45 protein-coding genes, 2 tRNA genes and 1 riboswitch are annotated in these 44,874 nt (G+C 64.7%); of the genes, 24 read left to right on the top strand and 23 right to left on the bottom strand.

The window, feature by feature from the left end; all coding sequences use genetic code 11:
- Positions 1 to 228 precede the first annotated feature (228 nt).
- Positions 229 to 573 (top strand): addiction module antidote protein, encoded by a 345-nt coding sequence (locus SO156_RS36775; protein ID WP_458144640.1) that lies wholly within the window; start codon positions 229 to 231, stop codon positions 571 to 573.
- 324 nt (positions 574 to 897) lie between these two features.
- A complete protein-coding gene (locus SO156_RS36770; protein ID WP_458144639.1) occupies positions 898 to 1,140 on the top strand; it encodes a hypothetical protein in 243 nt (80 codons plus the stop codon).
- A 138-nt stretch (positions 1,141 to 1,278) separates the two neighbouring features.
- Here SO156_RS36770 and SO156_RS36765 read toward each other — a convergent pair whose 3' ends face one another.
- The 6 genes from SO156_RS36765 to SO156_RS36740 form a co-directional block, all read right to left on the bottom strand.
- Positions 1,279 to 1,500, bottom strand: coding sequence for a response regulator transcription factor (locus tag SO156_RS36765; RefSeq protein ID WP_498538187.1), 222 nt, complete (start codon positions 1,498 to 1,500; stop codon positions 1,279 to 1,281).
- Between the two features lie 344 nt (positions 1,501 to 1,844).
- Positions 1,845 to 2,231, bottom strand: a complete 387-nt coding sequence (locus SO156_RS36760) for a hypothetical protein (RefSeq protein WP_498538186.1) — start codon at positions 2,229 to 2,231, stop codon at positions 1,845 to 1,847.
- A gap of 786 nt (positions 2,232 to 3,017) precedes the next feature.
- Positions 3,018 to 3,093: transfer RNA gene (locus SO156_RS36755), tRNA-Thr, on the bottom strand.
- A gap of 101 nt (positions 3,094 to 3,194) precedes the next feature.
- Positions 3,195 to 5,021, bottom strand: coding sequence for a heme biosynthesis protein HemY (locus SO156_RS36750; protein ID WP_498538185.1), 1,827 nt, complete (start codon positions 5,019 to 5,021; stop codon positions 3,195 to 3,197).
- 21 nt (positions 5,022 to 5,042) lie between these two features.
- Entirely contained in the window at positions 5,043 to 6,314 is a 1,272-nt protein-coding gene (locus tag SO156_RS36745) for a COG4223 family protein (RefSeq protein ID WP_498538184.1), read from the bottom strand.
- Positions 6,315 to 6,388: 74 nt separating this feature from the next.
- Entirely contained in the window at positions 6,389 to 7,135 is a 747-nt protein-coding gene (locus SO156_RS36740) for a uroporphyrinogen-III synthase (protein ID WP_458144633.1), read from the bottom strand.
- A gap of 146 nt (positions 7,136 to 7,281) precedes the next feature.
- Here SO156_RS36740 and tsaD point away from each other — a divergent pair, with 146 nt between their 5' ends.
- The 3 genes from tsaD (at position 7,282) to SO156_RS36725 (ending at position 9,902) form a co-directional block, all read left to right on the top strand.
- Entirely contained in the window at positions 7,282 to 8,355 is a 1,074-nt protein-coding gene (gene tsaD, locus SO156_RS36735) for a tRNA (adenosine(37)-N6)-threonylcarbamoyltransferase complex transferase subunit TsaD (RefSeq protein ID WP_498538183.1), read from the top strand.
- Between the two features lie 2 nt (positions 8,356 to 8,357).
- Positions 8,358 to 9,338, top strand: a complete 981-nt coding sequence (locus SO156_RS36730) for an NAD(P)H-dependent glycerol-3-phosphate dehydrogenase (protein ID WP_458144631.1) — start codon at positions 8,358 to 8,360, stop codon at positions 9,336 to 9,338.
- Positions 9,339 to 9,488: 150 nt separating this feature from the next.
- Positions 9,489 to 9,902, top strand: a complete 414-nt coding sequence (locus tag SO156_RS36725) for an EVE domain-containing protein (RefSeq protein WP_498538190.1) — start codon at positions 9,489 to 9,491, stop codon at positions 9,900 to 9,902.
- Positions 9,903 to 10,025: 123 nt separating this feature from the next.
- Here the strand turns inward: SO156_RS36725 and SO156_RS36720 are convergent, their stop codons facing one another.
- Positions 10,026 to 11,108, bottom strand: coding sequence for an adenylate/guanylate cyclase domain-containing protein (locus SO156_RS36720; protein ID WP_498538182.1), 1,083 nt, complete (start codon positions 11,106 to 11,108; stop codon positions 10,026 to 10,028).
- Between the two features lie 114 nt (positions 11,109 to 11,222).
- Between SO156_RS36720 and SO156_RS36715 the strand changes: the two genes are divergently transcribed.
- A complete protein-coding gene (locus tag SO156_RS36715) occupies positions 11,223 to 11,681 on the top strand; it encodes an SRPBCC family protein (RefSeq protein ID WP_458144628.1) in 459 nt (152 codons plus the stop codon).
- Positions 11,682 to 11,810: 129 nt separating this feature from the next.
- On the opposite strand, the gene SO156_RS36710 is transcribed toward SO156_RS36715, so the two are convergent.
- Complete coding sequence (locus tag SO156_RS36710; RefSeq protein ID WP_458144627.1) at positions 11,811 to 12,980, bottom strand: DNA topoisomerase IB; 1,170 nt, start codon at positions 12,978 to 12,980, stop codon at positions 11,811 to 11,813.
- A 391-nt stretch (positions 12,981 to 13,371) separates the two neighbouring features.
- On the opposite strand from SO156_RS36710, the gene acs reads away from it, so the two are divergent.
- Both acs and SO156_RS36700 read left to right on the top strand, forming a co-directional pair.
- Entirely contained in the window at positions 13,372 to 15,324 is a 1,953-nt protein-coding gene (gene acs, locus SO156_RS36705; protein WP_498538181.1) for an acetate--CoA ligase, read from the top strand.
- Positions 15,325 to 15,747: 423 nt separating this feature from the next.
- Complete coding sequence (locus tag SO156_RS36700) at positions 15,748 to 16,263, top strand: L,D-transpeptidase (protein WP_498538180.1); 516 nt, start codon at positions 15,748 to 15,750, stop codon at positions 16,261 to 16,263.
- A 47-nt stretch (positions 16,264 to 16,310) separates the two neighbouring features.
- Here SO156_RS36700 and SO156_RS36695 read toward each other — a convergent pair whose 3' ends face one another.
- On the bottom strand, positions 16,311 to 16,904 hold the full coding sequence (locus tag SO156_RS36695) for a thermonuclease family protein (RefSeq protein WP_458144624.1): 594 nt from the start codon (positions 16,902 to 16,904) through the stop codon (positions 16,311 to 16,313).
- A gap of 49 nt (positions 16,905 to 16,953) precedes the next feature.
- Positions 16,954 to 17,154, bottom strand: a complete 201-nt coding sequence (locus SO156_RS36690; protein WP_498538179.1) for a DUF1674 domain-containing protein — start codon at positions 17,152 to 17,154, stop codon at positions 16,954 to 16,956.
- A 193-nt stretch (positions 17,155 to 17,347) separates the two neighbouring features.
- On the opposite strand from SO156_RS36690, the gene SO156_RS36685 reads away from it, so the two are divergent.
- The 3 genes from SO156_RS36685 to purH all read left to right on the top strand — a co-directional run bounded on the left by SO156_RS36685 (position 17,348) and on the right by purH (position 22,342).
- Complete coding sequence (locus SO156_RS36685; protein WP_498538178.1) at positions 17,348 to 18,694, top strand: RsmB/NOP family class I SAM-dependent RNA methyltransferase; 1,347 nt, start codon at positions 17,348 to 17,350, stop codon at positions 18,692 to 18,694.
- 157 nt (positions 18,695 to 18,851) lie between these two features.
- Entirely contained in the window at positions 18,852 to 20,570 is a 1,719-nt protein-coding gene (locus tag SO156_RS36680) for a heparinase II/III family protein (protein WP_458144621.1), read from the top strand.
- A gap of 59 nt (positions 20,571 to 20,629) precedes the next feature.
- Positions 20,630 to 20,711, top strand: a riboswitch (ZMP/ZTP riboswitch).
- Between the two features lie 38 nt (positions 20,712 to 20,749).
- Complete coding sequence (gene purH, locus SO156_RS36675; RefSeq protein WP_498538189.1) at positions 20,750 to 22,342, top strand: bifunctional phosphoribosylaminoimidazolecarboxamide formyltransferase/IMP cyclohydrolase; 1,593 nt, start codon at positions 20,750 to 20,752, stop codon at positions 22,340 to 22,342.
- Between the two features lie 108 nt (positions 22,343 to 22,450).
- Here the strand turns inward: purH and SO156_RS36670 are convergent, their stop codons facing one another.
- Positions 22,451 to 23,836, bottom strand: coding sequence for an MFS transporter (locus SO156_RS36670; RefSeq protein ID WP_498538177.1), 1,386 nt, complete (start codon positions 23,834 to 23,836; stop codon positions 22,451 to 22,453).
- A gap of 127 nt (positions 23,837 to 23,963) precedes the next feature.
- Here SO156_RS36670 and ggt point away from each other — a divergent pair, with 127 nt between their 5' ends.
- Positions 23,964 to 25,715 (top strand): gamma-glutamyltransferase, encoded by a 1,752-nt coding sequence (ggt, locus tag SO156_RS36665; protein WP_498538176.1) that lies wholly within the window; start codon positions 23,964 to 23,966, stop codon positions 25,713 to 25,715.
- A 101-nt stretch (positions 25,716 to 25,816) separates the two neighbouring features.
- On the opposite strand, the gene SO156_RS36660 is transcribed toward ggt, so the two are convergent.
- Positions 25,817 to 26,482: a glutathione S-transferase family protein gene (locus SO156_RS36660; RefSeq protein ID WP_498538175.1), complete on the bottom strand. Its 666-nt coding sequence runs from the start codon at positions 26,480 to 26,482 to the stop codon at positions 25,817 to 25,819.
- A 151-nt stretch (positions 26,483 to 26,633) separates the two neighbouring features.
- Between SO156_RS36660 and SO156_RS36655 the strand changes: the two genes are divergently transcribed.
- The 3 genes from SO156_RS36655 to panE all read left to right on the top strand — a co-directional run bounded on the left by SO156_RS36655 (position 26,634) and on the right by panE (position 28,944).
- A complete protein-coding gene (locus tag SO156_RS36655; RefSeq protein ID WP_498538174.1) occupies positions 26,634 to 27,218 on the top strand; it encodes a DUF2239 family protein in 585 nt (194 codons plus the stop codon).
- Between the two features lie 99 nt (positions 27,219 to 27,317).
- Positions 27,318 to 27,923, top strand: coding sequence for a 2-hydroxychromene-2-carboxylate isomerase (locus SO156_RS36650; protein WP_458144616.1), 606 nt, complete (start codon positions 27,318 to 27,320; stop codon positions 27,921 to 27,923).
- Between the two features lie 97 nt (positions 27,924 to 28,020).
- A complete protein-coding gene (panE, locus tag SO156_RS36645; protein ID WP_498538173.1) occupies positions 28,021 to 28,944 on the top strand; it encodes a 2-dehydropantoate 2-reductase in 924 nt (307 codons plus the stop codon).
- Between the two features lie 93 nt (positions 28,945 to 29,037).
- Here the strand turns inward: panE and SO156_RS36640 are convergent, their stop codons facing one another.
- From SO156_RS36640 to SO156_RS36625, 4 genes are all read right to left on the bottom strand, one after another.
- A complete protein-coding gene (locus SO156_RS36640; protein ID WP_498538188.1) occupies positions 29,038 to 29,622 on the bottom strand; it encodes a c-type cytochrome in 585 nt (194 codons plus the stop codon).
- A gap of 212 nt (positions 29,623 to 29,834) precedes the next feature.
- Positions 29,835 to 31,112: a PQQ-dependent sugar dehydrogenase gene (locus SO156_RS36635; protein ID WP_498538172.1), complete on the bottom strand. Its 1,278-nt coding sequence runs from the start codon at positions 31,110 to 31,112 to the stop codon at positions 29,835 to 29,837.
- 278 nt (positions 31,113 to 31,390) lie between these two features.
- Positions 31,391 to 32,377: an NAD-dependent epimerase/dehydratase family protein gene (locus SO156_RS36630; protein WP_498538171.1), complete on the bottom strand. Its 987-nt coding sequence runs from the start codon at positions 32,375 to 32,377 to the stop codon at positions 31,391 to 31,393.
- A gap of 76 nt (positions 32,378 to 32,453) precedes the next feature.
- Positions 32,454 to 32,528: transfer RNA gene (locus SO156_RS36625), tRNA-Gly, on the bottom strand.
- A 276-nt stretch (positions 32,529 to 32,804) separates the two neighbouring features.
- Between SO156_RS36625 and trxA the strand changes: the two genes are divergently transcribed.
- Positions 32,805 to 33,728 (top strand): thioredoxin, encoded by a 924-nt coding sequence (trxA, locus tag SO156_RS36620; RefSeq protein WP_498538170.1) that lies wholly within the window; start codon positions 32,805 to 32,807, stop codon positions 33,726 to 33,728.
- 75 nt (positions 33,729 to 33,803) lie between these two features.
- A complete protein-coding gene (locus tag SO156_RS36615; protein WP_458144611.1) occupies positions 33,804 to 34,481 on the top strand; it encodes an LON peptidase substrate-binding domain-containing protein in 678 nt (225 codons plus the stop codon).
- 11 nt (positions 34,482 to 34,492) lie between these two features.
- Here the strand turns inward: SO156_RS36615 and SO156_RS36610 are convergent, their stop codons facing one another.
- The 3 genes from SO156_RS36610 to SO156_RS36600 are packed head-to-tail and all read right to left on the bottom strand — an operon-like array spanning position 34,493 to position 36,128.
- Positions 34,493 to 35,305 (bottom strand): SDR family oxidoreductase, encoded by an 813-nt coding sequence (locus SO156_RS36610; protein ID WP_498538169.1) that lies wholly within the window; start codon positions 35,303 to 35,305, stop codon positions 34,493 to 34,495.
- A gap of 3 nt (positions 35,306 to 35,308) precedes the next feature.
- Positions 35,309 to 35,767: a PaaI family thioesterase gene (locus SO156_RS36605; protein ID WP_498538168.1), complete on the bottom strand. Its 459-nt coding sequence runs from the start codon at positions 35,765 to 35,767 to the stop codon at positions 35,309 to 35,311.
- A gap of 10 nt (positions 35,768 to 35,777) precedes the next feature.
- A complete protein-coding gene (locus tag SO156_RS36600) occupies positions 35,778 to 36,128 on the bottom strand; it encodes a hypothetical protein (RefSeq protein ID WP_458144608.1) in 351 nt (116 codons plus the stop codon).
- A 109-nt stretch (positions 36,129 to 36,237) separates the two neighbouring features.
- Here SO156_RS36600 and SO156_RS36595 point away from each other — a divergent pair, with 109 nt between their 5' ends.
- Complete coding sequence (locus tag SO156_RS36595; RefSeq protein ID WP_498538167.1) at positions 36,238 to 36,795, top strand: TetR/AcrR family transcriptional regulator; 558 nt, start codon at positions 36,238 to 36,240, stop codon at positions 36,793 to 36,795.
- A gap of 25 nt (positions 36,796 to 36,820) precedes the next feature.
- Here SO156_RS36595 and SO156_RS36590 read toward each other — a convergent pair whose 3' ends face one another.
- Positions 36,821 to 37,651 carry an FTR1 family iron permease gene (locus SO156_RS36590; RefSeq protein ID WP_498538166.1) on the bottom strand — a complete coding sequence of 277 codons (831 nt, stop codon included), beginning with the start codon at positions 37,649 to 37,651 and terminating at the stop codon, positions 36,821 to 36,823.
- A gap of 10 nt (positions 37,652 to 37,661) precedes the next feature.
- On the bottom strand, positions 37,662 to 38,009 hold the full coding sequence (locus tag SO156_RS36585; protein ID WP_498538165.1) for a cupredoxin domain-containing protein: 348 nt from the start codon (positions 38,007 to 38,009) through the stop codon (positions 37,662 to 37,664).
- Positions 38,010 to 38,370: 361 nt separating this feature from the next.
- Between SO156_RS36585 and SO156_RS36580 the strand changes: the two genes are divergently transcribed.
- On the top strand, positions 38,371 to 38,568 hold the full coding sequence (locus SO156_RS36580; RefSeq protein ID WP_027525074.1) for a Trm112 family protein: 198 nt from the start codon (positions 38,371 to 38,373) through the stop codon (positions 38,566 to 38,568).
- 215 nt (positions 38,569 to 38,783) lie between these two features.
- Here the strand turns inward: SO156_RS36580 and SO156_RS36575 are convergent, their stop codons facing one another.
- Positions 38,784 to 40,004 (bottom strand): ubiquinone biosynthesis hydroxylase, encoded by a 1,221-nt coding sequence (locus SO156_RS36575; RefSeq protein WP_458144604.1) that lies wholly within the window; start codon positions 40,002 to 40,004, stop codon positions 38,784 to 38,786.
- Between the two features lie 260 nt (positions 40,005 to 40,264).
- Between SO156_RS36575 and tesB the strand changes: the two genes are divergently transcribed.
- Positions 40,265 to 41,128, top strand: coding sequence for an acyl-CoA thioesterase II (tesB, locus tag SO156_RS36570; RefSeq protein WP_458144603.1), 864 nt, complete (start codon positions 40,265 to 40,267; stop codon positions 41,126 to 41,128).
- A gap of 4 nt (positions 41,129 to 41,132) precedes the next feature.
- Here tesB and SO156_RS36565 read toward each other — a convergent pair whose 3' ends face one another.
- Positions 41,133 to 42,029 carry a DUF4339 domain-containing protein gene (locus SO156_RS36565; RefSeq protein ID WP_458144602.1) on the bottom strand — a complete coding sequence of 299 codons (897 nt, stop codon included), beginning with the start codon at positions 42,027 to 42,029 and terminating at the stop codon, positions 41,133 to 41,135.
- Positions 42,030 to 42,274: 245 nt separating this feature from the next.
- On the opposite strand from SO156_RS36565, the gene SO156_RS36560 reads away from it, so the two are divergent.
- The 4 genes from SO156_RS36560 to SO156_RS36545 form a co-directional block, all read left to right on the top strand.
- On the top strand, positions 42,275 to 42,613 hold the full coding sequence (locus SO156_RS36560; protein WP_063706748.1) for a P-II family nitrogen regulator: 339 nt from the start codon (positions 42,275 to 42,277) through the stop codon (positions 42,611 to 42,613).
- Between the two features lie 206 nt (positions 42,614 to 42,819).
- Complete coding sequence (locus tag SO156_RS36555; protein WP_498538164.1) at positions 42,820 to 44,127, top strand: ammonium transporter; 1,308 nt, start codon at positions 42,820 to 42,822, stop codon at positions 44,125 to 44,127.
- Positions 44,128 to 44,210: 83 nt separating this feature from the next.
- Positions 44,211 to 44,525: an ArsR/SmtB family transcription factor gene (locus SO156_RS36550; protein ID WP_211383744.1), complete on the top strand. Its 315-nt coding sequence runs from the start codon at positions 44,211 to 44,213 to the stop codon at positions 44,523 to 44,525.
- The coding region (locus tag SO156_RS36545) for an SRPBCC family protein (RefSeq protein ID WP_498538163.1) at positions 44,522 to 44,874 on the top strand (353 nt) is incomplete at its 3' end. The genes SO156_RS36550 and SO156_RS36545, both read left to right, overlap by 4 nt.

Genomic DNA, 44,874 nt, shown 5'->3' with positions numbered 1-44,874 from the left:
CATGACGACCGCACCTTCACAGGCGTGCTACTGCCCAGTGGGGCCACCCTCCTCGGCGATCGGGTTAGTCAGGACGTTGATATGGTCACAGTGCGCTTTAACTATCGCTTCGGCGGCTACGGCTATCCTCCCGTCGCGGCGAAATACTGACCTTCTTCTAGACGTTTTTGTCAGCACAATAGGCCGGGCAGGCTTGCCCGGCCTTTTTGTTAAAAGGCGTATGTCCGCATGATTGCGAAGCAATCCATCAGATCATCTCGAACAAATCGCAGAGTGATCGCAGAACGCATCAATGGCGCATTGGAGACCGGCGACATCGTGGAGATCTGTCACGCAATTGGGGCAGCCACTCGGCAGCACAACATTGCAGACCTCGCGCGCCGTGCTGGCATCGAAAGGACAAGCCTCTATCGCGCATTCGCCGGAGAAGAGAAGCATCCCAATTTCAGCACAGTCCTGCACGTTCTCGGCGCGATGGGATTTGAGTTGCGCGTGATAGCGCGCCAGAACGCTCAGGCGCGTAATTCGGGCGACCAAACGCCCCAGCCGCCAACTGCGTTTGATCTGGACTGAGGGGGCAAACTGCAACCGCAGGCCAATGTGTGGACCGGCAGCGCGTCAATGATGAACGACACCATATAGCCAGACCATCAGCACCGCTAAAATCACGGTCCATAAAACAGAAAAAGCGAACGCACGCTTATTGAAGTTCATTCTTCACTCCCAGTGATCACCTCGTCGGCGCGCAGCTGACCCGCCGGTCGTGCGGGACTATTGATCTGCCTCAAGCGCCCGATGATGGGCGCTGAAAGCATTCAATGGGGCACCGCAACAACCTGCGCGCCTGTCATCCCGGCGGAGGGACGCGGACTGATCGCGGGTCAAGGAGGACAAGAAATGATCAAGCTGTTCGCTATTGCGAGCTTTGCGCTTTCGATTGCAACATCGGTGCAAGCCATGACGCCTGCACCGATCGCTCAAACGGACAATGATATGATCACGCAAATTGCCGCCGCTTGTGGTCCGGGCAGGACGCGAGTCAACGGCGTATGCGTGGCCAGAACTACCATCCGTCAAACCCGCCGAGCCGTTCGCAGATGCGTGCGATGGCAAGGTGGGGTCTGCGCCTTGTACGAATGAGGACTTCCACTGGCGTTCGATCTTACAGCCGGACGCCAGTACGTTCCGATTGGACCGACGTGATTGAGCAGGCCGGATGCGGAATTCCGTTTAGTGAAGCCCGACAGTGCGTCAGTCTTTGCCGCATGCAAGCAATCTCTACGTTACACCTTTGTAGGTTCTCCAACTTGCCAATCGCTCGGCCGCGTCCGCGATCTCGGCTGGTGGGCTGACGCCCAGCTTGGCGAGCAAGCGCGTTCGCTGTTGTCCGACTTGCTTGGCGGTCCCGCCAAGTCGCTCGGCGATCTGAGCATCAGTCTTCCCAGCGGCGAAGCGCCTCAGGAGCTGCTTCTCGCGCGGACTTAGCGGCAGTTTGCTCATCGGCCATTTATCTGGGCTCGGCGCCGTCGGGCCTGTTTCAATGCGCCAAGTGCACAAACGCATTTGGGACGACCGGCAGTGGAGTGCAAGCGCATTCAGTCCGGCAAGAACATGGCAATGGCCAGCGCTCCCAGCGCGGCTAGCAAGAGTAGCGCAATGAACAGACGATCTACACGCCCCATGCCCCTCGCTAACAGGATCAGCCCCGACCAAATTTTGATGCAGATCAATGCCGAGCCCTAGTCAATGGTTCTCGGCATGGAGGTGCGATGGGGAATGGAGCCAACCTCTGCCTACGGCGCGTGGCCACTGCATCGGCGGCTTAGGCCAAGCGGCGTCGCCGCTCAGTACGGATACCCGCCGGGGCAAACCCAGTTGCCGTAAGCGTCGTAGCCGCAGCCGCCGCGGTAGTAGGCTCCCGCCGCAGCCGCGCCGACCGCGGCGGCTCCAACCGCCGCCGCACCGACCCCGTAGCGGTAGCCGCGATACGCCCCTGCATACGCACCCCGATAGCCGTAGCGCCCGCCGCGCACAGCGACAGCGCCGCCCCGGTATCCGCGAGCGGCTACCGCGCCACCGCGGTAGCCTCCTGCTCGCACGGCACCACCGCCGTGGTAACCTCCGGCGCGCATGCCGCCGCCGCGGGCGCCGCGGGCGAATGCGTCATCGGAGGTGAAGGTGACCAGCAGCATGGCTGCGGCTGCCGAAGCGATGAGAATCCGACGCAACATTAGCGTTCTCCTTCTTTCGAGAGCGGAACACCGCGGACACCGCACATCGCACCGAGCCACGGGTCTGTCTGAAGCCTCGCGTGCGGGAGCTTCGCGGCCTTGACTTGGATCAAACAAACCTCACGTACATCTACGTGAACGACGCTGCTAGCGATTTGTATTTTGCGGCGGGCGTTGGCGGCGTCGAGGCACCGCCAACTCCGCGCATCTCGTACTCTTCGATGATGAGACCGCCAAGCTCGCTGCCGTGGAAGATGTCGGTGAGCTGACGTTCGACAAACCTCTGTACTCGGCGCTGCCTTCGCGGGCATCCTCAAGCCGATAAGCCAGCTCTCGGATGATGTCTTCCAGTTCGACCTCTTCGGCGGTCTTCGGAACGTCAGGCGAGAAACGGTGCTGGTCATCAAGGTGTTCGCCAATGTAGATGCCGCCGAGAAATGGTTCGAGGAGAACGACCCCGAGGGCGTCGCGTTCGAGTAAAAGGTTCTGGAGTGAGAAGTGCTGCTACAGCGCGCTGGTTCGCGCCCCATTAGTGCCGCGCTTCAGCCGACGAAAAAGCACGGATCCGCAGAAGATCCCCGCGGATAAAAAATGCGCTCACCAATGGTGCGACGTTCCAAACGCCTGCCATTACCCTCACCGCTGCACCGCCCAGCGCCATGGTAGCGGTACGCGGGTGGCTCTGCGGGCGGTTTAGCCGTGGTTACGCGGTGGTTCCATTCGAGTCGGGCGAACTGACGGTCAAAAACACTACTACAATATACGTAATTTAATCAGTGAGTTGAATGGTGCCGCAAGAGGGACTCGAACCCCCGACCCCGTCATTACGAATGACGTGCTCTACCAACTGAGCTATTGCGGCGGACCCTTGGGGGCCGATACGACATGCGGCCCCAACTACGCGCGCCCCTGATATCGGGCATGGCCGGGCTTGGCAAGGTCAAGCCGGGCCGAACTTGCCGATCAGCGGCCCCAGCGGGACCAGAAACCCCGCCAGCCGCCGGCCTGGGCCTTCGGCGTGCCGATTTGTTCCGTAAATTCATCGCTGGGCCCCTCGTCATCGATCCCGGGGTCATCTGGCGCGCGGATGATCGGGATGACGGCGGGAATCGGGGAGGACGCTGGCTTGCCGAGGTCGGCTCGGGCACGGAATACGGGCGTAGCCGCAATGGGGCCTGATTCGGCGGGCCCTGGGCCCGGTTTGGCCTCAGTTGCCGAAATAGCCGGCTCGGGCGCCTTCACGTCGACCGACTTGGCTTCGATCTGGGCGTCAGTCTTGGCTTCCGGAAGCTTGGCTTCCAAAGGCTTGGCTTCCAAAGGCTTGGCTTGCAAAGGCTTGGCTTCCAAAGGCTTGGGCGCGGGCGGCAGATTGTCCTGCGCGGCGGGCGCAGGCGCTGGCGGGACCGGTTCCAGCGCCTCGCTGCTCACGGTGATCCGCTTCGGCGGCGGGGCAGCCAGCATGGCCTCCTCGAACGGGGAGGCCTCGATCGTCGTGCCCTTGTCCGAGGGCAGACTTGCCACCGGCGTCTGCCATTGGAAGGCGTCGAGCCGGCCAGTAACCGGCGAAACTGGACGCCAGCGGTTGCTGACATAGCCGTCGGCGGTCCAGGCCGGGTCGTGACGCGCGCGCACGGCGCGCAAGGTCCAGGCCCGCGCCCGGCCGCTATCGCCGTGCTCGGCGCGCTCGATCTCCGCCATCAGCAGCGCAACCCGTTGGGTCGGATCGTTGATCAGCGGCGCCAGCGCCTCGCGCGCGCGGGCAAATTCGGATGCGTCGATCGCGGCGCGCGCGAGTGCGAGCTGGCCCTCGACATGTCCGGGCGTCTTGGCCGACAGCGTCTCGATCCGCTGCAAGCGCTGCCGCGCGGAATCGCCGAGCTTCACATGCGCATAGGCGTCCGCGAGATCGGGATGCGGATGCGCGAGCCAGGCGGCTTCCACCAGCTTCATGGCGCGACGCACCTGGTGCGCCTCGCTCTCGAATTTCGCGGCAAGGGCAGCAGCCGGCACCAGCGTCGGCGCGAGCTTCACCGCTTCCATCACGCTCTCGCGCGCGACGTCGCGGTCCATGGTCTCGAGCTCGAGCGCACGCGCGGTGAGCAGCACGCCGCGCTGCCGGCGCCAGGCCTTCTTGTCGATCAGGCCTGCCGAGAGATTTGAATCGAGGATCGCGAGTGCGCCGCTCCAGTCGCTGCGGGCACAGCGGAAACCGAGCACCGCCTGCGAGGCCCAGGTCGAGGACGGCGACAGCTTGATCGCCTCCTCCGCGATCATCACCGCGGAGACCGCGTCATCGGCACGCTGCGCCTCGATGAAAAGGCCGCGCAGGCCAAGCAGCCGCGTGTCGGGACGTTCGGCCATGGAACGGAAAGCGCGCTGCGCCTCCTCACGATTGCCGTCGAGCTGCGCCGACTGTGCATGCAGCAGCAGCGCCAAAGGATCGTCGGGCGCATGCCGCCGCGCCGCTTCGGCGTGGCGGCGCGCGAGCGCGGTGTCGCCGTGGCCGATCGCCAGCAGGCCATGGGTGATGGCGTGACGGCCGCGCGCCTGACGCTTCTCGTGACGACGGCGACGCATCCGCGCCGGCGTTCGCCAGACCCCGCTCAAAATGCTCCAGGCGACTATGGCAGCCACCGCAAGGACGCCGAGCGCGAACGCGAACACCGGCACTGTCGTCGTGGCGCGCAGATTACCCCACGTCAGGATGATATCGCCGGTCTGATCGGCAACCCAGGCCGCGCCGGCCGCGGCAAGTGCGATGAGGATGAGGAACGATACGACGCGAAGCATGGTGATCCCTTCAGGCGCGGTCTATTGCGCGGGTTTGGCGAGATCCGCCATGGCATCGTCGGCGAATTTGCGGGATGCGGCGAGTGCGGCATCGCGCGCATCGGCCTTGTCGAGCCAGGCCTTTGCGGCTTCGCGATCGGATTCCGGCAAGCCCTTCAGCTCGCGCCGCGCCGTTTCGAAATCGTTGCGCAGCGCCGCCGCGGTCACCCGCGCGACGATTGCGCCGCGATCATTGCCGACACCGTCGGTGCGCTCGATGCGGACGAGCTTTGAGGCGCCCGCCTGAAGGTGTTCGATAATGCCGCCGCTGGTCTGCGCCTCCGCCGGCGGCGACAACTTCGGCACGATGTTGAGGAGCTCGCGGCTCAGCGCGACCGGAGACGGGACGCCTGTGGACGCGAACGTCTCGAGCGGCTTCAACGCCTGCGGATCGGGCGCGAAGGATTTAGCTGCCGCGAGCTGCGCTGCATAGCCATCGCCGTGACGGACGGCAACGTCGAGCAGCGCCGCCGCAACGACGCGACGCATCGCCTTGTCGTCGGTGGACTTCGCATCGGCGATCTTCTCGCCCTGCTGTGTAAGCTCGGCGCGCTCGGCCTTGATGGTGCGTTCGAGCTGCGCGATGCGATCGTTGATCTCAGACAGATCCGGCCCGGCGCCCGCGTCGCGCGGCGCCGACTTCACGTCGTTCAGTGCGCTGCCAAGCTTGTCCGATTGCGTACGCAGGCTCGCAATGTCGCTGCGCAAGGCGGCGACGGATTTGTCCAGCGCGTCGAGCCGCGCCACTGCGGCCGGGTCCACCGCTGGAGCCGCTGCTTTGTTGACCTTGGTCTCGACAGCGGCGACGCGCCCGCTCAATGCATCGACCGTCGCAGTCGTAACCTGCGGCGCCGCCGATGGAGCTTGCACAGGTTCCTGGCCGACCTGGGGCCAGCCCAGCATCCAGCCGACCGCGATCACCAGCGCGGCTGCAACCGCGCCCGACAGCGGCGCGATGACCCAGGGGGACACCGGCTTAGACGTCGGAGGCACCGCGGCCTGGGCCTCGGCGCGTTCGGGCTCGTCTTCCAGCCTGGCTGCTTCGGGCTTGGCTGTTTCGGGCTTGGCTGCCTCGGCCGCGACCGATTCGGCTTTGGCCGCATCGGCCTCGGCCGGCTCCGGCTCCGGCTCATCAGCCGCCTGCTGCGGCTGGGTGGACACCTCGGTCGCCTCGAGATCGATGGTGGGCGGAGTGCGCTTTGCACGACCTGACTCGGGGGCCAATCCTGCGTCTTCAGGCTTGTCTTCGGCCATCGTGACGTTTCCCTCACACTTGCAAGCGACGTACTCGGACCGGACCCCTCAACTCAAGGATTCGGCCCGTTCTCTTACGCCAAACGGGTGCGCAAAGCACGCGCCAAGGTCTCAAATAAGGCATTTTCGTCCGGCGAGGCCGCGACCGCAACCTGCGTCGCGCCGGCCTCGCGGAGCACGCCGGCAATGCTCTCGGACAGGCAGCACTGCGGAATCGACAATGCGGAGATTTCGACCCCCTCGTCGCGTGCTGCATCCAGGAAGGCGCGCGCGCTGCGCCGCGAATAATGCAAGACGGCTCGGATGCCATCGGCGGCAAACCCTTCGCAGACCTCGCGCGGCAGATGCTTGACCGGCGCCATGCGATAGATGGTTTGCGTCGCCACGTTGAACCCCTCCGCACCGAGCTCGGCCGAGAGATCGCGCGACAGATCCGCGCCCGCGAGATAAAGCAGCGTGCTCTTTTTCTTCACGACCTTGTCGCGCGCGCTTTGCAGCACCTTGTCCCTTAATGCCGCAGCATCGCCGCCGGCAACGATGACCTCGGTAAAGCCGGCCTCGCTCGCGGCGCTCGCGGTGTGCTCGCCGACCGCGAACAGCGGCAGCTTCGACAGACGAAGCTCCGGCAATTGCGGCGCGATGGCTCGTATCGCGTTCGCCGACGTGACGATGATGCCACTATAGCTTGCCTCGCTTTCGTCACGAAACGCGACCGGCTCGAACTTGAGCGCTGGCGCCAGCAGCACCACATAGCCCAGGGCACGCAAGTCTGCCGCGGTGGCCTCATTGTCGGGATGCGGCCGTGTGACAAGAATGGCCATGATCTCTATTCTCCGGCGCACCGCAACCTGGTGTTCCAGAAGTTGTAAGGCGCGATTGCCTTTGGCGACCCCGGAATGCTACCGGACGTACCAGAACTCTGCTTTGCGGAAGAGCGCAAGGGCGCAAATTGGATAACAATTCGCCAATGCTGGTATTGGGCATCGAAACCACCTGCGACGAAACCGCCGCAGCCGTGATCGCGCGCACAGGCGACGGCGAAGGCAGGATTCTCTCCAACATCGTGCGCTCGCAGGTCGAGGAGCACGCCCGCTTCGGCGGCGTGGTGCCGGAGATCGCTGCGCGCGCCCATGTCGACCTGCTCGACGGTATTATTGACCGCGCGATGAAGGAGGCCGGCGTCGGCTTCGCCGAGTTGTCGGGTGTCGCGGCCGCGGCCGGACCGGGATTGATCGGCGGCGTGATCGTCGGGCTCACCACGGCAAAGGCGATTGCGATGGTGCACGACACCCCCCTCGTCGCGGTAAACCATCTCGAGGCGCATGCACTGACGCCGCGGCTGACCGATCACCTCGAATTCCCCTACTGCCTGTTCCTGGCTTCGGGCGGCCATACCCAGATCGTCGCCGTGGTCGGCGTCGGACAATATATTCGGCTCGGCACCACCGTCGATGATGCGATCGGCGAAGCCTTCGACAAGGTCGCCAAGATGCTCGGGCTGCCTTATCCCGGCGGACCGCAGGTCGAGCGCGCCGCAGCCGACGGCGATGCGACGCGATTTGCGTTTCCGCGGCCGATGCAGGGACGGCCCGATGCCAATTTCTCACTGTCGGGATTGAAGACGGCGGTGCGCAACGAAGCGAGCCGGATCGTTCCACTCGAGCCACAGGACATCAGCGATCTCTGTGCGAGCTTTCAGGCCGCGGTGCTCGACTCGACCGCAGACCGCCTGAGCATGGGCTTAAAGTTGTTCCGCGAGCAGTTCGGCGCGCCGCAAGCGCTCGTCGCGGCCGGCGGCGTCGCCGCCAATCAGGCGATCCGCAGGGCGTTGCAGGACGTTGCCGATGCAGCCGGAACGCGGCTGATCATGCCGCCGCCCGCGCTCTGCACCGACAACGGCGCGATGATCGCATGGGCCGGCGCCGAGCGTCTCGCGCTCGGCCTCACCGACACGATGGACGCCCAGCCCCGCGCACGCTGGCTGCTCGATGCAACCGCGACGGCGCCCAAAGGCTACGCCAACACGCGCGCGGGATTCTAGCGATGACAGCCTTTCAGTCCGTCGCAGTGATCGGCGCGGGAGCCTGGGGCACGGCGCTGGCGGCTGTCGCTGCACGGGCGGGAAGAACCGTGACGCTGTGCGCACGTAATTCCGAGCACGCAGGCCGGATCGCATCGTCGCGCGAAAATCCGCGGCTTCCTGGCGTAAAATTGTCTCCCGACATCGTGGTGACGAGCGAGCTGGCGCTCGCGGCGCGCGCAGAGATCCTGTTGATCGTGACGCCCGCGCAGCACCTGCGCGGCGCGGCCAACACGCTGGCGCCGCATTTGACAAAACCAACACCGGTCATTGCCTGCGCCAAGGGAATCGAGCACGGCACGCACAAATTCATGACCGACGTGATCGCGGAAGCCGCGCCCCTCGCGCAGCCTGTGATCCTGTCGGGACCGAGCTTTGCCGATGACGTCGCGCGCGGCCAGCCGACGGCGGTGACGCTGGCCGCGAAAGACGAGCAGCTCGCTAGCTCCCTGGTGCAGGCGCTGGGCTCGCCGACCTTCCGCCCCTATCACTCGACCGACGTGCGCGGCGTCGAGATCGGCGGTGCGGCCAAGAACGTGCTGGCGATCGCGGTCGGCATCGCGGTTGGACGCAAGCTCGGCGCCTCCGCGCAGGCTGCGTTGACCACGCGCGGCTTTGCCGAACTCGCCCGCTTCGGCCGTGCGCTCGGCGCGCGTAGCGAGACGCTTGCAGGCCTGTCCGGCCTTGGCGACCTGATCCTGACCTGCTCAAGCCCGCAGTCGCGCAATTTTGCGCTCGGGCTTGCGCTCGGGCGCGGCGAGGCGCCGCCAGCCGGCAAGCTCGCCGAAGGCGAATTCACCGCACCCGTGCTGATCGAGCTCGCATCTTCGCAAAATATCGAGATGCCGGTATCAGAAGCGGTGGCGGCGATCCTGAGCGGCAAGAGCACGATCGACGCCGCAATATCCGGACTTTTGACGCGCCCCTTCAAGGCAGAGGAATGATTTCCGACGTCATGCCCGCGCTTGTCGCGGGCATCCACGTCTTGATATTGAGTACCTGGCAAAGATGTGGATGGCCGGGACATAGGCGAGCGAAGCGACGCCGTCCTTCGGACGGCTATGCCCGGCCATGACGAACGGATGGGACGCATTATGAATTACTGGCTGGTGAAATCCGAACCGTCCGTCTGGTCGTGGGACCAGCAGGTCGCCAAGGGCGCCAAGGGCGAGGCCTGGACCGGCGTGCGCAACTTCACCGCGCGGCAGAATCTCGTGAACATGAAGAAGGGCGACAAGGCGTTCTTCTATCATTCCAACGAGGGCAAGGAGATCGTCGGCATCGCGGAAATCATCAAGGAGGCCTATCCCGATCCGACCGACAAGACCGGCAAGTTCGTCTGCGTCGACATCAAGGCCGACAAGCCCTTGAAGACGCCAGTGACGATGGCCGCGGTCAAGGCCGACAAGAAGCTCGCCGACATGGCGCTGGTGAAATATTCGCGCCTCTCGGTGCAGCCAGTGACGGCAGATGAATGGAAGCTCGTCTGCAAGATGGGCGGGCTGTAGCCGCTGCCGTCGCCGAATTGTAGGGTGGGCAAAGCGAAGCGTGCCCACCTCTTCTTTCCCAATCATTGAGAGATGGTGGGCACGGCGCGCAAGAGCGCGCCCCTACGGCAGCCAACTACTTCGTCAACTTTCCGGCAGCGCGAAGATCTCGCAAGGTGATGCTATGCCGCGAAGCGAATGCACCCCGAGCGGCAGCAATGGCGTGTCGGTCTCGGCGGCCAGCGCACCCGACACCAGAACCGTCTTGCCGAGCGGCTTGCACAATCCCTCGAGCCGGCTCGCCAAATTGACGGCCGAACCGATCGCTGTGAAATCCAGCCGATTGGCGGCGCCGATATTGCCCCACAACATCTCGCCGAGATGAAGCGCGGCGCCGAACGACAGCGACGGCAATCCCTGGCGGCGCCGTTCGTCATTCAAATGCATCATGCCGGCGCGCGCCGCGGTCGCCGCGCGCAAGGCGGCGCTGCAAGCCTCACGCGGTGATGCGCCCACGACCGGAAAAATCGCCAGCACGCCATCGCCGATGAATTTCAGCACCTCGCCACCAAAGGCGTGCACCGCGCCCGCGATGCGATCGAACCAGGCATCGAGCGCCGAGATGACTGCAGCCGGCGGATTGCCTTCCGACAGCGCGGTGAAGTCGCGCAGGTCGGCATAGAGCAGTGCAGCCTGGATGGTTTCGCCGAGATCGCGACGTAGCGGCGCCGCCAGCACGCGCTCTGCGCTGCGCCGGCCGAGATAGGCTTCGAGCGCTGCTGCCAGCGTGGCCCGTGCGGCGAGCACGGCGAGCGGTGCGGTGGCAAAGCGCGCGGCTTGCTGGAGATCGTCGATCTCGCGCGGCGTGAACGGGCGCGGCCCGATCCAGCCGAGCAACGGCCCGTCCTGACGCGGCCCGATCGTGTCTTCGTGGACGATGCCGGCGGCTGTCGCGCTCAGCCAGCGCCGGCCGGCGTCGTTGCGCGGCGCAAGTGCGGCTGCGCCCGGCACAAATCCGAGAGCTTCGACGACCTCGCCGCTTTCGGCGCGCCACAGCCAGGTTCGCTGTGCGATCAGGGGATGCGGGACGTCCAATGTCAGGCTGCCCGCGACGAGCGGCAATCCATCCGCAACCAGATGCGCGCCGAGATCCGCGAGCAACCGGTCGGCACCCGTGGTCTCGGCAGCGGCATCGACGAGCCAGGCGAGCGTCGAGGACAACTGCATGGCGCGATCATGCGGTCTGCCCGCCATTCTTGTCACGACCTATCGTTGATGGCGGGCCTTGAAGAGGCGTTGTCGCGGCGCCATCTGCCTGGTGCAGCCAGGGAACCGACGCCGATGACTGATCCATTCATAGTCCGCCGCGAGACCCACATCGCGGCCCCGCGTGCCACTGTCTTCGCTTACCTCGCCGACCCCGACAAAATCGTGAACTGGATGGGCTCGGAGGCGACGTTCGAGACGCAACCTGGCGGACTTTACCTGCTCAAGGGCATTGGCCAGCGCGGCGGCGCCGCCCGCGGCGCGTTTCGCGAGGTCGTGCCGGTGCATCGGCTCGCCTACACGTTCGGTTGGGAGGGCGGTCAGGAAGTGCCACCCGGCTCGAGCCTGGTCGAGATTGACCTGATCGAACGCGATGGCGGCACGCTGTTGCGCATGACGCATAGCGGCCTGCCGACCGCAGAACAATGCGAAGCCCACAGCAAGGGCTGGGCCCATTATCTGGGTCGGTTGAGCCTCGCGGCCGGGGGCCGAGATCCCGGGCCCGATGTGATGAAGTCTGAGGGCAAGATGTAGCGGGCGTTACTCGGCGGAATTCGTAGGGTGGGCAAAGCGAAGCGTGCCCACCACTTCTGTCGTGATCGCGGAGAGATGGTGGGCACCCTCGCTTCGCGCCTTTGTCCACCCTACGACAGGGCAGATTGGTTACACCGCGGCCGTCGCCACCACCTGCGCCAGGAGCTGCTCGCGCCTGGCCTGCGAGCGCTGGCCCTTCATCGTCGCGGCAAAACGCTCGAGGATACCGTCCTCGAACGCGGTGACGATGGTGTCGTGCACGTAGCTCCTGCGGCAGATCGCCGGCGTATTGGAGAGCTGGTCGGCAGCGGCACGGATCGCGTCCAGGACCTGGCGCTTGCGGCCGCGCTGGCTGGTCGCCGGCGTGATCCGCGACAGCGATTCCACGACGACGGCCGAGGCCATCAGGGTACGAAAATCCTTGAGCGAAATCTTGATGCCGGCGATCTCGCGCAGGAACGCATTCACCTGCGTGGTATTCACCGAGCGCACGGTGCCGGAGGCATCGCGATACTGGAACATGCGCTTGCCTGGAACGCCCTGCAGAATGCCGATGGCGCGGACCAGCTTGGCCGCGCCACATTCCTTCCGCACCGCCTTGCCGCCCTTGGCCTTGAACGTCAGCACGAAGGAGTCGTCTTCCAGCGTAACGTTGGACTTCAGCAGCGTGGTGGCGCCGCGGGTGCCGTTGAGGCGCGCGTAGGATTCATTGCCCGGACGGATCGCGGTGCGGGCGATCAGCTCGATCACCGCCGAGAGCGCGAACTCGCGCGTCGGCTCCTCGCCGGAGAGGAACATCGAGACCTTACGCCGGATCTTCGGCAGCGCGCCGACGAGCTTTTCCAGGCGATGCGCCTTGCGCTGCTCGCGCACCTTTTCCCAGTCGGCGTGATAGCGATATTGCAGCCGCCCTGCGGCATCGCGCCCCACCGCCTGCAGATGCGAGCTCGGGTCGGCCGAGTAGCGCACCTCGCGATAGGCCGGCGGTACCGCCATGGCGTGGAGCCGGCGGATGGTGCGGGCGTCGCGGATATGGGCGCCGTTGGGGCGGACGAAGGAATAGCCCTTGCCGCGCTTGATGCGGCGGATGGTCAGCTCGTTCTGGTCGCCGAGCCGCAGGCCCAATTCCCTGGCCAGCGCCTCGACCGAGGTCGAAGGTGCCGTATCGAAGATCTTCTTGGGGCCGGGACGCCTGAAACCAGTCGGTTTCGGCCATTGTCCGAGGGCTTTGGCGAGCGCAATTGCGGCGGGATCGGCTGAAGCGGGCCGCATCGTCCCGAAATTCTGCTGATCCATCATAGTCTTACGCCTTAGCTCCGCCTGTTATCGAACAATGCTGTTGTTTTGATTTTTGTTCCCAGGGGTCTCGTTGGACCCCGGTCAGGCCATTTAGGAGGTTCCGAACGGCATTGCGAGTCCCGAATCAGTGACGAGAGGTTGCCAAATACCTCTTCCGGGTGCATGGAGGGTCTGCGTCGCCGCTTCCGCAAGGTTCGGTAAAGAGCGAAATAGCCCTCGCGCCGGTTGTCTCAGATTTGCGACAGCCGCCCTCACTGACCTTGATGTTTCGCATGGCCGGATGCCCGCCGAAGGTCCAGCTTGTCCTCCTTGTCGGGCGCGGTTAGCCCGACGCATAATCTTTCAAATGATGTCGGCGTGGCGTTGAGCTTGCCGTTTGGTGGAGGAAAACATGTCCGAGAAGATCTACGACGTGCCGGCAGATTGGGCGAAGCGCGCCTGGGTCGATCAGGCCAAGTACAAGGACATGTACGCCCGCTCGATCTCAGACCCGAACGCTTTCTGGGCCGAGCAGGCCAAGCGCGTCGACTGGATGAAGGCACCGACCAGAATCGAGAACGCCTCCTTCGCACCCGGCAACGTCTCCATCAAATGGTTTGAAGACGGCGTCCTCAACGTCGCCTGGAACTGCATCGACCGGCACCTCGCCAAGCGCGCCAACCAGACCGCGATCATCTGGGAAGGCGATGATCCCTCGCAGTCGAAGCACATCACCTACAAGGATCTGCATGACGAGGTCTGCCGGATGGCCAACATCCTGCGCACCCGCAACGTCAAGAAAGGCGATCGCGTCACCATCTACCTGCCGATGATCCCCGAGGCCGCCTACGCGATGCTGGCCTGCGCGCGGATCGGCGCGATTCACTCGGTGGTGTTCGCCGGCTTCTCGCCCGACAGCCTTGCCCAGCGCATCAACGACTGCAAATCCAAGGTGATCATCACCGCCGACGAGGGCCTGCGCGGCGGCAGGAAGGTGCCGCTGAAGGCCAATGTCGATGCGGCGCTCGCCAAGACCGAGGGCGTCGACTGGGTCATCGTCGTCAAGCGCACCGGCGGCAAGGTCGACATGTCGCCGTCGCGCGACCTCTGGTACGACGACGCGGCCAAGATGGTGACGACGGAGTGCCCGGCCGAGCACATGCACGCCGAGGATCCGCTGTTCATCCTCTACACCTCGGGCTCGACGGGCACGCCGAAGGGTGTGCTGCACACCTCGGGCGGCTATCTCGTCTATGCCGCGATGACGCATCAATACGTGTTCGACTATCACGACGGCGACGTCTACTGGTGCACGGCGGATGTCGGCTGGGTCACCGGCCACAGCTACATTCTCTACGGTCCGCTGGCCAATGGCGCGACCACGCTGATGTTCGAAGGCGTGCCGAACTACCCCGATAATTCCAGGTTCTGGAACGTCATCGACAAGCACAAGGTCAACATCTTCTACACCGCGCCGACCGCGATCCGCGCCTTGATGCAGTCGGGCGACGAGCCGGTGAAGAAGACCTCGCGCGCCTCGCTGCGCCTGCTCGGCTCGGTCGGCGAGCCCATCAATCCGGAAGCCTGGGAGTGGTACCACCGCGTGGTCGGCGACGACCGCTGCCCGATCGTCGACACCTGGTGGCAGACCGAGACCGGCGGCATCCTGATCACGCCGCTGCCGGGCGCGACCAAGCTCAAGCCGGGCTCGGCGACGCTGCCGTTCTTCGGCGTGGTGCCGGAGATCGTCGATGCCGACGGCAAGGTGCTGGACGGCGAGACCACCGGCAACCTCTGTCTGACCCGATCATGGCCGGGCATGATGCGCACGGTCTATGGCGATCACGCCCGTTTCGAGCAGACCTATTTCTCGACCTACAAGGGCAAGTATTTCACGGGCGACGGCTGCCGGCGCGACGCCGATGGCTATTACTGGATCACCGGCCGCGTCGACGACGTCATCAACGTCTCCGGCCACCGCATGGGGACTGCCGAGGTCGAGAGCGCGCTGGTTGCGCACGAGAAGGTCTCGGAGGCCGCCGTGGTCGGCTTCCCGCACGACATCAAGGGCCAGGGCATCTACGCCTATGTCACCCTGATGGCCGGCGTCGAGCCGACGGAAGATCTGCGCAAAGAGCTCGTGACCTGGGTGCGCAAGGAGATCGGCCCGATCGCCTCGCCCGACCAGATCCAGTTCGCCCCCGGTCTGCCCAAGACGCGCTCGGGCAAGATCATGCGCCGCATCCTGCGCAAGATCGCCGAGGACGAGCCGGGCAGCCTCGGCGACACCTCGACGCTCGCCGATCCTGCCGTGGTCGACGACCTCGTCAAGAACCGCCAGAACAAGAAGCAGACGTCGACGTAAGCAGGTCGCATGCCCCGGACGCAGCGCAATGCGAAGTATTGCGCTGCTGAGCCGGGGCCCACAGCATCACCATCAATCCTTGCGACGTAGGTCCCGGCTCAGCGCAGCAGCGCTAAGGCGCTGCGGCGCGTCCTGGACACGAGACTGTCCCTCGCTTCAGCAGCGTCGGCCCGGCTCATGCCCTCACGCACTTGTCAGGACGTGAGCGGACGCGCCGGCGTCTTTCCCGCCGAGTGTTGTTTTCCGGTCATTTACTTTAATTCGAACTTTTCCTTTGTTCCCCCTGCTTGCTCGACCCAAGGCGCACGCGTGGAAACCACCCGGTTAACGCGCGCGGTTAAGAATGTGTGGGCGAGCGGGCGATTGCCGGATTTTGCGTAGATTTCGACGACCCGTTCGGGGCACCGGATAAGGAAATAAGTGATGTCGATGAAGATTGCGGTGGCAATGGCCGCCACCATCGGAGCGGGGATCTTGATGTCGACGGCGGCCGAGGCGCGGCCGGAAATGGTGGGGCTGCACGGCGGCGAATATTCCCCGGGCACCATCGTGGTCAGGACCAATGAACGGCGGCTCTATCTCATCCTCGATGGCGAGCACGCGATGCGCTACCCGGTCGGCGTTGGCAAGTCCGGCAAACAATGGGCCGGCACCACCCGCATCGACGGCAAATATCGTAACCCGGCCTGGTCGCCTCCGGCGGAAGTGAAGCGCGACAAGCCGCAGCTTCCCGACGTGATCCCTGGCGGCTCGCCACGCAATCCGATGGGCGTTGCGGCGATGACGCTGGCCGGCGGCGAATACGCCATCCACGGCACCAACGTGCCGGGCTCGGTTGGCGGCTTCGTCTCCTACGGCTGCATCCGCATGCTCAACGACGACATCAGCGACCTCTACAGCCGCGTGTCGGTCGGCACGACGGTCGTCGTGACGCGCTGAGAACGAACTGCTTCGAGACGACAAGCCGCGTTTTTTACGCGGCTTTTTTATTGCCAGAAACGCCAGCTGCGCGCGCACCAGCCCCCGCGATGGCCGCCATTGTAGCTGCGGGCGTAACCGCCAGCGAGCAGCGCTGCCGACACGTTGGGCGTGCGCTGGGTGGCAACATCGGCGAGAATGCGTCCGTATTTCTCTTGGCCAAGATTGTAGATCACGACGCCGCCCTGGCCGAGCAGATTGCGTAGCGCATCGGTGGCAGCTTCGGCCTTGTCCAGCTCTTCCCGACAGGACGCCTTCAATTCGGGCGCATCGATGCTGCGCAGGCGAACCCGCGCAACGAGATCGCGCCCGTTGCGTTGATGCACGCGCGCGACAAAAGTGTCGCCGTCGATGGTGCGGATGACGTCAACCGACTGGCGAATGTCGGGATTGCCTGCGTGCTGCAGGATGATCTCGGCGTCCTGCGCCCGTTCGTCACCGGCATGCGGCACGGGCCAGTGGGTCCCGTGCCGGTAGGTGAGCACGACCGCGGTTGCGACCACGACCACGAACATCCACGGCAACAGGCCTGAGAAACGGCGGCCGAATGGCGCGCCGCCGAACGATGGCCGATGGGAATTGATTCGGTCGCGGGGAGACATCGGCCGACGCTAGGGCTGAGTCGGGCGAGCCGGCAAGAGACGGCCGGTCTCAGAAGTCCGAGGCGATGCCCTTACGCTCCCAATCGCCATAGCGCGTCGGCTCGGGACCTTTCGGCCCCTGCAACTCTTTTGGTGCGGCTTCGGCATCGACCGCAGCCGCCCGCCGGCGTGCCTCGGCTTCCGCCAGCGCGCGCTGAGCGGCCGGAGTCAACGGCTTGCGCTGGGGAGGGCTGGTCGGAGTGTCGTTCATTTCTGGCTTCCTAGCCCAGGCGCGCGCCTCGCGCGATCGGAAAAAACGCCGCGCATAGGGCAGAGATCGTCATGCAGGGCTGAAAAAACCAGAGCCGATTCTTACATTTGGCATATTCGCATGCCACAGATGCGCATCTTCAGGCATGCGCCCTCACGGCGGAACTGCCGCTCGCTCAGAACCTTACCTCCGCATGCCATCTCAACGTTTTGCTCCACCTACCGAAGTGCCCGGTCTCGCGGCGCGGCGGATCGCCGCCGATATCGTCGATGGTGTCCTGCATAAGCACCGCACGCTCGATGACCAACTCGACGGTGGCGGCGCCCATCCCGGGCTGAAGACGCTCGCCGATCGCGACCGCGCGCTGATGCGGCGCATGGTGGCGACCGTGCTGCGCCGGCTCGGCACACTCGGCCACGTGCTGTCGCGCCTGCTCGACAAAGGCATCCCCGGCGAGGCACCGCGCGCGCAAAGCGCGCTCCTGATCGGTGCCGCGCAGATTCTCTGGATGGATGTTCCCGATCACGCGGCTGTCGATCTCTCGGTCCGCCTGGTGCAATCCGATCGCCGTGCCGCGCGCTATGCCGGCCTCGTCAACGCCGTGCTGCGGCGCTGCGCGCGAGAGGGCAAGGCGCTGGTGGAGGAAGTCGCGACGCAATCGCTCGACCTGCCGCCCTGGCTGCTCGCGCGCTGGAGCGCGCATTATGGCGAGACCACCGCGCGCGAGATGGCGCTCGCGCTCGGCCACGAACCCTCTCTCGATCTGACCGTGAAGTCCGACGCCGCGCAATGGGCAAGCCGCCTCCATGGCGAGGTGCTGCCAACCGGAACCGTGCGCACGCTGCTGCACGGCTCGGTGACCATGCTGCCCGGCTTCAGCGAGGGCCAATGGTGGGTCCAGGACGCCGCGGCCGCGCTGCCGACCCGACTGTTCGGCGACGTCGCTGGCAAGTCCATCGCTGATCTCTGCGCCGCTCCGGGCGGCAAGACGGCCCAGCTGGTGCACGCCGGCGCGAATGTTGTCGCGGTAGACCGCTCGCCGGCGCGCGTGGCACGGCTGCGCGAGAACCTGGCGCGGCTGTCGCTGCAGGCCGAAACCGTCGTCGCCGACGCCGTGGAATGGGCGGGTCCGCAGCACGGCTTTGACGGCATCCTGATCGATGCGCCCTGCACCTCGACCGGCACGATCCGCCGTCATCCGGACGTGGCCTGGCTGCGCCAGGAGTCCGACATCGCGGCGCTGACGGCGCTTCAGCAGCGCCTGCTGCGCAAATCCGTCTCGCTGCTCAAACCGGGCGGAACGCTGGTCTATTGCACCTGCTCGCTGGAGCCCGAGGAAGGCGAGCAGGCGATCGCCGCGCTGCTGGCAGCGGAGCCGGCGCTGCGCCGCGTACCGATTCAGCCGTCCGAGGTCTCGGGGCTAGCTGAGATCATTACCACCGCGGGCGACCTGCGCACCTTGCCGAGCCATTTGCCAAACGCCGACCCACGGCTCGGCGGGCTCGACGGGTTCTTTGGCGCCCGGCTCGTTAAATCCTGATTTTGCACCGGATTTTACGCCGCCGACGCTGATTCGCCGCCTTTCAAGGTGGTGTCAGCCGGCCGATTTTGGGATTAAAAGGATTCGTCAGGAATCCTCTCCCCCTTCAAGGCAAGGCGTGTCGGTCGCTCAACGCAGACGCATCTCGACGTTGGTCATGAACCGCTTCGCGCGGAACATGCTTGCGCGCGCGAGCGGCGGTCCCGTGGCGCTGTCGAGGCTCTGGCCAGGCCGCACCGACCGGCTGATCATCGCGCCGCACGACTTGCGCACTGCGGACGCGACCCGCGCGGCCGAGATCTATGCCGGGCGCTTCGTGTTCGCCGGCAAGATCGTCAATTGCCACGGCCGCTCGATTTTCGATCTCGAGCCGCCGTCAGAGGACTGGGAGGTCGCCCTGCTCGGCTTCGGATGGCTGCGTCATTTGCGCGCCGCCGACACCGCGCTGACGCGAGCCAACGCCCGCGCGCTGGTCGAGGACTGGATCTCCAATCCCGCCAACAAGCGCCGCGCCGTGGCCCGCCGCGCCGACGTGCTGGCGCGGCGCGTGATCTCGCTGCTGTCGCAGGCGCCGCTGGTGCTCGGTGATACCGACAACAAATTCTATCGCCGCTACCTGCGGGCGCTGGCGCGCGAGATCCGCTACCTCCGTTTTGCGATGGTCGACATCCCCGACGGGGTGCCGCGGCTGCAAGTGTTGATCGCGCTCTGCTACGCCTCGCTCTGTCTCGCCAACCAGGCGCGCCACATCCGCAGCGCCTCGCGAAAACTGTCCGACGAATTGCAACGGCAAATCCTCCCCGACGGCGGACACATCTCCCGCAATCCCGGCGCGTTGATCGAGCTCCTGATCGATTTGCTGCCGCTGCGGCAGACCTTTGCCGCGCGCAACATCGCGCCACCGCCGGCGCTGCTGAACGCGATCGACCGCATGATGCCGATGCTGCGTTTCTTCCGGCACGGCGACGGCAACTTTGCGCTGTTCAACGGCATGAGCGCGACGCCGTCGGATCTGCTCGCCACGCTGCTCGCCTATGACGACACCCACGGCGCGCCGATGGCGACCATGCCGCATACCGGCTTCCAACGCCTCGACGCCGGAGCGTTGACATTGATCATGGATACCGGCGCGCCGCCGCCAGCCAATGTCAGCCACGACGCCCATGCCGGCTGCCTGTCGTTCGAACTGTCCTCGGGCACGAGCCGCATGGTGACCAATTGCGGCATGCCGACGACGGGACGCGACAATTGGCGGCCATTCGCACGTGGCACCGCAGCGCATTCGACGCTGATCTACCACGAAACATCGTCCTGCCAGTTCGTCGAACTGTCGGCGATGAAGAAGCTGCTGCACGGCGCGCCTGTGATCAGCGGGCCGGCAGTCGTCGAGAATTTTCGCGAGGTCGTGGCGAACGGCACGCTGCTGACGACGTCGCATGACGGCTACCTCGCCAAGTTCGGCGTGATCCACCGGCGTGTGGTGATGGTCGCCAATGACGGCGCGCGGCTCGACGGCGAGGACACGCTGTCGCCGCCGCAGGGCGGACGGCTCAAGGGCGCGAACGCCGATTTCGCCCTGCGCTTCCATTTGCATCCAGCGGTGAAGGCGAGCCGGCTGTCGGACGCCCGCGGCGTGATGCTGGTGCTGCCGAATCGCGAGGTCTGGACCTTTGAGGCAATGGACGACAAGGTCGATCTGGAGGACAGCGTGTTTTTGGCCGGCAATGACGGCCCGCGCCGCACCGCGCAGATCGTGATCCGGCAAGACGCGCGCCAGGCCCCCTCGATCCGCTGGAGCTTTGTCCGCTCCACCGCCTCGCCTCAAGTCACCAACGCTCGTCGCAATGCCCGGCGTGAACCGGAACTTCCGCTCTAGACGCGCCCGGCTCGCGCCCATCCAGCCGTTGTGAAGATCGCCGAAAGCTGGTAACGAGCAGCCGCTCGCGCGACTGGCGACCTTGGATGGAGCACCATCGGGAAGCGCGGGACACATCTGCCGCGCGCCTGGGCATAGGTACTCCCTTAGACAGAGGATCTTGCCCCATGACTGATGCGATGACTGACCATTCCCGCCGCGTCACCCGCGCCCTGCTTTCCGTTTCCGACAAGACCGGTCTGATCGAGTTCGCCAAGGCGCTTGCCGCCCATGGCGTCGAGCTGGTGTCGACCGGCGGCACCGCAAAGGCGATCGCGAGCGCCGGCCTCAAGGTGAAGGACGTCTCCGAGCTGACCGGCTTTCCCGAGATGATGGACGGCCGAGTCAAGACGCTGCATCCGAAGGTGCATGGCGGCCTGCTCGCGATCCGCGACAACAAGGAACATGCCGACGCGATGAAGACGCATGGGATCGCGCCGATCGATCTCCTCGTCGTCAATCTCTATCCGTTCGAGGCGACCGTCGACAAAGGCGCAGGTTTTGAAGAGTGCATCGAGAACATCGACATCGGCGGTCCCGCGATGATCCGCGCCGCCGCGAAGAACCACGACGATGTCGCCGTTGTCGTCGATGCGCAGGATTACCAGGCCGTGCTCGATGAGCTTGCCGCCAACAACGGCGCGACCACGTTGAAGCTGCGCCGGCGCCTCGCCGCAAAAGCCTATGCCCGCACCGGCGCCTATGATGCTGCGATCTCCAACTGGTTCAATCGTCAGCTCGAGATCGACGCGCCCGACTATCGTGCCTTCGGCGGCAAGCTGATCCAGGCGCTGCGCTACGGCGAGAACCCGCACCAGACCGCCGCGTTCTATGCGACGCCCGACAAGCGGCCGGGCGTCTCGACCGCGCGGCAATTGCAGGGCAAGGAGCTCTCCTACAACAACATCAACGACACCGATGCGGCCTATGAGTGCATCGGCGAGTTCGACGCCAAGCGCACCGCAGCCTGCGTCATCGTCAAGCACGCCAACCCCTGCGGCGTCGCGGAAGGTCCCGATCTCGCTACCGCCTATCGCAGGGCCCTCGCCTGCGACTCGACCTCCGCCTTTGGCGGCATCATCGCGATGAACCGCGCCCTCGATGCCGACACAGCGCGCGAGATCACGAAGATCTTCACCGAGGTGATCATCGCGCCCGATGCCAGCGAGGAAGCGATCGCCATCATTGGCGCGCGCAAGAATCTGCGCCTGTTGCTCGCCGGCGGCCTGCCCGACCCGCGTTCGGCAGGTCTCACCGCCAAGACCGTTGCCGGCGGCCTGCTCGTGCAGAGCCGCGACAACGCCGTGGTCGACGACATGACGTTCAAGGTCGTGACCAAGCGTGCACCGACTGACGCCGAGATGCGCGACCTGAAATTCGCGTTCCGCGTCGCAAAGCACGTCAAGTCCAACACGATCATCTACGCCAAGGATCTTGCCACCGTCGGCATTGGTGCCGGCCAGATGAGCCGGGTGGATTCGGCGCGGATCGCGGCCCGCAAAGCCCAGGATGCGGCGAACGAGCTGAAGCTTGCCGAGCCGCTCACCAAGGGATCGGTCGTAGCCTCTGATGCGTTCTTCCCGTTCGCCGACGGCATGCTCGCCTGCATCGAGGCCGGCGCCACTGCGGTGGTGCAGCCCGGCGGCTCGATGCGCGACGATGAGGTGATCAAGGCCGCCGACGAGCACGGCATCGCCATGGTGTTCACGGGCACCAGGCATTTCCGGCATTGATTTGCTCGTCATTCCGGGGCGCGCGCAGCGCGAACCCGGAATCTCGCGCGACAACCTCGGGATTCCGGGTTCATCGCTCCGCGATGCCCCGGAATGACGGTGGTGACGCTACTCCCGCACGCGCGTCAATAGCGCGAGCCCGGCGGCGAAGAACACCACCAGCACGCCCATGCCGGCCTTCTGGCTTGCGGTCCCGGCCGTGATCGCCCCGATCAGGAGCGGGCCGATGAAGGACGTCACCTTCCCCGTCAGCGCGAACAGGCCGAAATACTGCGCGATGCGATCCTTCGGGGCGAGACGGATGAGCAGCGTACGCGAGGCTGCCTGGAGCGGGCCGCCGGCCGCGCCGATCAGGCAGCCCAGCACGAGATAGGCGCGCTCGGCCGCGCCCGCGAACATGGCGCCACCGGGCGCGGGCGGCGCGACGCTGATGAACAGAATCGAATCCTTGTCGACCAGCAGGATCGCGGCGAGTGACAGCAACAGGATCAGCATGCTGCCCGCGATCACGCGCTTCGGTCCGAGGAGATCGTCGAGCTTGCCGCCGAGCCACGCGCCGAAGGTGCCGGCGATCGCCAAGATGATGCCGAAGGTGCCAATCTGGATCGTGTGCCAGCCGAACGTGCCGGCGGCATAGATGCCGCCGAAGGCGAACAGCGACACCAGACCGTCGGTGTAGATCATGTTCGCCAGCAGGAAGATCGCGAGCGATTTCTGCCGTGGCAGTTCGCCAAGCGATTGCTTCAGCTGCGCGAGTCCTGCGTGTAGCGCCGCGCGCACGGGCCGCTTGGCGGGATAATCCGGCGTGAACAGGAACATCGGCGTCACGAACACGATGAACCAGAGACCCGTCAGCGGTCCCGTGATCCGATCGCCCTCATGCATGGCCGGATCGAGTCCGAACAGTGGCTTGAAACCAAGCAGCGTACGCCCGGTCTCCGGGTTTGCGGCGAGGAAGCCGAGCACGATGATCAGGCTGATGATGCCGCCGACATAGCCGGTGGCCCAACCATTGCCGGAGAGCCGCCCGATCCGCTCTGGCGGCACAAGCGTCGGCATCATCGCGTTGTTGAAGACGGTCGCGAACTCCGCACCGACGCTAGCGAGTGCCACGGCCGCAAGCAGCGGCGTGATGATGGCGGGATCGCCGGGCTTGCCGATCCACAGCGCACAAGAGCCGAGCACCAGCATGACGCCGAATGCAGCGATCCAGGGTTTGCGCCGACCCGCGGCGTCCGCGACGGCCCCTAACACCGGCGACAGCAAGGCAATGACCAAGCCGGCGGCCGCCATCGCGAATCCCCACAGCGACTGTCCTGCCGCGGCGTCCGGCGCGACGCTTGTGGCGAAATAGGGCGCAAACACGAACGTCGTGATCAGGGTGAAATAGGGCTGTGCGGCCCAGTCGAAGAAGATCCAGCTAACGACGGCAGCGCGCGGGGGATAGGTCCGCTCCGTGTCCGTCATATCGGCATCAGAGGCGATCGTCGTCATCAGCATTCCCTATACGAACAGTTTTGCCTCTCTTAGCGCAAACGGTATAGCATTGCCGTGACGGCTGTGGAGTGGCGCCCAGACACGACAGAAAGACACGGCAGTAACAAGGCATGGCGGAACTTTGATGATGTCGCTTGTCCTGACACGACGAAAAGTCGTAGCTGCCCTCACGATTATAGGTATCGGTCTGTTGCCAGCGCGCGCTCAGGATGCGCGCCGTATCTACGAACCGCCCGCGCTCGACACAGTTCATGCCATCGCCGCCGAGCACGGCATGGTGGTGGCGCAGGAAAGGATCTCTGCGCAGATCGGCGCAGCCATCCTGCGGAGCGGCGGCAACGCGGTGGACGCCGCGGTTGCGACCGGTTTCGCCATGGCCGTGACCTATCCGCGCGCGGGCAATATCGGCGGTGGCGGCTTCATGGTGATTCATTCCGCCGACCGCAAGGAAGACGTCGCGATCGATTATCGCGAGACCGCGCCCGCTGCGACCACATCAGACATCTTCCTCGGCGCCGACGGCAAGCCCGATATCGCCAAGTCGCGCGACTCCGCACTCGGCATCGGTGTGCCCGGCACCGTTGCGGGACTTGCGCTGGCACTGGAGACATACGGCTCCGGCCAGTTCACGCTGGCGCAATTGCTAGAGCCGGCGATCGCGCTGGCCCGCGACGGTTTCGTCATTAGCGACGATATCGCCGACACCTTGCCGGGCGCACACAAGCGGTTCGCGCGCTGGCCGTCCTCGGCGAAGATCTTCTCGCGACCGGACGGCACGCCGCTGCAAGAGAATGACCGGCTGGTGCAAAGCGATTTGGCTAAGACGCTGTCGACCATCGCCGCCCGAGGCCCGCGCGGATTTTACGAGGGACCGGTCGCCGAAAAGCTTGCCAAAGCCGTCACCGATGCCGGCGGCATCATGACTCCGGAGGATCTGCGGTCATACAAGCCCGTGATCCGCGAGCCGGTGCGCGGCAGCTATCGCGGCTTCGACATCGTCTCGATGCCGCAGCCGTCGTCAGGTGGCGTGGTGCTTGTCGAGACGCTGAACATCCTGGAGGGCTTTCACCTCTCGGATCTGAAGCAGGGCTCGCCGGCCTCCCTGCATCTGCTGATCGAAGCCATGAAGCGCGCCTATGCGGATCGCGCGCGTTATCTCGGCGATCCCGCTTTCGTCAAGGCGCCAATCGAGACACTGATCGCCAAGGACTATGCCGCCAAGCTCCGCGCCGGCATCAATGCCGACAGTGCCACGCCGGCGAGCGAGATCGTGGCGAGCGCGACGCCGCCGCGCGAAGGCAGCAACACCACGCATTTCTCGGTCGTCGATATCAGCGGCAATGCGGTGAGCAACACCTATACGCTGAACTTCAGCTATGGCGTCGGCCTTGTCGCTGACGGCACCGGTGTGCTGCTCAACAACGAGCTCGACGATTTCACCGCGGCGGTTGGGGCCTCCAATGCCTATGGCCTCGTCGGCTACGAGGCCAATCTGCCTGGACCGGGCAAGCGGCCGCTGTCCTCGATGTCGCCGACCATCGTGCTGAAGGACGGCAAGCCGGTGCTCGTGACAGGCTCGCCCGGCGGCAGCCGCATCATCTCGACGGTGCTCCAGGTGATCGTCAACGTGCTCGACTATCATATGGATGTCGCCGCTGCCGTCGCAGCACCGCGGCTGCATCACCAATGGCTGCCGGACGAAGTGCGCGTCGAGCGTGGCTTTTCCGACGACGTGCTGTTCGAGCTGAGGGCGATGGGTCACCTCGTCGTCGAGCCGATGGGCCAGACCTCGGCCAACTCGATCGCGGTGACGCCGAACGGCCCGTTCGGCGCACCGGACCCGCGCACACGGGGCGCCGCGGCAGCGGGGCAATAACTTTAATCGTCATTCCGGGGCGATGCGACGGGATCGCGCGAGCGCGACCCGGAGCATCGTATCCGGAATCTCGCGCCACAATAATGACGATGGAAACGACTCTACCGCCCGACCTGGTACGGCCCGCCCTTCTCCAGCGCGCGTTGATAGGCCGGGCGCGCGTGAATGCGCTCGAGGAACGCCATTGCCTTGGGATGGCCCTGCTCGAGTCCGCCGCGCGCTTGCGCCGCCTCCAGCGGAAAACTCATCTGGATATCGGCGGCGGTGAATTCGGGCCCGGCGAACCATTCGCTCTTTCCGAGCTCGCCTTCCCAATAATCCATGTGCTGCTTGATTTGCGGATTGACCAGCGCAGTCAGCGCCTGGTTCGACACTTTGCGCACCAGGGGACGCAGCAGCGCCGGCGCGCGCTTCGGCATCAACGTGAACAGCAGCTTCAGCAGCAGCGGTTGCATCGCCGAGCCTTCGGCATAGTGCAGCCAATAAGTGTAGCGCAGCCGCTCCGGCGTGTTCGGCGGCGGGATCAGGCTTCCCTGGCCATATGTGCCGACGAGGTATTCAACGATCGCGCCTGATTCGGCGATGGTGTTGCCGTTGTCGGTGATCACGGGCGACTTGCCGAGCGGATGGATCGCACGCAGCTCCTTCGGCGCGCGCATGTCCGGCTGGCGCTGATAGCGCACGATCTCGTAGGGCACGCCCAACTCCTCGAGCAGCCACAGCACGCGCTGCGAACGTGAATTGTTGAGGTGGTGAACGGTCAGCATTTTGAGGTCCCCCGCTGGTCTCGGGCGCGTTGGTGCCAGCCCGGCGGGCGATTGTCGAGCCAGACGGTCGCTCTTTTTACCCGGGCATATTGACGCCTTTATTTTACCCGGATATTAACAAGCTGTCTCGTCAAATTTCACAGTGATTTCAATGCAGGAAACCTTCACAGCCTTTGTCGGCCAGCGGCGCCTGGCCTCGGGGCCGATCGCGGATGTGGCCTTCGCGGTCAAGCGCGCGGATGCGTTCGCGGGCTCGGCGATCGTGATCTTCAGCGACTTGAGCGGGCGGGCGGCCGATTTCGACCTGCGCGGCGACGACCAGGACGTGCTGGCCCGCCTGGCGACAATCGCTCCGGCAGAAGCTGACGGGGGCATTGAGCCGGCGACTGCGCCGCGCGGCCGCGGGCGGCCCAAGCTCGGTGTGGTGGCACGCGAGGTGACACTGTTGCCGCGGCACTGGGACTGGCTCAACGCGCAGCCGGGCGGCGCCTCGGTCGCGCTGCGCAAGCTCGTCGACGAGTCGCGCCGTGCAAGCGGCGATCGCGACCGCGAGCGGCAGGCACGCGATGCCGCCTACCACTTCATGTCGGCGATGGCGGGCAATCTCGCGCATTTCGAGGAAGCCTCACGCGCGCTGTTCGCAGGTGACCGCCGGCGCTTCGCAGCGGAGATCGCCGACTGGCCCGCCGACATCCGCGACCACGTCCTGAAACTCGCAAGCAGCGACCGCGCGTAACGCGCCCCGGTCAAAGTATGATGAGCATCATGAAGCGGGTGGACCTGCCGCGCGCGCTGCGCCACAATGAATGCAAAGCGAGCTCTCGGGAGGACGGTTTTGACGCACGCCCCACAATTCCTGTTCGATTTCGGCAGTCCCAATGCGTTTCTCAGCCATGAGGCGATCCCTGCGATCGAGCAGCGGATCGGCGTGAAATTCGAGTATGTGCCGATCCTGCTCGGCGGCATCTTCAAGGCGACCAACAACAAGTCGCCGGCCGAGACGCTCGCCGGCATCAAGAACAAGCGCGAATTCCAGGCGGTCGAGACCGAGCGTTTCCTCAAACGCTTCCGCGTACAGCCCTATGTCTGGAACCCGTTCTTCCCCGTCAACACGCTGAACCTGATGCGCGCGGCGATCGCGGCCCAGCTCGAAGGCGTGTTCGAACAATATGTCGAAGCCGCGTTCCATCACATGTGGCGCGAGCCGAAGAAGATGGACGATCAGGAAGTCGCCATGAAGGCGCTCGCATCGTCGGGCCTCGATGCGCAGAAGCTGTTCACACGTACCCAAGAACCCGATGTGAAAGCAAAGCTGATCAAGAACACCGAGGAGGCCGTCGCGCGGGGCGCGTTCGGTTCACCGACGTTCTTCGTCGGTAACGAAATGTTCTTCGGCAAGGAGCAGCTGCGCGAGGTCGAGGAGACGGTGTCGGGAAAGTGATTCTGACCCAACGCGCGAAGTGAGGTATCTCCCCGGTGTCGTCCTGGCGAAAGCCACGACGGCGGCGAATTAAAAGCAAGAACAAACGGAGCACCCCATGCGCATTCTCGTGGTCGGCGCCGGCGCCATTGGCGGCTATTTTGGCGGCAGGCTGTTGCAGGCCGGGCGCGACGTCACCTTCCTGGTGCGGCCACGGCGCGCGAGCGAGCTTGCGAGCGCCGGCCTCGTCATCAAGAGCCCAAACGGCGATGCAACGCTGACGAATCCGCCGGCGGTGCAGGCGGGCAAGCTCGACGAAAAATTCGACGTCGTGCTGCTGAGCTGCAAGGCGTTCGACCTTGACGATGCCATCAAATCGTTCGCGCCGGCGGTCGGGCCGAACACCACGATCATTCCCGTGCTCAACGGCATGCGGCATCTCGATGTGCTGGACCAGAAGTTCGGCGCCGAGCGCGTGCTCGGCGGGCTCTGCGCCATCGCCGCGACGCTGAACGAGAAGCGCGAGGTGGTGCAGCTTCAGCCGATGCAGTCGATCAACTACGGCGAGCGCGACGGAAAACTGTCGGCGCGGGTGAAGGCGATCGACGAAGTCCTCACCAGCGGCATCGCCGGCGCGGGCGCGAGCCACAGCATTATGCAGGACATGTGGGAGAAGTGGGTGTTCCTCTCCTCGCTTGCTGCGTCGACCAGCCTGATGCGCACCTCCGTCGGCAACATCCTGGCGGTCGCCGGAGGCAAGGACTTTCTCCTGGGCATGTTGGATGAGACCAGCGCGACAGCCACCGCGGCGGGCTATGCCCCCGGCGGGCCGTTCTTCGAACGGGTCAAGGGCCTGATCACCACCGAAGGCTCGCCGATGACCGCGTCGATGTTCCGCGACATCAAGGCGGGCCTGCCTGTCGAGGCCGATCACATCATCGGCGACCTCATCGCGCGCGCCGATGCTGCGAAAGTGCCGGTGCCGAAACTGCGCATCGCCTACACGCATTTGAAGGCGTATGAGAAACAGCGGGTGGCGTAACTAGCTGGCCCCACACACCGCCGTCGTCCCGGACAAGCGGAGCGCAGATCCGGGACGACGGCGGAGTTTTGTCGCGGTCTTCGCTCACATCTACTACAGATGCGCGAGATAGTGCGCGAGCGCGGTGATTTCTTCCTCGCTCAGCGAATAGGCGATGTCGGCCATTGCGGCGACGCCGCCGCCGACGCGCAAGCCGGCTTTGTAGTCGTGCAGCGCCTTCACCAGATATTCCTCGCGCTGGCCGGCAAGGCGGGCGACGGCCTTGGTGCCGGCATAGCTGTCGGTGTGGCATGAGGCGCAGCGGCGACCGATGGCTGCTTCCTTGCCCTTTTTCGACAGGTCGGGATCCTTGTCCTCCGGGCCTTTCGGCGGCGTGAGCTGCGAAAAATAGGCGCCGAGACTGCGGATGTCCTCGTTGGCAATCTGTTCCGCGATCGGCTGCATCTGCTCGTTCTTGCGCGAGCCGGCGCGAAAGAACACGAGCTGCCACTGCAAGAACTGATCGGGCTGGCCGGCAAGCGAGGGGATGTTCTCGGTCTGCGAGATGCCGTTGTCGCCGTGACAGGCGGCGCAGATTGCGGCCTTCTCCTGGACGTCGGCAGCGTGCGCGAAGGGAATAGTGGCAAGCGCGGTGAGCGCAAGTGCGATGATCGCGTGAGAAGCAAACTGCCGGTACATGATCGCAGGATTCCGCTCTAACAGGCTCGTCATTCCGGGGAGCCCGAAGGGCGAGCCCGGAATCCATAACCCCAAGTCGTGGTTATGGGTTCCGGACTTGCGCGCAAGCGGCGCGCAATCCGGAACGACACTGTCCAAGACTTAAAGACCAAAACTCAAAAACAAGGGCTGCGGCCGCCGCGCCGGCCACCGCAGCCCCTCGTCACGTCGCGCTACTTCTTGCTGTAGCTGATGCGATAGATCGCGCCGGCCCAATCGTCGGCGACGAGGATCGAGCCATCCTTGGCGAGGACGATGTCGTCGGGACGGCCAAGATAGCCCTGGTCACCTTCGAGCCAGCCGGAGGCGAACACTTCCTGCTTGGGATTCTTGCCGTCGGGCCCGACGATCACGCGCACGATGCGCGCGCCCTGGTACTTGTGCCTGTTCCAGGAGCCGTGCTCGGCGATCAGGATGTTGTTCTTGTACTCGGCGGGGAATTGGTCGCCGGTGTAGAACTTCATCCCGAGCGGAGCGACATGCGCGCCGAGATTCAGCACGGGCGGCGTGAACTCCGAGCACTTGTGGCCCATCGCGAATTTCGGATCCGGTAGATCGCCCTGGTGACAATAGGGATAGCCGAAATGCTCGCCGATCTTGGAGATCATGTTCAGCTTGTCGCTGGGTAGATCATCGCTGATCCAGTCACGCGCGTTCTCGGTGAACCAGTATTTGCCGCTGCGCGGATCGACGTCGCCGCCGACCGAGTTGCGGACGCCGAGCGCCCAGGTCTCGGCATTGCCGGTCTTGGGATCGACGCGCCTGATCTGCGAGACGCTGGTCGGCGGAATGCCGACGTTAAAGGGCGGTCCGAACGGAATGTAGAACCAGCCGTCCTTGTCGGCCGCGAGGTACTTCCAGCCGTGTGCGGCGTAGGACGGCATGTCGTCATAGACGACCTTGCCCTGGCCGAGATTGTCGATGTTGGCTTCGGCGTCGTCGTAGCGGATCAGCTTGTCGACGGCGATGACGTAGAGCGCGCCGTCCTTGAAGGCGAGGCCGGTCGGCATGTTCAGACCCTTGAGAACGGTCTTGACCTCGCGCTTGCCGCCATTGTCCTTGATCGCATAGACGTTGCCGAGGCCGAACGAGCCGACGAACAGCGTGCCCTTGTCACCCCAGGCCATCTGCCGCGCGGCGAGAACGCCGGGCGCCCAGACCTCGATCTTGAAGCCCGCCGGCAGCTTGATCTTCTTCACGATGTTGGCGAGCTCGGCCTCAGAGGCGCCGGTCGGCGGCCCGGACGGCGGCGCAAGACCTTTCTGCGCCTCGGTCTCATCCCCCAGGAACCAGTCATCCGGCGGATGCGTCCAGAACTCCTTGGTGCCGGATTCGTATTTCTTCAGCGCCCGGTTCTTGTCCTGCTGCTGCTGCGCATTCACGACGCTTGTCCCCGCGAGCAGGGCAACCGCCGCAAACGCAAAGATGGATCGATGGAATATGGATGTCATCGCGTCACTCCCCTAAGGCGGCCGTGGCGGCCACGCCGTTATTGTTTTGCTATTCGAGAGGCGAAGTTCGGAGTCTGTCGACGGAGGCAGACACGAAAAGGTTAGCACATCTGCAAGCGCTGAGAAGCGTGGCTAGCGCGTCGCGATCAGCCTCAATAAAAATTGAGAGAGAACTTCTCTGCGGGCGTGTCACGCGAGTATGCCCGTTCTCGCTGCAACGCGGAATCACAGGGCGCGCGACTATTTCGCAGGCAACGCTCGCGTGCGCGCGGTGAGAATTATGAGACTACGGGATAAGGCCCGCGATCGAAGACGGTGTCATGGTAACCTTTTGAGCCCACCTGACGCGCCAGCGCGCTGCGAAAATCGCGATTCTCGCGCAGGCTGCTCAGCACGTGGGCAAAGTCGAATGCCGGCCGCCAGCCCAGCTCGCGGCGCGCGCGATCGTTGACGTAGACACGGTCGATGGTTGGAAACAGGCGCCAGTCCCGCGCCGCGTAAAGTTTTGCGCAATCGGGATAGAGCGTATGCACGACACGCGCGGCGTCCTCGGCCAGGGCAGCGAGGTGGCTTTGCGTGAACGGGCTCGTCGCCGACACGATGTAGCGCGCGAAGCCGATGTTAGGGGCGCGCTCGACGGCGAGGAGGTGGGCGCTGACAGCGTCCGCTATATCCAGCCGGCGATAGAGCAGCTCATTGGCCTGCGCGTTCTCGGTCGCAAAGCTCGCCCGCGCCGAGGGATCGTCGTCCTCCTCCGGAAAGAAGCGCGAGGTTCGCAAGACGATGACGGGAAGCCCGCTCTCGCGGACAAACAGCTCGCACAGATTCTCCGCCATCAGTTTGGTGGTGCCGTAGATGTTCTTCGGCACCGACGGCAGATCCTCGGTGACCCAGACGGCGGCGGTCCCCGCCTCGGGCCGGAGTTGCGAGCCGAACGCGCTGGTAGTGCTGGTAAAGACGAAGCCCTTCACGCCGGCGGCCGCCGCCGCCTCGAGCAGGTTGAGCGTGCCGGTGACGTTGGTGTCGATGAAGTCCTGCCTGGAATGCGTGGCGACATGCGGCTTGTGCAGGGTGGCGGTATGGATGACGGCGGAGACGCCTGCCATCGCGGCCTGCACGAAGCCGGGATCGGCGATCGAGCCCACCTGATCGGTGAACTCCGATTTCTTCAAATCAACCCCATGCACAGTAGACCCCTGCGCGCGAAGCGTCCGGAGAATGGCTTCCCCGAGATGGCCTGCGCTGCCGGTGACCAGGATTGTCATTGCGCGTCCAACGTACGTGCCGGATGGAGCCGCCCGAAGGCGATCCGGTCCTGGCAGGCTTGACGCTGGGAGAAATTGGAGCGGGCGAAGGGGCTCGAACCCTCGACCCCGACCTTGGCAAGGTCGTGCTCTACCACTGAGCTACACCCGCGTCCTGTGTCGGTCGCATGACGCGCCGGCAACGGCTGTCGTATGCCAAAAGCGGGCGGCGAATGCAACAGCTACCCGTGGCATCAATTCGCTTTCGGGGACCTAAATGAGCCCCGAATCGGGTCGAAAGCCCCCGGAAACGCCCAGGAACCACCGAATCGCTTATCACGGATTGAAATTCGGCCGTCCCGGCCCAATTTAGGAGCCGGGGCAGCAGCATATGGGACGGCATCGTGCTAAAGAGCCGCCTTTCCGGACATCAGACGAGGGGACTTCCGTGACGATCATTGACCAGGGCAACGGAGCGGCGGGCCAGGCTGCGCCCGATCTGATCAAGGACACGACCACCCAGACCTTTGTGAAGGACGTCATCGAGGAATCGAAGCGCCAGCCGGTGCTGATCGACTTCTGGGCGGAATGGTGCGGCCCATGCAAGCAACTGACCCCGGTGCTGGAAAAGGCGGTCAAGGCGGCCAAGGGCAAGGTCAAGCTGGTCAAGATGAACATCGACCAGCACCCGGCGATTCCGGGCCAGATGGGCATCCAGTCGATCCCGGCCGTGATCGCCTTCGTCAACGGCCAGCCTGCCGACGGCTTCATGGGCGCGGTGCCCGAGAGCCAGGTCAACGCCTTCATCGAGCGCCTGACCAAGGGCGTCACCGCGCCGGGCGAGGTCAACGTCGCAGAGATCGTGAAGGAGGCAGACGCCGTGCTCACTGAGGGCGACGTCGCGGCTGCTGCGCAGATCTATGCCGAGGCGCTATCGCACGATGCGACCAACATCGCCGCGCTCGCGGGCCTTGCGAAATGCTACGTCACGTCGGGTGCCATCGAGCAGGCCAAGCAGACGCTCGCGATGGTGCCGGAGTCCAAGCAGGGCGATGCCGCGGTCAAGGCGGTGCAGGCCGCGATCGATCTCGCCGAGCAGGCGGAATCGCTCGGGCCGGTCGCGGAGCTGGAACAGAAAGTCGCCGCCAACCCGCTCGACCATCAGGCGCGGTTCGATCTTGCGACCGCGCTCAATGCGCAAGGCGACCGGGCGGCGGCAACCGACCAGCTGCTCGAGATCGTCAAGCGCGACCGCAAATGGAACGATGATGGCGCACGCAAGCAGCTGATCCAGTTCTTCGAGGCCTGGGGCGGCGCCGACGATGCGACCGTCGAGGGTCGCAAGCGGCTGTCGACCATCCTGTTTTCTTAGTTGTTGGAGCGTGATCTTTTTCCGGATCATGCTCTGAGGCGATTGGCGCCATGTGAACCAGCGGGGGACCGGGGTATGCCGATCAACATCGAATATCGCGGGCCCGCCGATCTTCCCGAGATCATCCCGGTGTTTCCGCTGCCCGGCGCTCTGCTTCTGCCGCGCGGGCAGATGCCGCTCAACATCTTCGAGCCGCGTTATCTGTCGATGGTCGACGACTCACTTCGCGACGGCCATCGCCTGATCGGCATGATCCAGCCTGACGTGGCGCATTCGCCGAAGAATTCGGACAAACCGGTGCTGTTCAACGTCGGCTGCGTCGGGCGCATCACCCAGCTCGCCGAGTCCGGCGACGGCCGCTACATCCTCGAGCTCACCGGGATTGCGCGCTTCAAGGTGGTCCAGGAGCTCGAGGTGCTGACATCCTACCGGCAGTGCAAGGTGAACTTCTTCGCCTTCACGGATGATTTCACCGCCCGCAAGGGCGAGGACGCGGTCAACCGCGATGCGCTCCTGGTGGCGCTGGCCGACTTTCTGAAGGCCAACAACCTCAAGGTCGACTGGGAAGGCGTCGAGAGCGCACCCAACGAGGCGCTGGTCAATGCGCTGGCGATGATGTCGCCCTACGGTCCGGCGGAAAAACAGGCGATGCTGGAAGCGCCCGACCTCAAGACCCGCGCCGAAATCCTGATCGCCGTCACCGAGATGGATCTCGCCAAGAAGCGCACGAGCGGCGATCCGCCGCTGCAGTAGCGCTCGCGGCGTCAAGCCGCGCGGCGAACGTCCGGATATTGCCGGCGCAGCCAGTCCGCCCAAGACAATTTGCCGCGCACGCCCTGGCCGACGACAAAGCCCATGCCGCGAGCTCGCGTTTCCGACAATGATATCGGCAGGATCCTCCGGTGGAAACCACGCGCGTGCAGATACTGGCGCGCGAACTCGGCGAGGCTGCGATCTTCGGGACCGCCGATCTCCGCTCGTGCTCCACGCGCACCATCGAAGGCACAGGTCACGACGTAGTCGGCGACATCAGACGTATCGATCGGATTGAACACCGTCGTCGGCATGGGCCAGGCCGGAAGCCAGGCCTGGCGGGCCAGCAGTTTGTCGAGCAGGTAATAGAACGGCATTGCGCGAACGACGGACCATGACAGCGTGGAACTGCGGACGAGCTTTTCGCCGGCAAGCTTGACGCGAGCATAGGGCAACGTCGCCTCATCGAGGCCGACGACCGAGACGTGGAGAAAGTGCCGGACGGATTGGTCGCGCGACAGCGACAAGAGCCGCTCGGTGCCCTCGACGTCGACGGCGGAAGGCGAGCTGAAGAAATCCACCGGCCTGAAGCCGCCCCGGCGCGCGATCGGCGAGTAGGTCGCTGCATTGATGACGGTGTCGACACCGTGCAGCGCTTCCCTCAACCCCGCGCCTGTTACGAGATCGCCGACCGCCCATTCGACGTCTGAACGGGAGCCCGGCGTTCTTGCAAGGACGCGGACGCGATGTCCGCAGGAGACGAGGCGATCGACGATGTCCTGGCCCAAATGCCCCGTGCCGCCGGTAACGAGCGTCAATGGCATGTATCACTCCTCATCTCGGTCGCCGTCTTGGTCACGGAAGGGAACGAGAATGGTTTCGCCGGTTGCGACCAGCGAAATGTTTCCAAGCCGGTCCTCGGTAAAGAGTTCCGCCCGGGCAAAGATCTGCCTGCTCCCGGCGCGCAGCATTCTGCCCTTGGCAACGAGAGCGCTACCCATCGCCGGCTTCATGCAGTTCATCGAGAAATGCGATGCGGTCACCGAACCGACCTTTGTGGCTGCGGCGAACCCACAGGCCGTGTCGAGGAGGGCCGCGATCATGCCGGCGTGGAGATGTCCGGAATATTGCGTGAAGCTGTCGTCCCATTTCATGCGGATTTCAGCTTCACCGTTTGCGGCCGCGACGACCTCGAAGCCTGCGCGCAGATTGAAGTTGGCCCACGCATTGATGGCGGCGAGATGCCGGAGATCAAAGCCGGCATCGGAATGGTTGCGCTGCTCCATCGCGACACCGCTAATAGCCCGCAACCGCCAGCGCGACCACGGCGCTCATCCCGATCCAGCCGGGGTGCACGGTCCGCGTCGCCAGCGCGTTGGCGATGGCGGCGAATCCGAACACCACCGCAAGCGTTGCGATGATCCAGTGTCGCGCGGCGTCCGATCCCATCCAGGGTGCGGCAATCAGAAGCACGCCGCCGGCAAACCACGCCACCGTACCGGCCTGCCAGACCAGGCGGATGAGCGTTCGCAGCCGCGGCGGCTCGATCGTGGCGCGGGCAAAGACTTGAGTCTCGCCGAGCACGGCATGGCCAATTGTGACCAGGATCGCGATGACGCCCGCCGCTTGCAGAAGCAGATCGCGCATTGGCATCTCCATCATGGACCATACAGTGATGTATGGTTGTTATAGCGAGAGGCGCTGGTGCCTGTCAATACAGTTGTGTATGGTGCGGCATCATGGGAGGTGGGAACCGATGGCCGATCAGCTCTCGGCGCAGGATTGGGTCGATCTGGGCCTGAAGACGCTGGCAAAAAGCGGCTTCACGGCGCTGAAAGCCGATCCACTGGCCAAGGCGATGGGGGTTTCCCGCGGCAGCTTCTATTGGCACTTTGCGGATCTCGCCGCGTTCCATGCCGCCATCCTCTCGCGCTGGCGCGAAGTCGCCACCGAACAGATCATCGCGGCCGTCGAGGCGGCCAAGAGCGAGAACAAGAGCGAGAGCAGGGGCGCGGAGCCGCTCGCCGTGCTGCTGAAGTTGACCTTCGGCAGCAAGCTCATGCTGGAAAAGGCGGTACGGAGCTGGGCTGCCAACGATGCGCGGGCGCGCGCCGCGGTCGTCGCAGTCGATCGCCGCAGGCTCGACTATATCGAGAGCCTCTTGAAGCAGGCCGGTCTCGCTGAGGAGGTCGCACGCCCCCGGGCGCAGATCCTGTTCTGGGCTTTCTTCGGCTTTGCCCTTTCGGACCAGACGCTGCCGGCCGACAAGCAACAGGCCGCGCTCGACGAGCTCCTGCGGATTGTCGCACGATGAGCTCTTGCAGTTGGTCTCGAGCTGCTCAGCCTGCGGCGATCGCGCGCCGGGGCGGCTCGGATCCGACCAGCCGCATCAAGGTGATCGTGACCAGGACGACGGCAGCGTAGATCACGAGCTGCATCCCGGTCGGCTGGTCGGTGTAGCCAATGAGCGTGTGCAGGGTGCGGCCCAGGATGCTGTCCTCGGAGAGAAGCCAGCTCGTGTCCCACACCACCGTATCGAGCGCGGTGAGCCAGTTGGCGCGTTCGAGGAACGAGACCGCCTGCGCGGCCATGCCGGCCGCGAGCAGGGTGATGAGCACCGTCGTGGTCGTGAACAGCGCGCGCGGCGGAATCCGCAAGAGGCCGAAATAGGTGAGGAGGCACACCGCGCCGCCGAGCACGAGGCCGAGCAGGCCGCCCAGCAACAGGTTCATCGCCGTGCCGCCATCGGACGCGGCAACGCCATAGAGAAACAGCGCCACCTCGCTGCCTTCGCGCAGCACCGCGACCCCGACCACGACCGCCAGCGCCAGCAGCGATTTGGATCCTTCGGCCACCGCCTGGCCGACAGCGCGCAATTCGCCCGCCATCTCCTTGCCGTGCCGCGCCATCCAGACGTTGTGCCAGGTCAGCATGATCACGGCAACGCCAAGGATCGCCGCGTTGAACAGCTCCTGCCCCATGCCTTCGAAGAGCTGCGACAGGGCACCAGCGAACGCCGCGACCACGCATGCGCCCAGAACGCCCGCCAGCACGCCGCCGGCGATCCAGCGATTGCGATGCTTAACCGAACGCGTCACCGCGAGCACGATGCCGATGATCAGACCGGCCTCGAAGACTTCGCGGAAGACGATGATGAGCGCGGCGAGCACGAACTGATCCTTATTCGACGACGAGCGTGCCGCGCGCCTTCTCGTTGAACTCGTCGAAGAACTCGTAGCGGCCGGCCTTCTGGGCGCGGACGTTGACGACGGCTTCGCCCTTCGACGGAATGACCTTCTCGACCTTGAGCGTCTTGCTCTCGAACTCCATCGCCTTGGCGCTGTTGTTCTTGACCTTGACGGTGATCGGCTTGCCGGCCGGTGCGCGCAGCTCGTTCGGCTGGAACGCGCCATCATAGGCGATCTGGAGTTCGGTCGCCTGCTGCGCGTTCGCGGCTACGAGCGGCAGCAGCGCAGCGACGCAGAGCGCAGCGAGGGCGAAAGACCTTGGGTTAAGCGAAGCAAACATGGATCGGCGTGTCCTAGGGCTTTGGAATGGTCGAAATCGATGGCAAGCGCATGCCGCGCTGCCTGCCGTCCTGCAAACCAAAAATCGGCGCTGGCGGCTAGGCGGCGCCCTCGCAAAGGGACTTACTCTACAGCTATTCTAAGTTATGACGCCGCGCAGAAAGCCTGGTTACACCGGGAATTACGCAACACCCGGCATCCGTATGCGGCGACACGCCGCAGCTTTCTGTGCTAAAGCGCGATGAGATCAGGATGAATCATCATCGCGCTTTAGGTTGTCGTTTGAGCACGATCTTCTCGGAAAACCGCTTCACACTTTTCCGGATCATGCTTTAGGGCTGGACCACCGCCGGAGACCATTTATGACCACGCCAACCGAACGCCCCGAAGCCACCGTCGACCCCAAGCTTCTGGAGATCCTGGTGTGCCCGCTGACCAAGGGGCCGCTCGAATTCGACGCCGCCAAGCAGGAGCTGATCTCGCGCTCCGCCAAGCTCGCTTATCCCATCCGCGACGGCATCCCGATCATGCTGCCGGAGGAGGCGCGGAAGATTGATTGAGAGAGGTGCCGGCGCAATCGCGCGAGAGCCGCTCCAAACATTCGGTGTCATCCTGGCGAAGGCCGGGACCCATAACCCCAGGGAGTGGTTGTGGCGCGAAATTGGTAACCACGAGTCTTCGCCAAACTCCTCCCTGTGGTTATGGATCCCGGATCTGCGCTCCGCTTCGCTGCGCTTGTCCGGGACGACAGCGGAGAGTGTGGGACGCGCGAACCCTACAACGCCTCGCCCTTCAACAATTTCGGCACTTCACCGGTGAGGCCGGCGGCCTGGCGGATGAAGAGATTCTTCAAAGGCGGGGCGCGATCGACGATGCCGAGGCCGATGTCGCGCACGGTGCGCAGCAGGGTGGACTTGTTGGAGAACAGGAAGTTCAGCGAATTCGTCGCGACCCCCATCGCCATGGTGTCGAAGCGCCGCCAGCGCTGATAGCGCTCGAGCACATCGCTCTGGCCGATATCCATGCCGAGCCGCGCGGCATCGACGACCACTTCGGCGAGTGCCGCGACATCCTTCAGGCCCATATTGAGGCCCTGGCCCGCGATGGGATGGATGACATGCGCGGCATCGCCGACCAGCGCGAGGCGCTCGGCGATGAAGGAGCGGGCGACGAAATAGGACAACGGAAATGCGCGCGGCTTGTCCATTGCCCTGATCTCACCGAGATGCAGGCCAAAGCGCTGCTCGAGCTCGCTGTGGAATTCGTCTTCACTCAGCGCCGTGATGCGCGCGGCCTCGGTGCGGCCCTCGGTCCACACCAGCGAGGAGCGTTTTCCCGTGAGCGGCAGGATCGCGAAGGGGCCGGCGGGCAGGAAATGCTCCTCGGCGCGACCCTCATGATCGCGCTCATGGCCGACAGTGACGACGATGCCGGATTGATCGTACTCCCAGCCATGGGTGGCGATGCCGGCGCGCTCGCGCAGCTTTGACTTGGCGCCATCGGCCGCGATCAACAGGCTCGCCGCGACCACGCTGCCATCGCCGAGCGTCACGTCGATGCCGTCAGGGCGCGCGTCGTAGGACGCAACAGGGGTGGCGCGAAGATCGATGCCTTCGGCCTCGGCCCGCTTGACCAGCACGTCGATGAGCTGGCGGTTCTCGATCATGTGAGCAAAGGGCTCGCCGGGCTCGACATCGCCGGCGAAGGTCAGGAACACCGGACGGGTGACGTCCTCAAGCTTTGAATCGGTCACGACCATGTCGAGGATCGGCTGCGCGCCGCCCTTGACCTCGTCCCAGGTCCCGATCGCCTCGAACAGCCGGCGGCAGGCCGCGACGATGGCGGTGGCGCGCGGGTCGCGGCTCGGCCGTGTGGCGAGCGCCGGATCGGCGACGATCACCGGAATTTCGGCACCCAAGCCCTGACGCAACGCCAGCGCGAGCGCGAGCCCTGCAAATGCGCCGCCGCCGATGACAATGCTACCCTGTACTGACATACCCTGAATCCCGGCTAACTCTTGGCCTTGCTAGCAGACTTGAGCTGGGCGAAACAGGGCGGTGAACCAAGGGCCGTTCCTCGCGGTCATTCCGGGGCGCGCGACCCGAACTCGGGTTTACCCGAGTTCGGCTTGTTAAGTTAACCAAGTCGGCAACAGCCGACGTGGTTGGCGAACCCGGAATCTGGAGGTTTCGGCTCGAGATTCCGCCTTCATCGTTACGCGATGCCCCGGAATGACGACACCTTGAAAGCGCCATCATGTCCAAAAGCCTGATCGACCTCATCTCAATCCTCGATATCGAGCCGCTCGAGGTGAATTTGTTCCGCGGCAACAGCCCGAAGACGAGTTGGCAGCGGGTGTTCGGCGGGCAGGTGATCGGGCAGGCGATGGTCGCGGCCTGCCGCACGGTGGAGGGCCGGCTGCCGCATTCGCTGCATTGCTATTTCATCCTGCCGGGCGACCCGCAGGTGCCGATCATCTACCAGGTCGAACGGCTGCGCGACGGCAAGAGCTATTCGACGCGGCGTGTCACCGCGATCCAGCACGGCAATGCAATCTTTTCGATCATGGTCTCGTTCCATGCGGAGGAGGAGGGCGCTTTCGATCATCAGGACAAGATGCCCGACGTGCCGCCGCCGGAAAAACTCACGGCCGAGGAAGTCGCGAAGCAACCGATGTTCCGCGAGATGCCGGACTTCATCCGCCGCTACTACGAATCCGACCGCCCGATCGAGCTGCGGCCAGTCGAGATCGGCCGCTATTTCGGCCAGAAGATCGAGGACGGCCGCATCCACGTCTGGATCAAGACTGCAGCAAAACTGCCGGACGATCCGGCGCTGCACATGTGCGCGCTTGCCTATGCATCGGACTTCTCGCTGCTCGATGCGGTGATGGCGCGCTACGGCCGCACGCTGTTCGACAAGCGCATGATGCCGGCGAGCCTCGACCACGCGATGTGGTTTCACCGCCCGTTCCGCGCCGACGAATGGCTGCTCTATTCGCAGGATTCGCCGAGTGCGCAATCAGGCCGCGGCTTGACCCGCGGCCTGATCTTCAAGCCCGACGGCACGCTGGTGGCTTCCGTCGCGCAGGAAGGCTCGGTGCGCGAGCGGAAGGGCTGATGCTCTAGACCGACCCCTTCGGCGCGAGCTCGGTCTGCGACGCCAGCCAGCCCATCATCCAGCGATACATCCAGGGAATCGGGATGATGAAGAAGCAGAGGATGGCGGTCACGATCCCGCGCCAGAGCATCTCGAGCCCGGTACCCCTGAACACGATGTCGCGCCGTGTGCCCTCGATGCTGCGGCACATCCAGCGGATCTGGGCCACCGCGACCCACGCCCAGCCGATGATGGTAATGATGGAGATCGCGAACAGCAGGTTCCAGCCGATATAGGCCCAGACCGAGCCGGTGAAGCTGAGGCCGAGCGGCTGCCCGTTGGAGGCGAGGTTCGCGACCATCCATTTGATCAGCAGCCAGGCCAGCACGATCTCGAAGATGGAGACCAGCGTGTTGAGCAGCTGGATGCCGATGAAGTTGACGGCGATCAACAGAACGACGAAGCCGAAATACCAGGGCACCAGCGTCATCGCATTGCCGGTGAAGCTGAGATTCGGCCGTCCCGGAACCTTCACGCAGGACACGATCCACTGCGTGTACCAGACGAACACCCACGGCGCCGGGATGACCAGGACCATGCCGATCAGCAAGACGATGGAGCGCCAGGTGAACTCCAGGATGTCGAAATCGATCGAGAGCGCAGAGCCACCAGCGCTGTAACCGCCGCCGCTATAGCCCCCGGCGGAGGCCATCGTGGGCGGTCCGCCCGCCGGAATGATCGGCGGCGCGCCGCCGCCAGCCATCAATCCCGGGATTTCGGCAGCCTTCTGCCAGCCCGCCATGCCCTCGGTCCACACCAGCGTGTCCGGGCGGACCACGCCCTGGGCAATGAGATCCCGGAATTGCCCTTCCGGATAGGGCCCCTGTTGCTTGCCTTCGGCTGCGTAGAACCAACTCGCCATGAAATGCCCCCTATCTCAAACATACTTTTGTACCGGCCGGAACGGTTCGGTTCACCGCATCCATGCCAAAAATGCATTGTGGAGGACGACCGGCTGCTCTGTACAGAGGCGGCGGTCCTCGTGGACCCGCCTTTTTCCCTCTTCAACCTGCAACATTTTTATGCCATTTGCCCAGAAAGATGCCAGATTGACGCAGCGCCAACTGCGTATTGTGTGGCGAAGCCCCCGGGGAAACAGGCCTGACCATGAAACTCGTCGTCGCGATCATCAAACCCTTCAAGCTCGATGAGGTCCGCCAGGCGCTGACGGCGATCGGCGTGCACGGCATGACCGTCACCGAAGTGAAGGGTTACGGCCGCCAGAAGGGCCATACCGAAATCTATCGCGGCGCCGAATATGTCGTGAACTTCCTGCCCAAGCTGAGGATCGAAATCGCGGTCCCCTCCGACATCGCCGACAAGGCCGTCAGCGTCATCACCTCGACGGCGCGCACCGGGCAGATCGGCGACGGCAAGATCTTCGTCACGCCGATCGATCACGCACTGCGCATCCGCACCGGCGAGACCGACAGCGACGCGTTGTAAGTTTGACTGGTCGCCAGCCCCTCATGGTGAGGAGCGCGGAACGCGCGTCCCCGGACGATACCCGCGGCCATCCTTAGTGACGCGCGCAAGCGCGCTCCTCGGGATGAGGTGGAGTGCTTGTGACGTTGTGAGAAGAACTCTTGTCTGAAACGCGCCGGGCAATGACGCCATAGCGCGCGTTCGCTTTCCATACTGGGGGAAACGACATGGCGGCCACTTTGCGCCGCGCAGCCGCCATGGCTGTGCCGATCGGACTGATGTCCGCGATCTCACTGGTGACGCCGGCGCACGCCGCGACGAGCGAGATCAACAGCGCCGACACCGCCTGGATGATCGTCGCCACCGCGCTGGTGCTGATGATGACGATCCCGGGGCTTGCGCTGTTCTACTCCGGCATGGTGCGCAAGAAGAACGTGCTTGCGACCATGGCGCAGAGTCTCGCCGCAGTGACGCTGATCTCGATCCTCTGGGTCGCGTTTGGCTACTCGCTGGCCTTCGTCGGCGACGGCCCATGGCTCGGCTCGCTCGACCGCTGGTTCCTCGCCGGCATGACCCTGGACAGCGTGAACCCGGCCGCGAAGACGATTCCGGAAGCGCTATTCATGCTCTACCAGATGACCTTCGCCATCATCACCGTGGCGCTGGTCGCAGGCTCCGTCGCCGACCGCATGCGATTCTCTGCCTATCTGGTGTTCTCGATCGGCTGGTTCATCTTCGTCTACGTTCCGCTGGCGCATTGGATCTGGGGCGGCGGCTTCCTCGCCAGCATGGGCGTCCTGGATTTCGCCGGCGGTCTCGTCGTGCATCTCTCCGCCGGCACCGGGGGGCTGGTAGCTGCGATGGTGATGGGACGCCGTCACGGTTATGGCACGGAGAACCTGTCGCCGTTCGATCTCTCGCTTGCGGTGATGGGTACCGGACTGTTGTGGGTTGGCTGGTTCGGCTTCAACGGCGGCTCGGCGCTGGCGGCCAATTCACACGCCGTGATGGCCATCATCGCCACGCATCTTGCGGCCTGCTCGGGCGCCGTGACCTGGGGCGCGATCGAATGGTCGACGCGGCGCAAGCCCTCGGTGCTCGGCATGATCTCGGGCGCGGTCGCCGGCCTCGGCACCATCACGCCGGCGTCCGGCTTCGTCGCGCCCTGGCACGGCATCGTCATCGGCATCATCGCCGGGGCGGTCTGCTACTGGGCCTGCACCTGGCTGAAGCTCCGCTTCAAATATGACGATTCGCTCGACGTGTTCGGCGTTCACGGCATCGGCGGCCTGACCGGCACGCTGCTCGCCGGCGTGTTCGCGACCAGCGCGATCGGAGGCACCGGCGGCCTGATCGAGGGCCACCCGCAGCAGCTCCTGATCCAGCTTTACGGGGTTGCCGTCACCTTCGTCTGGTCGGCGGGTGCGAGCTTCATCCTGCTGAGGCTGGTCGCCCTGTTCGTCCCCTTGCGCGTCTCGCGTGAGCACGAGTTGGAAGGCCTCGACATTTCCCAGCACGGCGAGGCGTTGCAGTAGCTCGTTGCGGTCGCTCGAAGCACTCGGCAGCCTCAGGCCGCTTCGGGCTTGCGCAACACATAAGTGTATGCTTATGTGTCGCCATGATCGAAGCCGATATCTTCAAGGCGCTGGCCGACCCGACGCGCCGAAAGGTCTTTGAAAAGCTCGCTGGCGGAAGCCTCAATGCCAGCGCGCTGCGCGACGGATTGGAGATCAGCCAACCGGCGATGTCGCAGCATCTTGCGGTTCTGCGTGCAGCAGGTCTCGTGCGCGAACAGCGGCAGGGCCGATTTGTGAACTACGAGGTCGATCCGGACGGCATCGCCACCATCGGGACATGGCTTGCGCGCTACCGCGCCTACTGGCCAAAGCGCATGGAAGCACTCGCCGATCTCTTGAAGGACATGGATCAATGAGCGACGCAGCGAAGCCCGATCGGCCCGACGAAGCCCTGGTGCTTGAATATGACTTCGATGCGCCGCCTGCAAAGGTCTGGCGCGCCGTGACCATTCCGGCGCTGCGCGAACGCTGGCTGCCTGATTGCGACCTCGCGGGCGCCGAGCCCGAATCGTCGGTCGCGGGCGAAGAGGTGCGTTACCGGCTCCGCGAGTCCGAGCCCCCGTTTCGAGAAAGCCACGTCACCTTCAGGATCGAACCGAACGAGGCTGGCGGCACCCGGTTTCGCATCATCCAGGAAGCCTGCGACATCAGAGCAAAGCGGCCGCAGGCGGCCAACACCAACTGCTGCCTGATGCGCGCGGCCTG

Source organism: Bradyrhizobium sp. UFLA05-125, assembly GCF_059803515.1.
This window is presented reverse-complemented; position numbering and strand designations above follow the sequence as displayed.

Excerpts from the sequence above, each read along its gene's own strand:
- SO156_RS36725 (WP_498538190.1), top strand. The coding sequence starts at position 9,489 with ATGAATTACTGGCTGGTGAAATCCGAACCGTCCGTCTGGTCGTGGGAC.
- SO156_RS36655 (WP_498538174.1), top strand. The coding sequence starts at position 26,634 with ATGCAGGAAACCTTCACAGCCTTTGTCGGCCAGCGGCGCCTGGCCTCG.
- ggt (WP_498538176.1), top strand. The coding sequence starts at position 23,964 with ATGATGTCGCTTGTCCTGACACGACGAAAAGTCGTAGCTGCCCTCACG.
- SO156_RS36605 (WP_498538168.1), bottom strand. The coding sequence starts at position 35,767 with ATGGAGCAGCGCAACCATTCCGATGCCGGCTTTGATCTCCGGCATCTC.
- SO156_RS36635 (WP_498538172.1), bottom strand. The coding sequence starts at position 31,112 with ATGACATCCATATTCCATCGATCCATCTTTGCGTTTGCGGCGGTTGCC.
- SO156_RS36600 (WP_458144608.1), bottom strand. The coding sequence starts at position 36,128 with ATGCGCGATCTGCTTCTGCAAGCGGCGGGCGTCATCGCGATCCTGGTC.
- SO156_RS36745 (WP_498538184.1), bottom strand. The coding sequence starts at position 6,314 with ATGGCCGAAGACAAGCCTGAAGACGCAGGATTGGCCCCCGAGTCAGGT.
- SO156_RS36640 (WP_498538188.1), bottom strand. The coding sequence starts at position 29,622 with ATGTACCGGCAGTTTGCTTCTCACGCGATCATCGCACTTGCGCTCACC.
- SO156_RS36715 (WP_458144628.1), top strand. The coding sequence starts at position 11,223 with ATGACTGATCCATTCATAGTCCGCCGCGAGACCCACATCGCGGCCCCG.
- SO156_RS36585 (WP_498538165.1), bottom strand. The coding sequence starts at position 38,009 with ATGTTTGCTTCGCTTAACCCAAGGTCTTTCGCCCTCGCTGCGCTCTGC.
- SO156_RS36680 (WP_458144621.1), top strand. The coding sequence starts at position 18,852 with ATGAACCGCTTCGCGCGGAACATGCTTGCGCGCGCGAGCGGCGGTCCC.
- SO156_RS36630 (WP_498538171.1), bottom strand. The coding sequence starts at position 32,377 with ATGACAATCCTGGTCACCGGCAGCGCAGGCCATCTCGGGGAAGCCATT.
- purH (WP_498538189.1), top strand. The coding sequence starts at position 20,750 with ATGACTGACCATTCCCGCCGCGTCACCCGCGCCCTGCTTTCCGTTTCC.
- SO156_RS36760 (WP_498538186.1), bottom strand. The coding sequence starts at position 2,231 with ATGTTGCGTCGGATTCTCATCGCTTCGGCAGCCGCAGCCATGCTGCTG.
- SO156_RS36560 (WP_063706748.1), top strand. The coding sequence starts at position 42,275 with ATGAAACTCGTCGTCGCGATCATCAAACCCTTCAAGCTCGATGAGGTC.
- SO156_RS36690 (WP_498538179.1), bottom strand. The coding sequence starts at position 17,154 with ATGAACGACACTCCGACCAGCCCTCCCCAGCGCAAGCCGTTGACTCCG.
- SO156_RS36685 (WP_498538178.1), top strand. The coding sequence starts at position 17,348 with ATGCCATCTCAACGTTTTGCTCCACCTACCGAAGTGCCCGGTCTCGCG.
- SO156_RS36550 (WP_211383744.1), top strand. The coding sequence starts at position 44,211 with ATGATCGAAGCCGATATCTTCAAGGCGCTGGCCGACCCGACGCGCCGA.
- acs (WP_498538181.1), top strand. The coding sequence starts at position 13,372 with ATGTCCGAGAAGATCTACGACGTGCCGGCAGATTGGGCGAAGCGCGCC.
- SO156_RS36750 (WP_498538185.1), bottom strand. The coding sequence starts at position 5,021 with ATGCTTCGCGTCGTATCGTTCCTCATCCTCATCGCACTTGCCGCGGCC.
- SO156_RS36775 (WP_458144640.1), top strand. The coding sequence starts at position 229 with ATGATTGCGAAGCAATCCATCAGATCATCTCGAACAAATCGCAGAGTG.
- tesB (WP_458144603.1), top strand. The coding sequence starts at position 40,265 with ATGTCCAAAAGCCTGATCGACCTCATCTCAATCCTCGATATCGAGCCG.
- SO156_RS36765 (WP_498538187.1), bottom strand. The coding sequence starts at position 1,500 with ATGAGCAAACTGCCGCTAAGTCCGCGCGAGAAGCAGCTCCTGAGGCGC.
- SO156_RS36580 (WP_027525074.1), top strand. The coding sequence starts at position 38,371 with ATGACCACGCCAACCGAACGCCCCGAAGCCACCGTCGACCCCAAGCTT.
- SO156_RS36615 (WP_458144611.1), top strand. The coding sequence starts at position 33,804 with ATGCCGATCAACATCGAATATCGCGGGCCCGCCGATCTTCCCGAGATC.
- SO156_RS36565 (WP_458144602.1), bottom strand. The coding sequence starts at position 42,029 with ATGGCGAGTTGGTTCTACGCAGCCGAAGGCAAGCAACAGGGGCCCTAT.
- SO156_RS36660 (WP_498538175.1), bottom strand. The coding sequence starts at position 26,482 with ATGCTGACCGTTCACCACCTCAACAATTCACGTTCGCAGCGCGTGCTG.
- SO156_RS36770 (WP_458144639.1), top strand. The coding sequence starts at position 898 with ATGATCAAGCTGTTCGCTATTGCGAGCTTTGCGCTTTCGATTGCAACA.
- SO156_RS36720 (WP_498538182.1), bottom strand. The coding sequence starts at position 11,108 with ATGCAGTTGTCCTCGACGCTCGCCTGGCTCGTCGATGCCGCTGCCGAG.
- SO156_RS36575 (WP_458144604.1), bottom strand. The coding sequence starts at position 40,004 with ATGTCAGTACAGGGTAGCATTGTCATCGGCGGCGGCGCATTTGCAGGG.
- SO156_RS36710 (WP_458144627.1), bottom strand. The coding sequence starts at position 12,980 with ATGATGGATCAGCAGAATTTCGGGACGATGCGGCCCGCTTCAGCCGAT.
- SO156_RS36695 (WP_458144624.1), bottom strand. The coding sequence starts at position 16,904 with ATGTCTCCCCGCGACCGAATCAATTCCCATCGGCCATCGTTCGGCGGC.
- SO156_RS36595 (WP_498538167.1), top strand. The coding sequence starts at position 36,238 with ATGGCCGATCAGCTCTCGGCGCAGGATTGGGTCGATCTGGGCCTGAAG.
- SO156_RS36740 (WP_458144633.1), bottom strand. The coding sequence starts at position 7,135 with ATGGCCATTCTTGTCACACGGCCGCATCCCGACAATGAGGCCACCGCG.
- panE (WP_498538173.1), top strand. The coding sequence starts at position 28,021 with ATGCGCATTCTCGTGGTCGGCGCCGGCGCCATTGGCGGCTATTTTGGC.
- SO156_RS36670 (WP_498538177.1), bottom strand. The coding sequence starts at position 23,836 with ATGACGACGATCGCCTCTGATGCCGATATGACGGACACGGAGCGGACC.
- SO156_RS36610 (WP_498538169.1), bottom strand. The coding sequence starts at position 35,305 with ATGCCATTGACGCTCGTTACCGGCGGCACGGGGCATTTGGGCCAGGAC.
- SO156_RS36700 (WP_498538180.1), top strand. The coding sequence starts at position 15,748 with ATGTCGATGAAGATTGCGGTGGCAATGGCCGCCACCATCGGAGCGGGG.
- SO156_RS36730 (WP_458144631.1), top strand. The coding sequence starts at position 8,358 with ATGACAGCCTTTCAGTCCGTCGCAGTGATCGGCGCGGGAGCCTGGGGC.
- SO156_RS36555 (WP_498538164.1), top strand. The coding sequence starts at position 42,820 with ATGGCGGCCACTTTGCGCCGCGCAGCCGCCATGGCTGTGCCGATCGGA.
- tsaD (WP_498538183.1), top strand. The coding sequence starts at position 7,282 with ATGCTGGTATTGGGCATCGAAACCACCTGCGACGAAACCGCCGCAGCC.